Origin of the sequence: Pseudomonas sp. NFACC46-3, assembly GCF_900114515.1 — a bacterium.
Lineage (GTDB): Bacteria > Pseudomonadota > Gammaproteobacteria > Pseudomonadales > Pseudomonadaceae > Aquipseudomonas > Aquipseudomonas fluorescens_Q.
On the sequence record NZ_FOTH01000041.1, the window covers coordinates 1 to 44659 of the forward strand.

Below are 44659 nucleotides of genomic sequence, written 5' to 3' on the forward strand. Positions count from 1 at the left end.
ACAAAAAAACAGCTCTGCTCCTGATGAACTGACCCACTGCCGAACCGCTCTTGTGGCGAGGGAGCTTGCTCCCGCTGGGGCGCGAAGCGGCCCCGTTTATTTGCTGGGCTAAATATCGATCCGTTCCGCCGGGTAGGTCCCAGGCGTGGGAATCTTCAAAAAACGCCGCTCATGATCCGCGTTCGGCAAAAGGCACACGTCGTATTTGCCAAATAGTTGGTATCGATTCAGGGCAATGCGATCGTAGGCCCAGTCCCGCAGCCTGCGGGGGACGTAACGCAGCAGTTTCACCAGGCGCCAGGCCCAGGGTAATAGGGCTACGACTTCAAAAATCGCATCCGAACGCACCCAGTAATGCTGATCGCGAACCACGGCCATGGTGTCGAATTGATGCAGGGGCAGGCCCGCCCAGGCAAGCAAGGCTTGTCCTTCTGGCGACTGTACGGAGGCCAACCGCACGCGTCGGGCGTGGTCATGGCGGATCAGGAATTTCGCCCAGCCATTGCACAGTTTACAAACGCCGTCGAACAGGACCACTGTCTCGCCTGGCTCGAGCAAGGGCGCGGGTGTGGGGCGAGTTTGGGAGATGGACATGAATGGGTGTCTACATGGCGCCTGGTTACCCGGATAATACGCGTGTTCCAGCGTCAAGGGGCGACCCGGAGGGTTGCTCGACCATGATGACTTCAAGGGCATGATCCGATCCATGAGCGATGACACCTACACCCTGTACATGCGCTTCCAGACCCCCGACCCTGGCATCGGCCCAAGGGAGCGGGTGCCGATGCTGGAGCAGGAGCTGGCCTGGGCGCGGGAGCGTGCGACCATGCATCGCTTCAGCTGGATCATGGTGCTGGTGCCGCCTCTGTGCCTGGGCCCGGTGCTGCCGGGCATCGCGTTTCTGCTGGGGCTGCTGGTCTATCAAGGGTTATCCGCCCCAGGCGTCGACCTTGACCGAATCATCGGGGATTCCCTTGGCTGGCTTGTGCTCGCCACCTTGTTGTTCATGGCTGCCTGGGTCCTGCATAACTACTTGCGCGATAAGCGCGACCCGACCAAGCGATTTTGGCAATCGATGCCCGATCAAGGGCTGGTCGAACTCGAACACCATACCCTGGTCTCCGGCATCAGCCTGTGGTCCAACGACTATGACCCGGACTGCAACACCCTCATGCAATGGACCGACGGCCAGTTGAAGTGCCTGCAAGACAGCGGTACATCGCAATGGATTCTGGCCAAGACCGCGGCGGGGCATTGGCTGGTGCTCAAAGAGCAGTTTTCGGGCGACTTCAGCTACGGGCGAGTAGGGCAAATGCCCGCACCGAACAAGCTCCTGCAACCCCGCCAGCAACTGGCGATCGCTTTCGCCCCCGGCACGAACCTGCAGTTGGGCCGACGTTTCGACGGTGCACCGATGCCATTGGTGCAGACGCCGTACTGGCTGTCCGCCGATGAGCTCAAGCGCCTGGAAGAGGCCGCTCATCACTGGAATTTTCTACCGCCGAACCGCTATGGGGTGATCAATGATCAGGATGCCGCGTGGGTGCAACGGCTGGTGGACCGGGCGCAAGCCTGCGTTGGGCCGCGGCCGCAAGAGGACTGCTGCGCAGCCCAGCGGGAGCAAGCTCCCTCGCCACAATGAATCGAACCCATTCCTGGAAGTCCGGCCTGTCACTGGCCGGGCGCTAAAGCCATGTATTCACCACCCGCCGATCCAGCTCCTCCCAATCCGCCATGCCCAGTACCCGAGTGGTGTTCAACCCGCGCAAATAACCGCGCAGTTGATTGGCCGTGGCGCGCCTGAGCTCCGGGTCGGGTTCGGTGCTGCTCAGTAGCACGCTTTCGTACTGGATCAGGTAATCAGCCACCCGCTCACGGAAGTCGGGCAATACCGCGTCGCGAATCAGATCAAACGTTCTCATGGCTATATCTCATCAATCTTTCTCGGCTTGCAACTATTGCTAGGAGTAATAGTGACCATTACGAAATGCAAGTTCTGCTTTGCCGGCAATCATTGGAAAATCAGCGCCATCGAACACGCAGCCCATTATTTTTATTTTCAGGACCCCACCCATGCGCCCTTTATTTTTGCTTCCCCTGGCGTTTTCCCCGTTGTTGCTGGCCGGTTGTGCCTCGGCGCCGAACGATCCGACCCTGACCTTGCAGACCAGCAAGACGCCGGCCCAATACGCTGAATGCGTCGTACCGAAATTGCAGGGCAGTGCCTTGAACCCGATGGTCTCGCAGACCCAGCGCAGCTACCGCATCGTGGTGCCGAGCAAAGTCTCGGCGGACAACGTGCTGGAAGCCTACAAGGCCGGCAGCGGCGGCAAGGTCTTCATCTACGAGCGACATTTGCTGGCCTCCAACCTCCTGCCTTCGAGTTTCGAACGCGCCGCACAGGAATGCATCTGACCGGCCGTAAACGTTTTTCACTGTGCTCCTTTGGTTGGCCGCAACCAACCAATTCCCTTGCCCCGCACCGTCCTCGGTCGCGGGGCTTTTTTTGTTTGACGATGACTCCAGCCCGGTATTTCGGCCCGGACAGCGCATCCGCCGTGACCGGCATCGCGCACCCGCGCGGCGATCGGCAAGAGCATGAGGGGGCACGTTTTGTCTTATAGCGTCGGCAAGGGGGAGCTGCCGTTCAAGGCTGGAATCCTTGAAAACACGTCAGCCATAAAATCCATGAACACGATAGCCCGCGTGGGGAGCAGTCTATTGGCGACATAAACCATCTGCACGGGGACAGGGGGAGCCGCATGGTTGGTGAGAATGAACTGTAATTTCCCGCTGTCCAGCCCGCCCTCAAACAGCCACGCAGGTCCATGCGCCACGCCCAGGCCTGCGGCGACCGCCGCACTCACAGCGTCGGGCGAGTTGACCCTGAGCCTGCCGCTAATCGGAATGTCCGCGTCCCGGAATCGCCAGGTCGCCCCGGACGACAGCAAGGTGTAGATGATGCAATCGTGGTCGCGTAGATCATCCGGGGTCTGCGGTACTCCACGTTTGGCCAAGTAGTCCTTGCTGGCGACGAAGACCCGGTCGTACCACCCAAGAGGCCGGGCGCGCAGGGCGCTGTCCTCCAGGTGTCCTATGCGGATGGCGAGTTCGGTGCCTTCATTGACCAGGTCTACGTATCGATCGTTGAGTTGCAGATCCAGGTTCAATTGAGGGTAGCGCTCCAAAAAAGCCGGCACATGCGGCAGCACAAACGCGTGTGCGAGCGCTGTCGGACAGGCTACGCGCAAAAGTCCCGATGGCTCGACGTTGTTCCTGAAGGACGATTCGGATTCATCCACCGCATCCAGGATGCGCCGGATGTCCGCATAGTAGCGTTCGCCCTCCGGCGTCAAGGATAGCTTGCGCGTAGACCGGTGGAGCAAGCGCGTCTGCAAATGATCCTCCAGAGCCGCTACATAGCGGCTTACATTGGGTTGCCCCAACCCTAGATCGCGCCCTGCCGCCGAAAAGCTCCCAGTTTCTACAGCACGCGCGAAGCATGTCATCAAAAGAAATCGGTCCACTTCTCCACCTCGATTCATGCCTGATTTGCATGAATCATATGCGAATAGGTGGTCTTATCCTATACGAGGCATGAGCGCATATTTCTCCATGTCGACCGCAGTGGTCATTCACCGGAGAATTCAAATGTCGCGCTTGCAGGGTAAACGTACGCTCATCACTGGCGGCACCAGTGGCATCGGGCTGGAAACGGCAAAGCAGTTCCTCGCGGAGGGGGCTCGCGTGATCGTAACGGGTGTCAACCCCGATTCGATTGCAAAGGCCCAGGCCGAATTGGGCCCGGAAGTGCCGGTGCTGCGCGCCGACTCGGCCAGCGTCGCAGCACAAAAGGAGCTGGCCCAAGTCATCAAGGAACACTACGGCCAACTCGACGTTGCCTTCCTCAATGCCGGCGTATCCGTCTGGCAGCCCATTGAGCAATGGACGGAAGAGATGTTCGACCGTTCTTTCGACATCAACGTCAAAGGGCCGTACTTCCTGATGCAGGCGCTGTTGCCGGTCTTCGCAAATCCTGCTTCCGTCGTGTTGACCACTTCCGTAAGCGCGCATGCAGGCGCAGATCGCTCGTCCGTGTATGCCGCAACGAAGGCCGCATTGCTGAACATGTCGAAGACGCTCTCGACCGAATTGCTGGGCCGTGGCATCCGTGTCAACGCAGTGAGCCCTGGCCCCGTCGAGACGCCGCTTTACGACAAGCTCGGTATTCCGGAAGCCTATCGCGAGCAACTTAACAAAGAGATCGCGGCAACCATTCCGCTTGGGCGCTTCGGTACCTCCGACGAGGTGGCCAAGGCCGTGCTGTATCTGGCATCCGACGAGTCGCGCTGGACGGTCGGCTCTGAAATCGTCCTTGACGGCGGCCGCCTGCTGAATGGCTAAGGGCGCAGCTCAAGAATTGCGCGAGTGCAACATCGCCTGGGCTGAGTTAATCAGATACTGAACGCCCGCCTCAGCACTTAGCGACGAACGAGTCCAATCCAGACTGTGCAAACAGCGGTACGCGGGGAAACCTCTGCCGCTGTTTTCGCTTGATAAACCCTTCAGAGCCACTAAAAGCAATGAACGCTCTTACGTTAATAAGCCACCCACTATGCCCATTCGTACAGCGCGCCGCGATTGTGCTTCTTGAAAAGGGCATCCAATTCGATCGGATAAATGTCGATCTATCAGCCAAGCCAGACTGGTTCCTGGCAATTTCGCCAACCGGCAAGGTCCCGGTGCTCAAGGTGCGCCAGGACAATGCGCAAGACGCGATCCTATTCGAAAGCATGGTCATCTGCGAGTACCTCGACGAAACCCAAGGCGGCGCGCCGATGTACCCGATTGATGCGTTAGCTCGCGCACGGAATCGGGCGTGGATCGAGTTCGCGTCGCAGACGCAAGCTGAAGCCTGGCAGTTTCTCCACGCTCGTGACTCTGCGACCGCAGATGCCAAGCGCACCGCATTTCGCGAACGGCTCGGCAAACTGGAGTCAGAAATAGGCGTGGGGCCGTTCTTCGATGGCTCGGCCTTTGGAATGGTTGATGCGGTTTATGCTCCGCTTTTCCGTTACTTCGAGAGTATCGACGCAACTGTCGCACACCAGATTTTCGACGGCCTTCCGCGCATTTCGGCTTGGCGTGAAGCGCTTGAGGCGCGCTCCAGCGTAAGGGATGCCGTTGTCGAAGACTATGCTGATCGATTCCAAACGCATCTGCGCCAACAAGGCGCGCTGATCGCTGCCGCTTAGCCGCAGCGATCAATCAACCCAAGCCTTTCGATCGGGAGTCGGGAACATGACGAACCCATCAAAAAGCGCTCTGATCCTCGTTGAGTAGGTCAACGATGGGCTGGCCCCAACTGGCCATTTTTGCCTGCCGGTTTCAGGTTAGCCAATCGTCCGCCCGGATGAACTCGATGAGCGCTTTCAGGGCCGGTGGCACATGGCGTCGGCTGGGGTAATAGAGAAAAAACCGGCTTGGCGGCGCTTTCCATTGCGCGAGCAGTTCCGTGAGATGCCCATTGCGAAGGTCGTCGCGCGCCAGCTCCTCGTAGACGTAGGCAATTCCGGCGCCATCTTTGGCTGCCTGGATCATCAGCGCATCGTCTTCAAGAATGAGCGGGCCGGTGACGGACAACCGGATCGGTTGCCCCTCTGCCTGATACTCCCAAGCGTAGAGTTTGCCGCTGGGAAAACGCCGGGCGATGCAGGCATGGTCAAGCAAGTCCCGTGGAGCCTGGGCGATCCCCTTCGTGGCCAGGTAGTTTGGCGCGGCTACGGTCACGAACGATTGTGGGGGGCCGACAGGGACGGCGATCATGTCGCCGGCCAGGCTTTCGCCAAAGCGCACGCCGGCGTCAAAGCCACCGTTGACGATATCGGTCAAGCCGTCATCAGTGACCAGGTCCAGTTGAATGCGAGGATACCTGGCCACAAACGGCGCGAGCACTTTTGCAAATACCGCGCGTGCCGCCGGACGCGCCACGTTGAGGCGAAGCTTGCCCGCAGGCACGTCTTGCAGCGAGGTCAATTGGGTCAAGGCTTCGGCGACCTGCTGCAGGGTAGGGGCCAGCGTTGCCAATAGCTGGTGGCCGGCCTCGGTCGGGGTAACGCTGCGCGTGGTGCGGTTGAGCAGCCTGACACCCAGACGTGCTTCCAGGGCTCGCATGGCGTGGCTCAATGCCGAGGCCGAAACGCCACGCTCGTCGGCGGCCTTGCGAAAGCTGCGATGGCGCGCGACGGCGGCAAAGGCATCCAGCTCGGAAAGATCGGGGTGCTGATTCATGAATACGGTTCAGTAGTTCAAATACGATTACCCATCTTATCGTCATGAGATCCCTCACGGATACTGCCCACATCATCTGTGGAGAACTCGCTATGCAAAAGAATCGTCTTGGATCATCGGACTTCCTGATTTCACCCATTGGCCTGGGAACCTGGGCCATTGCTGGCACCGGCTGGGAATACAGCTGGGGTGCGCAGGACGACGAGGACAGCCTCGGTGCTCTTGAGTATGCCGTTGAATGCGGGGTGAACTGGGTCGATACGGCGGCGGTTTATGGTTTGGGCCATGCCGAGCAGTTGGTCGGGCAGCTGTTGCGGAGGCTGCCGGCTTCGCAGCGCCCATTGGTGTTCACCAAGGGCAGCTTGATCTGGGACCCGGTCACCAAGGCAATCTCACATTCGTTGGCACCTCGATCGTTGCTCGCCGAGGTCGAGGCAAGCTTGCGCCGACTGCAAGTCGAAACCATCGACCTTTATCAGATCCACTGGCCGGCCTTTCCTGCCGACGGCAGCAGCGAAGGGCTCGAGAGGGCGCTTTCGGCGTTGGCCACCGCCCGTGAACAGGGGAAAATTCGCGCTATTGGCGTCTCCAATTTCGATGTCGCGCAGCTCAAGCGGGCCCGGGCGGTGACCGAGATCGTTTCACTTCAGCCGCCATATTCCGCCTTGATGCGGGACATCGAGGAAGACGTCCTGCCATTTTGCGAGCAGGCGGAAATGGGTGTCTTGGCCTATTCCACTCTCCAATCGGGGCTGCTTTCCGGCAGCATGACGCGCGAACGTATCGCCCAATTGCCCGACGACGATTGGCGCAAGGCGCGAAGCGCGGACTTCCAGGAGCCTCGCTTGAGCGCGAACCTGGCGCTGGTCGAGGTCTTGGCCGGTATCGGCGAACGGCACGGGGTCAGTGCGGCGGCAGTCGCCATCGCCTGGGTGCTGCGCAAGCCGGTGGTGACCGGTGCCATCGTCGGAGCCCGTTGCCGCGGGCAGGTCGATGGGCTGATTGCCGGCGCGCAGCTGCGCCTCAGCGCCGAGGAAATCGAGGAAATTCGACCCTTCCTGCCATTGGGCATGGGCACGAATGTCCCACAGAGCGCTTGAGCAATTGATTGTGCAGGCGCCCGCTGGAATGAGCGGGTTTGACGCTTCGCTGCATAACCGGCACTATCTGCTCGTTGATGATCATTAGTGCTCGTTTATGCAGGTTGTATCCCATGACTTCTCCCCATGAAGCGTTCCCCGGCGAACGCCAGCAATTGATCAGCCAGCGTCTCGCCCGGTATGGCCGGGTGATCGCGGCTGACCTGGCCAGCGAATTCAATGTGTCCGAACACTCGATCCGGCGTGACCTGGGGGTATTGGCAGCGGCGGGGTTATGCAAGCGCGTTTATGGCGGCGCGATACTTGTGCCGGCTGCCGAAGGGTCGCTGGATGTTCGCGTGCGTAAAGACCCGGCACGCAAGGGCAGCCTCGGCCAAGCGGCCGCTGCTTTGCTGCGCGCGGGCCAGCACGTGTTCATCGATGCCGGGTCGACGAACCTGGCGATTGCAGGTGCCATCGATCCGAGCCTTCAGTTGACCCTCTCCACCAATTCTCCGTTGATTGCGGTGCAGTTGATGAAACTGCCCCGTGCCGAAGTCATCCTTCTGGGTGGGCGCTTGAACCCAATCGCCGGTGGTGTGATCGGGCTGACGGCGGTGGAGCAATTGCGCCAGTTCAGTTATGACGTGTGTTTTCTGGGGGCCTGCGCCATCGATCCAGACAATGGGGTCACGGCATTCGGCCTGGAGGACGCAGAGTTCAAGCGCGCAGTGGTGGCGGCAAGTGGGCAAGTGATTACAGCGGTGACCAACGAAAAGCTGTCCAGCGTTGCTCATTATCAGGTGGTTTCTTGTGAGGAGGTCGCCGCCCTGGTGGTGGAGCACGATGCGCCACGTGAGCGGCTGGAGCCCTTCTACGGCCGGGTGACCAACGTCGTGACGAGTGTCCGTGAGCAACTGCGTAGTTGATGCCTTAGCGGCGCAGTGCAGGGCAATCGGGTAGATACTGTACGGCCCCCATTGTCCGCCAGGCGATTTGCGTCTAGTTTGCTGCCCGATCACAAATACAAAAAAACAGGAGTCATCGATGCAACCGATTCGTCTCGGCCTGGTGGGCTACGGCAAGATTGCCCAGGATCAACACGTTCCAGCCATCCACGCCAACCCCGCGTTCCAACTGGTGGCGGTCGCCACGCAAGGGCAGCCCTGCGCCGGGGTGGAGAACTTCCGATCCCTGGGCGAGTTGCTCGAAAACGGTCCGCAGGTCGATGCGATTGCGTTTTGCACACCGCCACAAGGTCGATTCGCCCTGGTGCAACAGGCGCTGGCGGCCGGTAAACACGTCCTGGTGGAAAAGCCACCGTGCGCCACGCTGGGTGAAGCCATGGCCTTGGTGGAGCAGGTTCGCGAGCAAGGCGTCAGCGGCCTGTTCGCCTGGCATTCGCGTTACGCCCCGGGCATCGCTGCCGCCCGTGACTGGCTGGCCAGTCGCACCTTGCACAGCGTGCAGATCGACTGGAAGGAAGACGTGCGCAAGTGGCACCCCGGCCAGGCGTGGATCTGGCAGCCCGGCGGCCTGGGGGTCTTCGATCCCGGCATCAACGCGTTGTCGATTGCGACCCATCTGTTGGCGCTGCCATTGTTCGTGGAGGCCGCCGAGTTGCGTGTGCCGGACAACTGCCAGTCGCCGATTGCCGCCAGCATCAAGATGGCCGATGCGCGCCACCTCGATATCCGGGCGGAGTTCGATTTCGACCATGGCCATGACGAGCTCTGGAGCATCGAGATTCGCTGCGCCGAAGGTGTCCTGCGCCTGGACAACGGCGGTGCGCTGTTGAGCATCGACGGCGTGCGCCAGGCCGTCTCCGAGGAGGGCGAGTACGCTGCGGTGTATCGGCATTTTCAGCAACTGATCAACGACAAGACCAGCGACATGGACCTGCAGCCACTGCGGTTGGTCGCGGACAGCTTCTTTGTCGGCAGTCGGACGGCGGTCGAGCCGTTCTACGATTAACCCAGGGAACTGCAGTTGAACGAACAGACATTGTCCATGCGCCTGGAGCGCGTGGCGGCGCATATGCCGGCAGGTGCGCACTTGGCCGATATCGGCTCGGATCACGCTTACCTGCCGGTGGCCTTGCTGCGCCGTGGTGTGATTGCGATGGCGGTGGCCGGCGAGGTGGCGTTGACGCCGTTGCGCGCCGCCGAACGCACCGTGGTCGAGAATGGCCTGGAACGGCGGATCAGCGTGCGCCTGGCCAATGGCCTGGCGGCAATCGAGCCGGAAGACGGGATCACGGCGATCAGCCTCTGCGGCATGGGCGGTGAGACGATCCGCGACATCCTGGACAGCGGCAAAGCGCGGTTGAGCGGTCAGGAGCGGCTGATTCTACAACCCAACGGCGGCGAACAACCGCTGCGCCAGTGGCTGATGGAAAACGACTACCGCATCCTTTGCGAGGAAGTGCTGCGGGAAAACCGCTTCTACTACGAGATCATCGTCGCCGAGCGCGCCGGGCCAGTGACGTACACCGCCGAGGAGCTGTACTTCGGCCCGCTGCAGATGCAAGCGCGAACCCCGGTTTTCCTGGCCAAGTGGCAACGCCTGCTGCGCCAGAAACAAAAGACCCTCACCAGTTTCGCCAAGGCACGGCAAACCGTGCCGCAAGAGAAGCTGCAGGACATCGCCCGGCAGGCTCGCTGGATCACGGAGCTGTTGGCTTGAGCCGCATTGAGGCCATCAGCTAAATGCCAGTGTCTCCAGCCGCCTGATTATCGACCCACCACCGGGTAGTGTTTGATACGACACGCATACGAGTTGCCGTCACCTTTACAGATGCCATCCAGGTAGCGGTAGTCCACCCGTACCGACTGTCCTTTGCCGGGCCATTGCCGGCGGGGGAGCGTGGCTTGGTAGTCCGGGGTTTCCGGGGTGAAGGTGAGCGATGAGCCTTGCGCTGGGCACTCCACCGAGGCGGACTTCGGCCTGACTTTCACGATCTGCGCCTGAAGCTGCGGGTAGGGTTGTTTCAAGACCTCGACGATACGTAGCTCCAGGTGGCAGATCTGCCACGTCGAGGCCTGGACGGGCCCACTCAGGAAGGCGAGCGTCAAGGCAGACAGTCCGAGGCACGCTGCGTGAGAGGTCATGGTTGCCCTTGTTTGAGGTGCTGACGTTTGCGCCTTTGCCTGATTCAACCGTAAAGCCCCATCAGCGAGAAAGACTTGTCAGTGCTCAGCGCAACCATTTCGGCCAGCGAATGCAGGAGCACTGGCACCAGCAAGCCACCGCTGACCACTCTTGCAATGGCGAATACACCCCCACAGGAGAAGATCAGCACGACGGTTATCCAGTTCCCGTATTGGATGTGCATGCCGGCGAAGATGGCTGACGTGACGATGATCGCGATCCATGTCCAGGTACGGCTGTTCTCATAGGGGAACAGCCGGAGCATGTAATGGCGGAAAAATAGCTCTTCAGCGATGGGTGGCAACACGATCAGCGAGGCGATCTTGATCGTGGCCTGCCAATTGTTGAGCCCGTCCAGGAGTTGGGCCATGAACACTTCTCGCGGCAGCCCCAGCACGAATATGGCGACCCCGAAAAACAGGTAGGAGCCCACGATGCCAAGCGCGCCCCACTGCAGGAGTTTGCCTATGTAATGACCGCGCCATTGCGTGCGCGCATCGGAGCGGTACTGCAGGGCGAAGAGGGCGAGGAGAGCGAGCGCGGTGATACCTGAGGTGGTGGTGAACGTCAGGTAGGCCTGCATGTCTGCGGGTATGAAAAGGACTTCGGGCACTGCAGCCAGAAAGACTATCAGGGTCGCAAGTACAAACATCCCGATCCGGGGAAAGAAGCGGTAGGGCGGTAAAGTGGCGGCGGTTGCAAACTCAGGGGCGGCACTTAGATTCGTCACAGTCACTCCATGAGTGCACGGAAAAAGGCATGATGCCAGCATTTTGAGGGCGTCAGGTACGAGTTCCTGCTGGGTTCATGGCGTCGTGATTCAATCCAGGCGGCGACATGAATAAGCGTGGGTCTGATAAGGGAACTCAATGTGCTTGCGTCCGCGCAGAGCCGGATGGGTCTGAATCAAGGCCAGTAGTTGATCCGCTACCCGTTTCTTCTCTGCGTCAGGCAGTGCTGCAATAAAACTCACGGACAGAAAGCGATCCAGGATGACCGTCTCGGGGCTGCCTGCGTGGGTGTAACTGAAACAGGTCAGTTCGGGCTGCGAGAAGTAACGTCCGTTGAAGGGATGTCGCCAGTTTCCAGTATGAAAGCGTGGGGTATCGCCTTCGAAGGGGGTGATGATTTTAGTGATGTCGGCCACCCAGTCCACGGACTCATCACGCACGTTCCAGATCAAGCCGAGCCGGCCGCCCGGTTTGAGTACTCGGTGAATTTCCTGGAGCGCGGTTTCATTCGCGAACCAGTGGAAGGCCTGGGCGCATACGAGCGCCTGCGCCGTCCCTGCCTCGAGGGGAATGGATTCGGCCGTTCCCTCCAGAATCCTGGTGTCCGGCAGGTGCTTGGCAAACTCGATTCGCATCGCCTCGACCGGTTCGATGGCGATGGCATTGATCGCCATTGAATCCAGCAGGCGAGTAAATTTACCGGTACCGGCTCCTAACTCAACGACTGTCGATCCTGGGCTGATTTCCAGTGCGCTGCTGAGCCATGCCTGTATTTCGCTTGGGTAGTCTGGGCGCCCTTGGGTATAGGTGCTGGCTTCTGCTGAGTATCCTATCTGAGCGGCCTTATGGATGACTGTCATCTTCAGCGACCCTTCGGGTGGATGGGGGTAGATGGATTATGCGGTGTGTTCAGGTCGTCAGCTAGTTGATCCTTTCTGTGCTTGATCTCATGTGTTTGCGTTGGGGCCGATCGTTCATCGTTTTTTTTGGGGATTGGTTGGTGTGTATATCCGTTTCTGAGGTAATGGCTGCTTATGGTTCCGCTCTTACAGCCATCCCTTTCAAGGCCTTTTGACTTTAGCGGCTTCAGCACCCTATCCCATCGACAGATGAGCATTCGCCGCTTTGCCCTCCAGCCATTCTTCGCTGGATATTTCTAGCCAGCGCCCGCAAGCGCTGAGCCAGTCCTTCTCGGATGTGCTACTCAAAGCTGCTTCGACCCTCCGCCAATCTGCCAGACATACGGCGGTTCCGTACCGTTGATTTCCCAATCACCAATGATGCGCTCCTTGTAGATCAATGGATTATGCGAGGCAGCGGTGCGGGCGTTACGCCAGTGGCGGTCGAGGGTCTTGCTGGTGCTGGTGGCCGAAGCACCGAGGGCATTGAACAGGTCGCTGGTGGCACGCAACACCAGGTCGGAAATCACCACCTGGGCCTGGGCCGACTCCAGTTCGGCGGCGATGTTGGCGGTGTGCTCGGTTTCGGCGTCCTGGCTGAAGCGGCTCTCGTAGGCACGTTGGGAGGCGCTCGCGGCGCGCAGGGTGGTGGCTTCGGCGGCATAGACCTGGGCCGATGCCCTGCCGATCACTTGCTGCACTTGCACGTCCTGGCTCACTTCGCTGGCATTGCCGGTGCTGAAGACCCGCGTGCGTTTGCGCACTTGCTCGGTGATGTCATGAACCGCAGCGCGACCGGCGCCGGTCAGCACGGCCAGCAACACCAGTTGATAAAACGCGGTCTGGTATTTGAAGCGGGTAGAGAAGTCGATGAGGTTTTCTGCCTCGACCAACGCATTCTCGAACAGCGACGTGCCGCTGCCGGTGGTGCGTTGGCCAAAACCGTCCCAGTCATCGCTTTGCTTGACGCCCGGCTGGTGTACGCGGACGGCGGCAATCACGTCGGTGCCGTTGTCGTCGCGTTGGGCATACACGTCGATCCAGTCGGCGAAGATACTGCCGGTGCTGTAGTACTTGGTGCCATTGACGACCCACTGATCACCCTGGCGGGAAACCCGGGTGCCGACTTCGCCGATCTTCACCGCGCCGACTTCCGTCCAGGCATTGCCCACCAGTTCACCCTCGACGAAACGCTTGAACCAGATGTCTTGTGGGCCGCTGGCGTGGGCGTTGAGACGGTCTTCGACGAATGCGAAGTGTCCGCGCAAAGCCTGGGGCAGGTTGGAATCGGCTTCAGCCAGTTCGATCAGCAATTGCAGCAGTTGCGGCAACGAAGCCCCGGCGCCGCCATATTCGACCGGTACGCGGACGGCGCCAAAGCCGGCTTCCTTCAACCATTTCACCTGTTCAAAGGGCAGGCTGCGCGTCTGCTCACGCTCCAGGGCGCCGGCCTGGATGCGCGCAAAGATCGGCCGGAAGCGTTCGGCCAGGGGCTCATAGTCGGTGCCCGTGGAAAGGGTCGGCGGCAGGTGTTGTTGCTGTGCGGTCATGTTGATCTTCCTTCTTGATGGCGAGTAGGCGGGCAGGGGAAAAATCTGCCGGTGCCAAAGGCCATTGCACAGTCCATGCCCGAGGCCCAACGCCCGTAAATGCGGGGCCCATACGGCGCTTATCAGCGAAAGAGCTGTCCTGGCCACGGACAATCTGTTGCGCAACTGTGTGCCGGGCAACAGTTGCCGCGGCGGGCATCGACAGGCCAGGTGTTGGCCAGGCAACAGTGGACCAACAGCTTGACCGTCAGGCGACAGCGCAGTGATTGGATGTGTCATGTAACTTATTGATTATTAAATGAATATTCAGGTGGCATGGTTGCTGCTCTACACCTTGTGCGGACGCTGAGGTGGCGTCTCCAGGCATGGGGTAAGCGATGAGCAAGCAATTCAAAGTGGTGGCGGTGTCAGGCAGCGTGCAGCACCCGTCACGCACCTTGGCACTGGTCCAGGCGTTGGTGGACCGGCTGGGGCAGCAACTGCCGATCGAGGTGCGCTTGATCGAATTGGCCAAGGTCGGTCCACAGTTTGCCGGGGTGTTGCGTCGCGAGGCGTTGCCGGCTGCCGTGCAGGAGGACCTGCACGCCATTGAATCGGCCGATCTGCTGATTGCCGCCAGCCCGGTGTACCGAGCTTCATACACCGGCCTGTTCAAGCACCTGTTCGATTTCGTTCATCACGAAGCCCTCAAGAACGTACCGGTGCTGTTGGCCGCGACAGGCGGCTCGGATCGCCATGCCTTGATGATCGATCACCAGTTGCGGCCCCTGTTCGGCTTCTTCCAGGCCCTCAGCCTGCCAGTGGGGGTCTATGCCAGCGAAACCGATTTCAGCCAATACCGGATCTGCAGTGCACAGGTGCTGGAGCGTATCGAGCGCGCCGTCGAGTCGGCGTTGTTGAGCCTGGTTCCGAGCGTTCGACGCGACGCCAGTGCTGCCTGATCCATTTTTCCTTTCAAAACGAGCCGTGGAGTACATGCAATGAGCCAGGACACGATCAAATTTGCCTACTGGGTGCCCAACGTCAGTGGCGGGCTGGTGGTCAGCAAAATCGAGCAACGCACCGACTGGGGCATCGACTACAACCGCAAGCTGGCCCAGATCGCTGAAGCGGCCGGCTTCGACTACGCCCTGTCGCAAGTGCGCTTTACCGCCGGTTACGGCGCCGAATACCAACATGAGTCCGTGGCGTTCAGTCATGCCTTGCTGGCCGCCACCACGCGCCTGAAAGTCATCGCCGCGGTGCTGCCGGGGCCGTGGACGCCGTCGGTGTTGGCCAAGCAGATCGCAACCATCGACCACCTGACCGGCGGCCGGGTGGCGGTCAACATCGTGTCGGGCTGGTTCAAGGGCGAGTTCACCGCCATTGGCGAGCCGTGGCTGGAGCACGATGAGCGCTATCGCCGTTCCGAAGAATTCATCACTGCGCTCAAGGGCATCTGGACCACCGACAACTTCACCTTGCGCGGTGATTTCTACCGCTTCCACGACTACACCCTCAAGCCAAAACCACTGCAGCAGCACCCGGAGATCTTCCAGGGCGGCAGCTCACGTGCGGCGCGGGACATGGCCGCCCGGGTATCGGACTGGTACTTCACCAACGGCAATACCGTGGAAGGCGTCAAGGCGCAGATCGATGACCTCCAGGCGAAAGCCGCGGCCAACAACCACAAGGTCAAGGTCGGCGTTAACGCCTTTGTCATTGCCCGTGACACCGAAGAAGAGGCGCGTGCGGTCCTCGCCCAGATCATCGACCAGGCCGATCCCGAGGCCGTCAATGCCTTTGGCGATGCGGCGAAGCAGGCCGGCAAGTCCAGTCCGGAAGGCGAGGGCAACTGGGCCAAGTCCAGCTTCGAGGACCTGGTGCAATACAACGATGGCTTCAAGACCAACCTGATCGGCACGCCGCAGCAGATCGCCGAACGCATCGTCGCGCTCAAGGCGGTGGGTGTGGATCTGGTGCTCGCCGGTTTCCTGCACTTCCAGGAAGAAGTCGAGTATTTCGGCCGTAAGGTGCTGCCGCTGGTGCGTGAGCTGGAGCAACGCAAAGTGGCAGCCAAAACGGCGGCGGTCGCTTAGGCGCGGGAGGCAGCATGGGCACGTTCACCGATACCCCCAACACGGTCCCGGCCAGCTTGCCCCAGTGGTTGCGGCGCCAGGCGCTGGAGCATGGCACGGACGTCGCGCTGCGCCACAAGCACCTGGGTGTCTGGCAGGAGCAGAGCTGGGCGCACGCGGCCGATGAGGTGCGCCGTTTCGCCAGTGCCCTGCAAGCCCGCGGTTTTGCGGCGGGCGCAACCCTGACGATCATCAGTCGACCCAGGCCGCAGGCACTGCTTGCCGCCTTGGCCGCGCAATGGCTGGGCGGCGTGGCGAGTCTGTTCGACCCGTTGGAGACGGCGGCCGAACAGGTGCAATTGCTCAGCACGCTGCAGCCGGATTTCGTCCTGGTCGAAGGCGTGGAAGAAATGCTGCGTCTGCATGCGGCGCAGGTGGCCGTGGGGGTGTGGGTCTACCTCGACAAGCGTGGTCTGTCGGATTCGCTGCCATTTGCGCAAGCGCTGGATTACGCGGCGTTGGCTGCCGAGCGGCCAATCGTTGACCTGGCCCCGCAAGGGCAAGTGGTGCAGACGGCCTTTGTTTTTTATCGCGGAAGTGGACGGGCGATGGAGGAGCAACGCGTCAGCCACGCCGAGCTGCTGCAGGAGGGCCAGCGGTTGGTGACGCGCGAAGGCCTGGGACGGCAGGAAGAGGCATTGGCCGCACGGGCGTTCGCCTCGGGCGGGCAGGCTCGCTATCTGCTGGCGCCTTGGTTGATGGCCGGTTTTCGCCTGAACTTCCCTGAGAACCTGGCGACCCGTGATCGCGACCGTCGCGAGCTGGGCCCGACGCTGGTGGCCGGGACGCGGGAAACCTACGAACGTTTGCACCGCTATGCGCTGGAACGTTTGCCGGCGCCGGGCAGTGGGGCGCGCGGGCTGGTGGACTGGGCGTTGGCTGCGCAGCCGGGGCTGTTGCAACGGCATCTGGGGCACTGGCTGGTTCGCCGGCCATTGCGCGACGTGCTGGGTTTTTCCCGCACCCGCTCGCCGCTGCTGGTGGGCGACGCCTTGCGGCCCGAAACCCAGGCATTTTTCCAGGCATTGGGTATCAAGATTCGCCAGTGGGACGACGGGGCCCACTGGCAAGCGGCGCCGAACCTGGTGCAACACGCCACCGATGACTGGACGGGTCTCCAGTCGCAACTGGCCTGAAAGGAGACGCCCCATGACCCAGACGGCCATCACGCATTTGCTGGAGCTGGACCATATTTCGCTGTCATTCAAAGGCGTCAAAGCGGTCACGGACATCAGCTTTCGCGTCGCCGCCGGTGAGATCTGCGCCTTGATCGGCCCCAACGGCGCCGGCAAGAGTTCGCTGCTGAACGTCATCAGCGGCGTGTACCAGGCCCAGGACGGGCACATCCGTTTTGATCGACAGGAGCGGCGCCGGATGCGCCCCCACGACGTGGCGGTTCGCGGCATCGCCCGGACATTTCAGAACATCGCGCTGTTCAAGGGCATGAGCGTGCTCGACAACGTGCTCACCGGACGCAACCTCAAGCGCCGCAGTACCTGGATCGAACAGGCACTGCGCATCGGTCGCGCCCGGGCCGAGGATGATCGTCAGCGCGAAGCGGCCGAGCGTGTCATCGCGTTCCTGCATTTGCAGCCTTGGCGCGACGTCCTGGTGGGCACGCTGCCCTACGGCTTGCAGAAACGGGTGGAGCTGGCCCGCGCGCTGGCGGCGGAGCCCCGGCTGTTGCTGCTGGACGAGCCCATGGCCGGGATGAACGCCGACGAGAAGCAGCAGATGAGCCGCTTTATCGTCGACATCAATCGTGAACTGGGCACCACCGTGGTGTTGATCGAGCACGATATCGGCGTGGTCATGGACATCAGCGACCACGTGGTGGTGCTCGATTACGGTCGCAAGATCGGCGACGGCTCGCCCGAAGACGTACGGCAGAACCCTGAGGTCATTTCGGCCTACCTGGGAACTCGCCACTGACACTGGATATTCGACGCCTTCCCACCAGGGAGGGCAGGCAAGTTGCGCCCGCAGAACAGGAACAGCTATGGAATTTTTCTTTGAAGTATTGATTGGCGGGTTGTTGGCGGGGGTGATGTACGCCTTGGTGGCCATCGGTTTTGTGCTGATCTACAAGGCCTCCGGGGTATTCAATTTCGCCCAGGGCGCGATGGTGCTGTTCTCGGCGCTGACCTTCGTCAGCCTGGTGGAGCGCGGTGTGCCGTTCTGGCTGGCCTTCGTCATCAGCCTGGCGGCGATGCTGCTGATCGCGGTGGCGGTGGAGCGGGCGGTGCTGCGGCCCTTGGTCAACCGTTCGCCGATCACGCTGTTCATGGCCACCCTCGGGCTGTCCTACGTCATCGAAGGTTTCGCCCAGGCCCTGTGGGGGGCCCAGGTGCATGGCCTGGAACTGGGCATCAGTGACGAACCGCTGGAGCTGGGTGGGATGTTGTTGTCGCAGTTCGACATTTTTGCCGCAGTGACTGCGGCGTTCCTGGTGCTGCTGCTGTCCTGGCTGTTCAACAAGACCCGGCTCGGATTGTCGTTGCGGGCGGTGGCCGATGACCCACTGGCGGCGTTGGCCGTGGGCATTCGTTTGCAGCGGGTCTGGGTGGTGGTGTGGGCGGTGGCGGGGTTTGTCGGGCTGGTCGCCGGCCTGCTCTGGGGCGCGCGCCTGGGTGTGCAGTTCTCGCTCTCGCTGGTGGTGCTCAAGGCGTTGCCGGTGCTGATCATCGGCGGCTTTACCTCCATCAGTGGGGCGATTGTCGGCGGCTTGATCATCGGTGCCTCGGAGAAGCTGGCCGAGGTTTACCTCGGGCCTTTCATCGGCAGCGGCATAGAGAACTGGTTTCCCTACGTGCTGGCGCTGGTGTTTTTGCTGGTGCGTCCGGCGGGGTTGTTTGGCGAACGGGCCATCGAACGGGTTTAGGGGAGCGCATCATGTTTTATCGAGAAGCAGGCCAGTTCAACACCCGCTATGCCCAGGACCGCCGGGTCTTCGCGCTGCGCCAGGACCGTCACGGGCTGGTCGCGTTGCTGCTGTTTGCCTTTGTCGTGGTGCCTTGGCTGGGCAATGACTACTGGTTCAGCGCGATCCTGATTCCGTTCCTGGTGCTGTCCCTGGCCGGGTTGGGGCTCAATCTGCTCACTGGCTATGCCGGGCAACTGTCCCTCGGTTCGGCGGCGTTCATGGCGGTGGGCGCCTTTGCCACCTACAACCTTGAAATAAGGGTCGCCGGCTTGCCGTTGTTGGTCAGTATCGCCCTGGGCGGATTGACGGCGGCGTTGGTGGCGGTGCTGTTCGGCTTGCCGAGTTTGCGCATCAAAGGCTTCTACCTGCTGGTCTCGACCCTGGCAGCGCAGTTCTTCGTGACCTGGGCGCTGACCCGGTTCAGTTGGTTTTCCAACAACAGCGCTTCGGGCGTGATCAGCGCGCCGCGCCTGGACGTATTCGGGATAAACCTCGACGCGCCGGCCGGCCGCTATCTGTTGACCCTGAGCGTGGTGGTAGCGCTGTTCTGGCTGGGCAAGAACCTGGTGCGCAGCGAGTTGGGGCGCAACTGGATGGCGGTGCGCGACATGGACACCGCCGCCGCGGTCATCGGCATTGCATTGGCAAAAACCAAGCTGCTGGCGTTCGCCATCAGCGGTTTTTTCCTCGGGGTGGCCGGTGCGCTCTGGGCCTTCGCTTACCTGGGCACGGTGGAGCCCCACGGGTTCGACCTCAATCGGTCGTTCCAGATTCTGTTCATCATCATTATCGGCGGCCTCGGCAGCCTGCTGGGCAACTTCCTCGGCGCGGCCTTCATCGTGCTGTTTCCGGTGTTGCTCTCGAACCTGGTGTCGCTGCTGCCCGGCGGGCTGGTGGACGCCGGCCAGGTGGAGAACCTGCAGAAGATGATATTCGGCGCCCTGATCATTTTGTTCCTGATCAAGGAACCAGAGGGCCTTGCGCGCCTCTGGCAGAGATTTCGCCAGCGCGCTCGGCTGTGGCCGTTGCGCTACTGAGCGAACCGCACAACGCGGGTTTGCAGTTCCATTTTGTTGGCTTATCCATGGCTCCATAACAAGGAAAATCCGATGTTCAAACGATCATTCGCCAGCAGCCTGGCACTGGCCCTGAGCCTCACCGCCGCGGCCTTCACTGTCCAGGCGGACAACGAACAATACTTTCCGCTGCAAAGCTATCGCGTCGGCCCTTATGCGGCCGGCGGCACCGGTTTTTTCGGCGGTTTCATCGACTACCTCAAGTACGTCAACGCCAATGGCGGCGTGAATGGCGTCAAGCTGACCTGGAGCGAGTGCGAAACCGAATACGTGGTCGAGAAAGGCGTGGAGTGCTACGAGCGCCTGAAGAAAGGCTTGAACGGCGCGCCAGCGGCGGCCACCAACCCATTATCGGTGGGCATCGCCTACGCCACGCTGGAGCGTTCGACGGCCGACAAACTGCCGCTGATCACCATCAACCATGGGCGTACGGATTCCACCGATGGCAGCGTGTTTCCCTACGTTTTCCCGTTGCAGCTGAACCCCTATTCCGAGGTCTCGGCGATCATCAATTACATCGGCCAGCGCGCCGGCGGGTTGGACAAGCTCAAGGGCTTGAAGATCGTCACCCTGTATCACGGTTCGCCCTATGGCAAGGAAACCAATGAGGTGCTGCAAACCTTGGCCGACAAGTACGGCTTTGCGCTGACCTTGCTGGAGGTGCCGCACCCGGGCAACGAGCAACAATCGCAATGGTTGAATATCCGTCGGGAAAAACCTGATTGGGTGATCCTGCGCGGTTGGGGCGTGATGAACCCGGTGGCGCTGAAAACCGCGCAGAAAGTCGGTTTCCCGGCCGACCACATCATCGGCAATATCTGGAGCAACTCCGAGGATGACGCTGCGCCGGCCGGTGCCGCGGCCAAGGGCTTCATCGCCATCACCACGCACCCTTCGGGCATCGATTTTCCAGTGTTGCAGGGCATCAAGAAACAAGTGGTCGACGCCGGCCATGGCGACTTGGCCGATCCCAAACGGTTCGGCACCGTGTACTACAACCTCGGCGTGGTCAACGGCATTCTCAACGTAGAAGCACTGCGCATTGCCCAGCAGAAATTCGGTCAGCAATCCCTGATGGGTGAGCAGGTGCGTTGGGGCTTCGAGAACCTCAAGCTCGACGACGCCCGGCTCAAGGAACTGGGGGCGTTGGGCCTGGTTCAGCCGTTGCAGTTGTCGTGCTCGGACCATGAAGGCGGTGGCGCGGTGCGCTTCCAGCAATGGGACGGTACGCAGTGGAAGCTGATCAGTGACTGGGTACAGGCTGACCGTGCCTTGCTGCGACCGATCATCGAAGCGTCTTCGCATCAGTACGCCCGGGAAAAAGGCCTTACCCCGCGTGATTGCAGCAAGGAATCCTGAGGCATCGCGGCAACCGGGCGCACGCGTCCGGTCGCTGTCTGAAAAGGTGAAACAGCATGGCGACGAACGTGCCGATCCTGCAGATCGACGATATTGAAGTGCTCTACGAACAGACCATCCTGGCGGTGCGCAGCGTGTCGCTGGAGGTGGGAAAAGGGCAGGTCGTGGTGCTGCTGGGCGCCAACGGCGCGGGTAAAAGCACCACACTGAAGGCGGCCTCCAACCTGGTGCGCGCCGAACGCGGCGAGGTGGTGCGGGGGCGGATTGTCTACCAAGGGCGAGACGTGACCCGCAGCGCGCCTCATACCTTGGCGGCGAGCGGCCTGGTGCAAGTGCTGGAAGGTCGGCATTGCTTTGCCCAGTTGAGCGTGGAGGAAAACCTGCTGGCCGGTGCCCTGGCGCGCCAGGTGCCACGGCGCCAGTTGCTGGCTGACCTGGAATCGGTTTACGGCCATTTTCCCCGACTGAAACTGCGGCGCAAAAGCCTGGCCGGCTACACCTCGGGCGGCGAGCAACAGATGATCGCGATCGGTCGTGCGCTGATGGCCAGGCCGCAACTGGTCTTGCTGGACGAACCGTCGATGGGGTTGGCGCCGCAGATCGTCGAGGAAATCTTCGAGATCGTGCGGCAACTCAATCAGCGTGATGGTGTGAGCTTCTTGATCGCCGAGCAGAACATCAACATCGCCCTGCGCTACGCCCACTACGGTTACGTGTTGGAAAGCGGTCGCGTGGTCAGTGAAGGCAGCGCTGAACAACTGGCGGCCCGCAGCGATCTCCAGGATTTCTACCTGGGCGCGCGAACAGCAGTGCTGTGAGCACCGCTGACATGACCCTGTGGCGAGGGGATTTATCCCCGTTGGGCGCGCAACGACCCCAAGCAGGTTGAACGCAGTCGGCCTGATACATCGGGGACAGGTCTTGGGGCCGCTGCGCAGCCCAGCGGGGATAAATCCCCTCGCCACAAAAAAGGGACGCACCTGGCTTTTGTGGCGAACTCAGGTTGAAAGGTTGATGACCTGGCCGTCCCGCGTACTGAGCGCGGGGCGGCGTTTGTTGACCACCAGTTCGCCAATCCTGATCAGCAACGTGCGGGTGACATTGCGGCTCAGGCCCAACAGGCTGGCGGTGTGGACCTGATTGCAATTGGCGTATCGGTAGGCGGTGCGTAGCAACTCGGCCTCGACCTTTTCATACACGTCGCCATGCTCTTGCTCGAGCAGTTTCTCGAAGGCTTTTTGCAAAAGCGCCTCTGCGCTTTGAGGGGCCGAGTCCGGCGGGTTGTCCCGGCGTTCGATACGGAGGTTCGACAGGTGCAGGTCCTGCACGCCGATCACATTGTTACGGCAAATCAACAGGGTGTGGTGGATGACATTTTCCAGCTCGCGGATATTCCCCGGCCAGGAATAGTCGAGCAATTTGCGCTGTGCCTGGGCATCCAGCGTTACCTCGCCGTGACCGAGCCTGCGGCTGTACTCGGCAATGAAGTGGCGGATCAGCGGCAGGATGTCACCGGGGCGTTCGCGCAGCGGCTTGAGCACCAGGCTGACCACGTTCAGGCGGTAATAGAGGTCTTCGCGAAAGTGTCCGGCATTGATGGCTTTTTCCAGCTGTACGTTGGTGGCCGCCAACACGCGCACATTGATCTTGATGCTCTTGCGCGACCCCAGTCGAACCACTTCGCGTTCCTGCAATACCCGCAGCAACTTGACCTGGATCGGCAGCGGTAAATCACCGATTTCATCGAGGAACAAGGTGCCGCCATCCGCTTCCTCGAACCAGCCGGCCTTGGCCGTCAACGCGCCGGTAAAGGCGCCTTTTTCATGGCCGAACAGCTCGGCCTCCACCAGGGTTTCGGAAAACGCCCCGCAGTTGACCGCCACGAACGGCTTGTGGCGACGGGCGCTGAGGTTGTGTACGTGGCGCGCCACCAGTTCCTTGCCGGTCCCGGTCTGGCCGATGATCAGCACGCTGGCGTCACTGGGCGCCACTTGTTGCAGGTGAGCCAGCAACGCGCGGGAGGTGGGGTCTTCGAAGACCTGGGCCGTGGCACGAATCGAGGTGGCCAGGCCGGGAGAGGGGGGAAGTGTTAGAAGCTGCATGACGGTGGCCCGTTAATGAGATTGCCGTGACTGAGGATGGGTAGATGCCAACATTCTTGAGGCAGTACCGCGAAGCCATTGGGCTTAAGGCTTAATCTAAATGATCTAAAAAATATAAAACAAATAACCTTTAGTTATTTGCTTAAGGCTTTCGTCCCAGAATTCAGTACAGCGCTAGGGGTCATGTCGCCGTTAACGAGATAAATTGAAATGATCATAAAAAGTTTTATTGACTAAAAAATTACATCGGGTAATTATTTCCCTGCATCTGCTTTCACGCAGAGTCATTTTGCAGGGGCAACCCGATGAATCAGAACACCGTGCCTTCACTGGCCAGTCTTTACGTCGAGACTCACGAATCGCCATTTGACGCACGCCTGGCGCCTTCACTCATGCAAGGCTTTCCCGCCGAACCCCACCGCCGCGTCACCTGGCACAACTGGATGAGCCCACCGTTCAACCAGTGGGGCTTCCGCAACCTGGCGCGCTTGCGTCCTTCCATCGATGTGCGGGCCGGTAGCGGACCGGTCAGCGCGTTCAAGCAGGCGCTCCAGCCGCTGGATGAGCTGCACTTCGACAGCGAGTGTGGCTTGAGCATCAGCGTGATCGACCACCTGATCGCCAGCCAGACCGATGGGTTCCTGGTCCTCAAGGGCGACACCGTGCTGTTCGAGCGCTACTTCAATGGCCAGTGCCCCCAGGACCGGCACATCATGTTTTCGGTGACCAAGTCGCTGATCGGTGCCCTGGGCGAGCAACTGGTCTGCGAAGGCCTGTTGGACCCGACGCTGACGGCCGCCCATTACGTACCGGAACTGACGGGCAGCGCGTTCGGCGATGCGACCGTGCGCCAGCTGTTCGACATGGCCGTGGCCGTCGATTACAGCGAGGTCTATGAGGACCCGGATTCCGAGAGTTCCCAATACGGCTACGCCTGCGGTTTCCAGCCGGCGCCAGCGCAGTACACGACGTTCGAATCCCTGTATCAGTACATGCCGTCATTGAGAAAGCGCGGCAGTCACGGCGGCTTTTTCCACTACGTGACGGCCACCACCGAGGCGTTGGCCTGGGTCATGGAGCGGGCATCAGGCAAGGCCTGCCATCAGTTGCTGCAAGACATCTGGAGCCAGTTGGGCTGTGAACGTGACGGCTACTTCCTGGCGGATCCCTGGGGCCGCAGCGTCGCCGGTGCCGGTTTCAGTGCGACCTTGCGTGACATGGCGCGCTTCGGTCGCCTGCTGGCCAACGATGGCCGCCAGGGTAGGACACAACTGCTCTCGGCCGAGGCGCTCGCCGGTATCGCCACCGGAGCCGACCCCGCGATCTACGCTGCATCCCCCGACTTTTCGAGCTGGACCCCAGGCGCGTCCTACCGCAGTCAATGGTATGTCTTCAACGACCACAGCCAGGCGCTCATGGCCGGTGGTATCCATGGCCAATACCTGTTCATCGACAAACCGTCCGGCGTGGTGATCGTCAAGCAGTCGTCCCTGGGCGAGGCCGTCAGCCCCTTCGACGGCGACAGCGTGCGCATGTTGCGCGCCATCGCGGCGCACCTGACGCCCTGACTGCATCCGATAAACACAACAATTTTGCGTTCCGCTCACCTGGCCCACCAGGTGTTGGCGCGGGTTTGCGCCGCCATTCACTGCCCTGTAACAACAATAATCAACAGGAGCTCCATATGGTTTCCATGATGCGTTTGTCCCGAACGTTCCTCGTGCTCGGGTTACCCTTGACCGCCCAGGTTGCCTGGGCGGGCTACACCTTCGAGGAGGGCAACCTCAAGGGCGAGGTCAACTTCAGTGCCGGTGGCGCAGTCCTTTCTACCCGCAACGTCAACTTTGGCGGCGGCGTGGTGGACATGCGCAGCGGCAAGAATCGCGGCACGAAAATCGACTGGCAGGAGTTCTACGTCAAGCCGGGCATCAAGTTGGAATATGCCGTGCAGCCGGATTTCGCCCTGTTGGCTGGCGGCTCCCTGGTGGGGGCGACCACCTTCGGTGATGGCGATGCCGGTGGCTTTACCCGCAGTTCCGACGGCAAGGTGTCGACCGAAGAGTTCTACGGTGGTTTCCACGCCGGGGAGTGGACGGTCACGGGCGGTCGCCAGAACTACATGATCGGCAACGGTTTCATCGTGATGGATGGCAACCTCGACCAGTTGAACGACGGCGCCTACTGGCTCGCCCCACGCACCGCCTTCAAGGATTCGGCAGTGGTCGCCTGGGACCATGGCGCGTTGAAGGTCCAGGGCTTCAGCCTGGGGACCGACAGCGACCTGGGTGATTTCCGCATGAGCGGCGTGAACCTGGACTACAACCTCGACGACCAGGTGACGCTGGGCGCCACCGCGTTGAAGGTCAAGGCCATGGGGCCCAAGGGCAGCACGTTGCCGCGCCGTCGCGATGGCATGCTGGTGTACAACGTCAGGGCCTTGAACGCCCGGCTCCCGGCTATCCCGGACCTGACCCTCAATGCCGAATATGCCCTGGAACGAGGCAGCGGCGAAGGCGTGGATTACGATGCCAAGGCCTGGTACGGTCAGGCGGATTACACCTTCAGCACGCTGCCGTTGACCCCGGTGATCGGCTACCGCTACGCGAGCTTTTCCGGCGACGACAACCTCACGGACAACCGACAGAAAGCCTGGGACCCGTTGAGCAAGGGCTTCGTCGATTGGAGCACCTGGCTGATCGGTGATGTCGTCGGCAACTACCTGCTATTCAACAGCAACGAAAACGTCCAGCAGTTCTCACTCAAGACCCACCTCAACGAAACCCTTACGCTCGGTGCGATCCACTACCAGTTCTGGCTGGACGAAAAAAACTACATGGGCACCGCCGTCAGCGACAAACGGTTTGCCGACGAAAGTGTAGTCTTCCTGGATTGGGCGCCTTCGAAGTCGTTGTCTACCTCGCTGTCCTATAACTGGGTCAAGCCCATGGCAGCGGCCAGACAAGTCTTCGGCGACGACCGGAAATTCAGCGCGCTGGAACTCTACTTCACCTACCGCTATTAAGTGCCGCGAGCCTTCGCGGCCGCGCTGGAGTGTTTGATAATGAATATGCTTTTGCGCAACACCTTGCTGGGCGCTGTCGTTTCGATGTTGGTCAGTGGCGCAAGCCTGGCCGAAGAGCGGACGGTGCGGATCTACAATTGGATCGAGTACCTGCCGCCTGAAATCCTCAAGAGTTTCGAGGAGGAAACCGGCATCCGTCCCATCTACGACGTTTTCGACAGCGTCGAGACCTTGGAGTCCAAACTCCTGACCGGCAACTCCGGATATGACGTGGTCTACCCGAGCAGTTCCAACGTCAGCCACCTGATTGCCGCGGGCGCGGTCCAACCCCTGGACCGCAGCCAATTGCCGAACTGGCAGCATCTGGACCCCGAGTTCATGAAAACCCTGGAAGCCATCGGTGACGAAGGCAACCGTTACGCGGCGCCGTATCTCTGGGGCACGACCCTGATCGGCTATAACGTCGACAAGGTCCGGCAGGTGCTCGGGGCTGACGTGCAGATGAATACCTGGGACATCATCTTCAAGGAAGAGAATATGGCCAAGTTGGCCAGTTGCGGTGTCGGCTTCCTTGATGCGGCGAACGAGATCGTACCCATCGCCTTGCATTACAAAGGCCTGGATCCCAACAGCCAGAAGCGCGAAGACTACCCGCAGGCCCAGGCGGCGATGCACACGGTTCGCCCGTACATCACCTATTTCAACTCGTCACGCTATGGCATGGACCTGGCCAACGGTGAGATCTGCGTCGGGGTGGGCTGGTCTGGCGGCGTGGCCCTGGCCACGCGACTGGCCGATGCCGCCGGCAAGGGTGTCAAGGTGGCGATGGCCTTACCCAAGGAAGGTGCGCCGATGTGGGCGGACGTAATGATGGTGCCCACCAACGCCCCTCATACCGCAGAGGCCTACGCCTTCATCAACTACATCCTGCGCCCGGATGTGATTGCCCGGATCAGCAACAAGATTGGTTACCCCAACCCGAACAAGGACGCCACGGCATTGGTGGACGCCGAGATCCGTAGCAACCCGGCCATGTATATACCGGATGAAGCTCGCAAGACCCTGTTCATGCTAGAGCCCGTGCCGGCTGCCGTGGAGCGGATCCGCACGCGCACCTGGACCGCCATCAAGACCAATCGCTGATCAGGCTGGCCCGGCGTCGCGGCGCCGGGCGCTTATCGGTGGATGTGCTCAGGCGCGCATGCCCTGGAACAGCAGCTCAGTGATACGCCGGACCTGCGTGGAATGGGCTTCGATATCCGGTTGTTCCTGGTTGACCAACCTGAACAGCTGCAAGTGCGAATAGTCGTTCAACAGGAACGCGGCGAGGTCCACGTCCAGGTCGGCGCGTAATTTGCCGGCCTGTTGCAATTCCCTGATCAGCCCACTGATTTCGGCCCTGAGCGCATCGTTCATGGCGCGATAACCCTCGGGCAGCCCGTTGTCGCCGCCAAACAGAATCAGCGGCAGCAATTCACGCCACAAGCTCGGGTGCATGACTTCCAGCGCATAACCGGTCAACAGTCGCTCCAGATAACACAACGCTTCGACCGGGTCTTCGATGTCAGGCATCTGGCTACGGGTGTCGCTGAGCGCGCGCTGGTCGGCGTCGTGCAGGATCTCCAGGATGATTTCCTGCTTGTTGCCGAAGTACTTGAACACGGTGGGCGCCGATACGCCGGCCTGGCTGGCGATCTGTTCGATGGTGGTGTTCTGGAAACCCTGGCGCTCGAACAGTTCGACCGCTGCCTTGCTGATGGCTTGGCGGCGTTCGGCTTTTTGACGTTCACGCAGTCCGCTCACGGGAGGTCCTTGTTGGAGAGAAGAGAATAGAAGGCCGGTGCTTCCACAGGGGTTTGTGACTGACTTGCCTTCCGAACTCATGCAAAAATACTTAACTGAATAAAATGTTTAAAGCATTTATTTCAGGGTTTTCGGTGGAGTGCTGATCGGGAGTTTTTGTGGCGAGGGGATTTATCCCCGCTGGGCTGCGCAGCAGCCCTAAAAACGTTCGGCTCGGTGTCAAGTCAACGGCATTTTCGGGGGCTGCTACGCAGCCCAGCGGGGATAAATCCCCTCGCCACAATGGGCAAAACGCCATGTCCCACTTGGCGAAATCAGGCACAGAGATGGCGCGTTCAGGTAACTAACTCGGGAGGGAAGGCAGGTAACGTGGCGCGACTTTTCACCGCAAGTGCGCACGTTCGCCCAGGGTGGATCAACACAACCAAACGCTGCCGCTTCCAGGAGGGGCGGGAAACCAGCAACACCGACTGTCCCTGTGCGCGTCTCAATGTTCGATCACAAGAGAATAAAAAAATGACCAGCCCCAGCTTCAAGGACTCGAACGGCCATCTGGCACAGGGCTTCAAGCCTCGTCACGTCACCATGCTGTCCATTGCCGGAATCATCGGTGCGGGTCTGTTCGTGGGATCGGGGCATGCCATTGCCGCCGCTGGCCCGGCCGTCATGCTGGCCTATCTGTTCTCCGGGCTGTTGGTGGTCTTGGTCATGCGCATGCTGGGCGAGATGGCGGTTGCCAATCCGGATACCGGCTCCTTCTCCACCTATGCTGACCAGGCCATCGGACGCTGGGCAGGCTTTACCATCGGTTGGCTCTACTGGTGGTTCTGGGTGCTGGTGATTCCCATCGAAGCGTTGGCCGCCGGTCATGTGCTGAACCAGTGGTTTCCCGCCATCGACGCGTGGTTGTTTGCCTCGGTCTCCATCGTTCTGCTGGCCGTGACGAATCTGTTCAGCGTGTCCAAATACGGCGAGTTCGAGTTCTGGTTCGCCATGGCCAAGGTCGTGGCGATCATCGGCTTCATCTCCCTGGGTTTCGCGGTGCTGATGGGGTGGATTCCCGAGCGTGAAGCCAGCGGCCTGAGTCGGTTGATGGAGGAACATGGCGGGTTCGCCCCCAACGGCCTGTCGGCGGTGGTGGGCGCGTTCATTACCATCATGTTCAGCTTCATCGGTACGGAGGCGGTGACCATCGCCGCTGCCGAATCCGATAACCCTGCGCAGAACATTGCCAAGGCCACCCGTTCGGTGATCTGGCGCATCGGTGTGTTCTACCTGCTGTCGATCTTCGTGGTCATTTCCGTGGTCCCCTGGAACGATCCGCTCCTGGCTTCAGTGGGTTCCTACCAGCGGGCCCTGGAACTGATGAACATTCCCCACGCCAAATTCCTGGTGGATGTGGTGGTGCTGATCGCCGTGGCCAGTTGCATGAACTCCTCGATCTACATCGCCTCGCGGATGTTGTACTCCCTGGGGCGTCGCGGCGATGCGCCAAAGGCCTTGAAGGTGACGTCTTCGGCTGGTGTGCCACGGTCCGCGGTGATTGCCAGTACCGTACTGGGTGCGGGCATCACCTTGTTCAGTTACTTCATGCCCGCCGGCCTGTTCCAGTTCCTGCTCGCCAGCTCCGGCGCCATCGCCTTGCTGGTGTATCTGGTGATCGCCATCTCGCAACTGCGCATGCGCCGGATGTTGCAACGGCAGAATATCGAGCTGCCTTTTCGCATGTGGCTGTTCCCCTGGCTGACATGGTTGGTCATCGTGTTCATCTCGGCGGCGCTGGCGGTCATGATGGTCACGCCCGAGCATCGCAGCGAGGTCAGTACCACCTTGGGCCTGGCATTGGTCATTTCCTTTATCGGGTTGGTGACGTCGCGGCATTCGCCCCAGCCTGAACGGGTCGTTTCCCTCGGCTAGCCAAGCTGTTTTTACCCGGTTGACGCCACGTTACTGGCGTCAACAAAACCTCATTTCGGGCCCATTCGGGAGGCAATAAGCTCCGCCTTGAAACGCGGCCCGTCCGCTTGTCACCCACTTGCAAGCACACCCCTGCAAACCGGCACTAACCCACGGCTGCGTTGTCAGTAATTGGCGCCTGTAGGGATGAGGATCGCCCCTGATAACAGCACGCCAGCTGGATTAGTTTTTTCTCGATCACGCTCGGGAAAAAAGGCCTTGCGATGGATTGCGTCCTGGACCGACCATTTCTCTTGCAGGCGATTTCCCATGGGGTTTCTACTCGATCCGCGTCATGACATTGATGCTGCCTTATTGAGCTACCGCCGGGTGTTCTGGGCGCTGGCATTGTTCAGTGGCGTGATCAATCTGCTGGTGCTGGTGCCGTCGCTCTACATGATGCAGGTCTACGACCGGGTCCTGACCAGCCGCAACGAAACCACCTTGTTCATGCTGACCTTGATGGCCCTGGGACTGTTCATGTTCAGCGCCCTCATCGAGTGGGTCCGTGGCGAGGTGATGATTCGCATGAGCGCGGGGCTGGATGAAGCCTTGGGCGAGCGGATTTTCGACGCCGCCTTCGCTCGCAGCCTGCGCGAGCACAACGCCAACCCGGCGCAGGTGCTCACCGACCTGGCAACGCTGCGCCAGTTGATTACCGGGCAGGGCCTGATCGCCTTGCTCGATGCACCCTGGCTGCCGATCTTCCTGCTGGTGGCGTTCATCTTTCACCCCTGGTTCGGTGTGCTGACATTGGTGTTGGCCTTGGTGCTGATCGGCTTGGCGCTGTGGGGAGAACTGGCGACGCGAACACGCCTGGGGGAGGCCAATCGACTGGGGGTGCAGTCGTCGATCTATGTGAACAGCACGCTGCACAATGCCGAAGTTATCCAGGCCCTGGGCATGCTCGGGCCGCTGCGTCAGCGCTGGAGCCTGTTGCAGCAACGGATCATTGCCGCCCAGGCCCATGCCAGCGACCGCAGTGCACGTATTACCTCGACGACTCGTTTCGTGCGGATCTCCGGGCAGTCCCTGGCGTTGGGGTTGGGCGCTTTGCTGGTGCTTGAAGGCCAACTGTCGGCGGGCATGATGATTGCGATGTCGCTGTTGCTGGGACGGGCCTTGGCACCCGTGGAAATCGCCATTGGCTCGTGGAAGCAATTCAATTCCGGACGCCAGAGCTACCAGCGCCTGAGCCAATTGCTGGCCCAGCACCCTCGCGAGCGCCTGCGCATGCCGTTGCCACCGCCCAGCGGCGCGGTGCGCCTGGAACAGTTGTATGTCGGTCCGCCAGGTGCTTCGCAGCCGATCCTGCGCGGGATCAATTTCAGCCTCGCCAAAGGCGATGTGCTGGCGGTGGTCGGGCCCAGCGCCAGTGGTAAATCGACACTGGCGCGGGCCTTGGTCGGGGTCTGGCCGGCCATGGGCGGGTCGGTGCGCCTGGACGATGCCGAGATCAGCCAGTGGTCCCACGATGCCTTGGGCCCGTACCTTGGATACCTGCCACAGGACATCGAGCTGTTCGATGGCACGGTCGCCGACAACATTGCCCGCTTCGGTGAGCAGGACGCCGACAAGATCATCGCCGCCGGGCGTCATGCCGGCATCCACGAAATGATCCTAAGGTTCCCCAAGGGCTACGACACGCCGTTGGGCCCGGGTGGGCTTGGCTTGTCCGGTGGGCAAAAGCAACGCCTGGGCCTGGCTCGCGCGCTCTATGGGCGGCCATCGCTGATCGTGCTCGATGAGCCCAACTCCAACCTCGATGAAGCCGGAGAATTGGCGCTGGTGCAGGCCATCAGTGCGCTCAAGGCGGCCGGCAGTACCGTGGTGTTGATTACCCACCGTCCCAATGTACTGGCGGTGGTCGATCACATCCTGGTGCTCAAGGACGGTACTCAACAAGCGTTCGGCCCTCGGGACCGGGTGCTCAAGGCATTGATGCCGGGGCCGAGACCGGCCGCGGTCAGGGAGGCGGGCGGCGATGCGTGATCTGACTCCAGGGGCACAAGCGTACAGCGAGCAGGGGCTGAGTGTGCGCAGCACCACGACGCTGCCCAGTGCCAGCACCGACGCCGGGAGCGCGGCGCGTTATGGCGTGGGATTCCTGGTCCTGACGCTGGGTGGTTTCCTGCTCTGGGCCTGCCTGGCGCCGCTCGACCAAGGGGTGGTAGGCAGTGGCACCGTGGTGGTGGCGGGGGAGCGCAAGGCCGTGCAGTCGCTGGTCGGCGGAGTCGTGGAAAAACTGCTGGTCAGCGACGGCGACCGCGTCACCCAGGGGCAATTGCTCGTGCAACTCAACACGGTGCAAGCGCAGTCGCAATTGGACGTAACCCTGGGCAAGCTGCTCAATGATCGCAGCATCGAGGCGCGCTTGATTGCCGAGCGCCTGGGCAGCGCCGAGATCCAATGGCCCGCGGAACTGCTGGCCCACGCCGACGAACCGCGAGTCAAGGCGGCCATGGCCTTGCAGAGCCAGTTGTTCATCACCCGCCGTGCGGAGCTGGGCAGCCGCTTGCAGATCATCGAGCACGAAGCCGCGGCCTTGCAGCAGCAATTGCTTGGCTACGAAGGCGTCAAGCGCAACTACGACGCGCAGATGCGTTTCCAGCAGCAGGAGCTTGAAGGCCTGCGCGATTTGGCCCGCGAAGGCTACGTTCCGCGCAACAAACTCTTCGAGGCCGAGCGCAACGCGGCCCAGTTGGCGGGACAGATCGCCTCCGGTGTGGGTGATGTCGGCAGGACCCGGCAGGCGATCAATGAAAGCCGACTCAAGGCCCTGCAGGCGCAGCAGGAGTTTCGCCGTGATGCCGAAACCCAGCTCAGCGAAGTCTCGGCCGAGGCCGCTGGTTATGCCGATCAGATTCGTGCCTTGCAGTTTGAAGTCGACAACGGTGCGATCCGTGCGCCGGTGGCCGGGCAAGTCATGGATGTGAGCATTCATACCGTCGGCGGCGTTGCGCAGGCCGGCCAGACGCTGATGCAGGTGGTGCCGCTGGATGCACCGATGGCGATCACCGCGCGTTTCGAGCCGCTGATGGCCAACAAACTGCGCCCGGGCCTGCCGGTGCATGTGCATTTCACCGCGCTGCAACGGGTGGATACGCCGACGGTCACCGGCACGGTGACGACGGTGTCGGCGGACCAGTTGATCGATGAGCAGACACACCAACCGTACTTTTCCGCCAAGGTCGAGATTCCCGCCGACACCGTGGTTGAGTTGCAGCGCGCCGGTCTGCTGGTGCGCCCGGGCATGCTCGCCGACGTCACGGTGGTGACGGGCGAGCGCACCTTGATGAATTACCTGATGAAGCCTTTGCGTGAACGCTTGCTTGCAGCCTTCAAGGAGGAATGAGCATGGTCGACCGTCGCCGCTACCGTTGCCGTGTGTTGCTGGGCCTGTATACCGGTTGGGCGTTGATCGATCCGCTGTGGGCTGCCGAGGGAGGCCTGAGCCTCACCGCCGCCTACGATGCCTCGCGCCTCAATGATCCGACCGTGCAATCGGCGGCTCACGCTTTTGAAGCTTCGCGGCATGAAGAGGACATCGGGCGTGGCGGCCTTTACCCGCAAGTGTCGCTGACCTCGCGCTACGGCTACGGCGGGCGGACCGACGGCGGTGACGACAGCACTTACGTCAACAGCAACGATTACCAGGCCAACAACGTCACCCTGGCGGCGCAACAGCCGCTCTACGATAAGGCCCGCTGGGCTGCGTACCAGGAAGGCAAGGCGCGGGGGCAACTGGGTATCCAGGTGTTCGACGTGGCCGATCAGACCTTGTATGACCGGGTGGCAAAGGGGTATTTCGACGTTGCCCGGGCCGAGAACGAGATCAAGCTGATCCAGCAGCAAAAGGCGGCCATCCAAGGCTTGGTCATCCAGAGCAAAAAACTGTACGAGGGCGGCCAAGGCGCGATCACCGATATCGACGAAGCCCAGGCGCGGCTCGACCTGGTGCATGCCCAGGAGGCTGAAGCCCAGGCGCGTCGCGTGGCGGCGTTGCGGGCCTTGTCCGGGCGGGCCAGCGTGCCCATCGATGACATCCTGCCGATGCGCGAAGAACTGGCCGCCGGCAGTCCGATCCCGCCTGAGCAGGACTTACCGTACTGGACGGCGATTGCCCGTGAAGCCAGCCCCGAACTGGCCGCTCGGCTGGCCGCGGTGAAAGTGGCCGAGGCCCAGGCCGACAGCCAGCGTGCCGGGCATTATCCAACCTTGTCGCTGACCACTCAGTTGACCCGGCGGGAAACCCGTCAATACCAGGAACTCGACCCGCGCCAGGACACCTACTACGTGGGGGTGCAGTTGGATATTCCGTTGTATCGCGGCGGGGCGGTACGGGCGTCGGTGGCCAAGGCCGAAGCGCAACTGGCCGGCGCCCAGTCCGACTACGACGTGCAACGCCAACAACTGGCCGAGGATATCGAGGCCGATTACCTGGGCGTCGTAGCCGGGTTTGCCAAGAGTAAGGCGATGCAACGGGCGGTGGAGTCCAATCAGCGAGCACTGACCTCGACGGAAAAAGGCTTCCAGGGCGGCGTGCGCTCCACGGTGGATATTCTTGACGCGCAGCAGCGACTGTTCCAGGCACGTCGGGACCTGCTCAATACCAAGCTCGACATGCTGCAAAGCTATGTAAGCCTGCACACCCACACCGGCCAGATGAACCGCGCGGTGCTGGAGCAGGTGCAAAGCTTGTTCTAGACAAGCCAGGGTTCAAGTTCGCAACTTATCCCTGTGGCGAGGGAGCTTGCTCCCGCTGGGCTGCGAAGCGGCCCCAAACCCAGACAATGAGTGGTATCAGGCAGACCGAGTCCACCGGTTCACGACTGCTGCGCAGCCGAGCGGGAGCAAGCTCCCTCGCCACAAAAGCCGCCCATGAACTTCAACTTTTCTGGCACAACACGCCGTCCTGGGGGGAGCTTGCTCGCGATAGCGGTGGGTCAGTCAGCATCCATGCTGAATGTGCCGCAGCTATTGCGGACAAGCCTGCTCAGGGGCAATCAGGCGGTGAAGTCGCTGGCGTGCAGCTCCTTGACGCCCACCAGTTCGAATTCGAACTCGGGGGTGGCGTCGGCGTTGGTGCTGCCGAAGAGGATGCCATCGACGAAGCGCAGCTGGCCGGTGGCGTTGGTGGCGTCGAAGGCGTTGCTGCCGATGAACGTGAAGGCATCGACCGTGGCGGTCAGCGGGTTGGCGTCCAGGCCGGTGAGGTCCAACTTGTCGAACTCCGTACTCTTGAAACCGCTGATCACGTCGCGCAAGGCCCCGACGCCCATGTCCGACAGCGCACCAAATGCGTAGGTGTCCGCACCAGTGCCACCGGTGAGGTTGTCGGTGCCTGCGCCGCCGATCAACCGGTCATCGCCCGAACCACCCACCAGCGTATCGTTGCCGGCCCCTCCATCGAGGACGTTTGCCGCGCTGTTCCCCGACAGTGTGTCGGCGTAGGCGCTTCCTTTCAGGTTCTCGATGAACTTCAAGGTGTCGAGCCCGGACCCCACGGTGTTCTGTTGCGCCGACGTCGAGAGGTTGACGGTCACGCCAGACAGGGCGCGCTCGAAGCTGGCCGTGTCAATGCCATCGCGTCCATCCAGCACATTGTTGCCGGTGCCGGCGAACAGCGTATTGTCCAGCGCGTTGCCGGTGCCATTGGCGGCGCCGGTGCTATCGACATACAGGTTCTCGACGTTGTTGCCCAAGGTATAGGCCGCGAGGCTGCTGTGCACGCTGTCGATCCCGCCAGTCACGGTATTGCTGTTGGTCTCGATCACGCTGTCGTCGGCATTGTCGACAACGTAACTGTCGTTGCCGTCACCACCGCTCATGCTGTCGTTCCCTGCGGCGCCGTCGAGCACGTTGTTGGCGGCATTGCCGGTGATGAAGTTGCGCCGTTCATTGCCGGTGCCGTCGATGTCCGATACACCGGTGAGCACCAGGTTCTCGAGATTGGCCCCCAGCGTCCAACTGACCGAGGCCTGCACCGTATCGATCTGCGCCGTCGAGGTGTTGGTTTCCACCACACTGTCTAACGCGTTGTCGACCACGTAGATGTCGTTGCCATCGCCGCCGGTCATGGTGTCGGCGCCCAGGTCGCCATCGATCGTATCGTTGCCCGAACTGCCCACCAGGGTGTCGTCCTGGTCGGTGCCGGAGATCATCCCGCCCTGGTTCTGGGCGTTGTCGAAAATGTCCTGCACGCTGTTGTTGTCGTTGGGGTTGCCCTGGAAGCCCAGGTCATCGGCAATGTAGTCCGCCAGGCGTTGACCGACGATTTCCGCTGACTCCTCGTGCAGGTGCCAGACGTCATCGGGATACACCAGCGGGTCGACTTCGTAGCGCAAGGGCAGGTCGGTGTAGTCCACCGCCAGCTTGACGTCGGCGCGCTCGGCGGCCATGGCCTCCTGGGCGGCGCGGACATAACCGACGCCCTCGACGATGGACGCGATTTTTTCTTCCGAATAACCCCGGGCCCGGGCCGCATCCTCTTCGTAGTGACCGGTTTCCATCAGATAGACGCTGAAGTTGCCAAATTGGGCATGCAAATAGTCGAACACCTTCAGGGTCGCGGCCTTATAGGCCGCTGCTGCCGCGGCCTTGTCCGTGGCGCGGGCGATTTCCTGGGCGGCTTCCTCGCCCTGGCCCCAGATGATGCCCATGGTGACGTTGTCGATCGACTGCAGTTCGGTGCGCTGGTCGCGCAGCAACGTCACCGCCCGCAACAGTGCCGGCCCGGGTTGGTTGGTGTCTGTCAGCCACCAGCACAGTTGGAGTTCCTCGGGGCTGAGCGTGGACAGGCCGTTGACCGTGCTGCCGCCGACCGCGATGTCGATACCGTTGCCATCGGCATCGGTGAACTGGCTGCGCACGTCATAGGTGGTGTAGCGGTTCAAGTCATTGACCAGCATCGAGGTGCCGGATTGGTCATCGTCCTCGGTCATGCGCAGCAGGCGCGCATTGGATTGGCCGAGGGTGGGCAGGTAGAGAATGTCCTGCTGGGCGCGCTCGCCGAAGACGAAGTCGTTGGCGGTGAGGGTGTTGAGGTAGTTGCCGTTAAGGGCGATCTCGAAGCGATTGCCATCGGCGTCGGCTTCGGCGGACTTGATGTAGGTTTTGTCGCCCGCCGTGTTCAGGGTCATGTACAGCGTGCCGTTGCTGCCATCGCCGAGGCCGAGAAAGCCCAGCCCTGAAACGTCGATTTTGTCGACGCCAACGGTAAAGTCATAAATCGTGTCGGTGGCTGTGACACCCCCGGTGTCGTAGTCGCGGTAGCTATCGGACAGGTTGCTGTAGCGGAACGTGTCGGCGCCATCGCCACCGTACAACGAGTCGCGTCCGGCACCGCCGTCGACGATATCCGCGCCGGTGCCGGCCTTGATCGTATCGTTGCCGCCGAGGCCGAGGATCAGGTCCGCACCCGTCGTGCCGTTGAGGGTTTCGGCGTTGTTGGTGCCGGTAATGGTGTTGGCGGGCGCATCGGCCACCACCAGGCTGAAGTTGTCGCTGACCGAGGCGCCCGAGGGGTCGGTGGCCTTGACCAGTATGTCGTAGTTGCCTGCAGCGGTGCTGGTTGGCGTGCCGCTGAAGGTCAGGCTGGTGGCGTTGAAGCTCAGCCAGGTGGGTAGGGCAGTGCCATTGGCGAGGGTCGCGGTATAGGTCAGCACATCCTGGTTGGCGTCGGTGAAGCTGTTGCTCGCCACCGTGTATTTGAAAGGCGTGCTTTCACTGGCGTTCTGGTCCAGGAGTGGGGTGGCCACGACCGGGGCCACGTTGGTGGGGTTGGTCTGGTCGGCGAAGACGAAGTGACTGGCCGTCAGGCTGCTGACGAAGTTGCCCGCCATCGAGATCTCGAACCGGTTGCCGTTGGCGTCGACCGTGAGGTCCTTGAGGTAGGTGCGGTTGGTCGACGAGCTGTAAGTGACCTGCAGGGTGCCGTTGAGCCCGTTGCCCAGGCCGATATAGCCAAGCGCCGAGACATCGATCTTGTCCGCCGTCAGCTCGAAGTCGAGGATCTGGTCACTGGCGCTGGTGGAACTGGTGCGGTAGCTATCGAGTTTCGAGGTGTAGCGGAACACATCGGCGCCGGTGCCACCGGTGAGTTTGTCGACCCCGGTGCCGCCGACCAGGATGTCGTTGCCGGCGCCGCCATTGAGGGTGTCGTTGCCCGCGCCACCGAACAGCTGTTCATTGGCCGTGGTGCCGGTCAGCGTGTCGTTGTTCGGCGTGCCATTGATCACAATGGTGGTGGGAACGTCCTGCACGGCGAGGGTAAAGCTGTCGCTGACGGTGGCGTTGCTGCCGTCGCTTGCTGTGACCTGGATGGCGTAGGTGCCCGACGCGGTGTCGGGCGGCGTGCCACTGAAGGTGCGGGTGGCGGCATCGAAGACCAGCCAGCTGGGCAGGGCGTTGCCATTGGCGAGTTTGGCGGTGTAGCTCAGGCTGTCGTTGTCCGGATCGGTGAAACTGGTGGCCGGCACCACGTAACTGAACGGGGTATTTTCGGTCGCGTTCTGGTCCAACAGCGGCGTCGCCAGTACCGGCGCCTGGTTGGTCGGCGAGGTGGTGGCGAAGACGAAGTTGGCGCTGGTCAAGGTGTTGAGGTAATTGCCATCCAACGCCACTTCGAAGCGGTTGCCATTGGCGTCGGCCTCCAGGGACTTGATGTAGGTCTTGGTGCCGGCACTGTTGAGCACCAGGTACACGGTGTTGTTCTTGCCGTCCCCCAGGCCAGTGAAACCCATGGCCGAGAGGTCGATCTTGTCGGCGCTGACGTTGAAGTCGGTAATCAGGTCGCCGAGGTTGGCGCCACCGGTGTTGTAGTTGCGGTAGCTGTCCAGGCGGTTAGAGAACACGAAGGTGTCCGCCCCGGCGCCACCGGTGAGGGTGTCCATGCCAGCACCGCCGTCGAGCTTGTCGTCGCCCGCACCACCGCTGAGGCTGTCATTGCCTGCCAGGCCGAGCAGGGTATCGGCCGCATCGCTACCCAACAGCGAGTCGCTGCCGCTGGTGCCGGTGATCACCCGGTTGAAGATGAAGTTGCTGGCCGTCAGGGTGCTGCTCAGGTTGCCCGAGAGAATCAACTCGAAGCGATTACCGCTGGCATCGGCGTCGTAGTCCTTGATGTAGGTACGGTCGCTGCTGGCGCTGTAGCTGACCTGCAGGGTGCCGCCACGGCCATTGCCCAGGCCGGTGAAACCGAGGCCGGCAAGGTCAATCTTGTCCTGGGTGACGTCGAAGTCGGTGATGGTGTCATCGAAACTGGTGGTCGCGTTGCGGTAGCTGTCCGACTGGGCGACGAACCGGAACGTATCGGCGCCGGTGCCGCCGGTGAGTTTGTCGATGCCGGCGCCACCGACCAGGATGTCGCCACCGGCCGCGCCATTGATCGTATCGTTGCCCGCGCCGCCATAGAAAATCTCGCTGGCGGCGCTGCCGAGCAGTGTGTCGTTGCCCGCGGTACCTTGCACGGTGGTCATCGGCACCGTGGCGCTGACGTAGCTGCCGTCGCCATAGACCAGCGTGGCGCCCTTGCTGGTGTGGCTGATGGTGTTGGCGATGATGGCGTTGCGGTCGGTGCCGTCTTCATTGCGCTCTGCAACACCGTAGGTCGACAGGTCGCTGCCGCTGATGATGTTGCCCTGGATGAGGTTATCACTGCCGTTGAAGTACTTGCCGGACACGCCCAGGGTGTCGTCGTAGGACTGGATGATGATTTCCGGTACGGCGCCGCCCAGGGAATTGTTGTTGAGGGTGTTGTCGATGATTTCGACGTGGTTGCTGCCGTAGATGCGAATCCCGGCGCTGCTGTTATCGTGGATGTCGACGCCGGTGACGGTCACTTCGCTGGAGAGCTTGATCAGCACCCCTTCGGCGCCATTGCCATACACCTCGCCGCCGGTGATGGTGATGTTGTTGGGCGAGGGGATGTCCTCGCTGCCGCGCTGGATCACGATGCCATTGCCGCCGTTGTCGTAGGCGACGTTATTGGTCATGGTGAAATCGTGGGTGCTGGTGACGACGTTGAAACCGTGGCGGTCGTTGTCGTAGGCGACGTTGTTTTCGAAGGTGCTGTCGCTGAGGAAGTCGGCGACGAAGCCGTCCAGGCCGTTGCCGTGGGACACGCTGTTCTTGATGACCATGTTGACGGTTTGCTCGTGGGGGTCGAAACCGTACCCGGAGCAATCCTTGATCTCGACGCTGTCGAGGGTGACGTTGGAGTCGTAGCCTTCTTCGCCTGGAATGTAGCCGTTGAACCAGCCGTCGACCTTGCCGGTGGTGCTGTCGCGGTTGCCGTCGATGGTGAGGTTGCTGACGCCGAAGTCGTGGGTTTCCTCGCCGTAGGCCGAGCGGATGATACCGGTGATCTTGGTGTCGGAGCCGTCGACCAGCTTGACCGTGGTCTCGCCCATGCCGTCGCCGTACAGGTAGACATTGCTCTTGAGCATCAGGCAGCCATCGGAAGGTTCCTCACCCCCCGAAACGATGTAGGTACCGGTCGGCATGTACACCTGCCCACCGCCGGCCGCTGCCGCCGCATCAATCGCACTTTGGATGGCTGCCGTGTCGTCGGTGATGCCATCTCCTTTGGCGCCAAAATTTTGTACGTTGAAAATCATGAGCTTATCTCCGTATCAGGCTTAAACCTAGGTAGACGTCAACATTCCATCGACGACCTTCGTGTTATGACCCAGCGGAGCGCAAAAGTTGTGACCGCATATCGGGGAAAGTGTCAAAAAGCCGGACTAACTGATCAGCGGTTGTGTCGGAATGGGCAGGAGTAACGTTTCGTTGACGCTTTCTGAAGCCCGACGCCGCCTACTGTGGGGCCGTTGGTGTGGCGGACATGCGGCTTCCTTGATTGGCATCAAGCTCGTTTCCAGGGCTGCGGGATAACCTCGAATAAACCATCGCCCCGCTGAAGAGGGCGACCGAGGAACCCCATGATTTATCCGCTGTTTCTGACCTTGCACCTGTTTGCCGCGCTGGTTTTCATCGGCACGGTTTTCTTCGAAGTCCTGTTCCTGGAGAGCATCCGCAAACAACTGCCCATCAAGGTCATGGTGCTGCTGGAGCAAGGCATCAGCCAACGCGCCCGGCAGTTGATGCCGTGGGTGCTGCTGGTGCTGTTCGGCGCGGGCATTGGCATGGTCTGGCTGCGCTATTGGCCGGTGCTCTCGTCGCCGTTGCAGTCATCCTTCGGTTTGCTGCTGGGGCTCAAGATCCTGTTGGCGGGCAGTGTGCTGGGCCATTTCCTCTGGGCCATGTGGTTGTTCAGGAGTGGGCGCATGAACGCCCGCTACGTGCACATCATCCATACCAGCGTCTTCTTGCACATGGTCGCGATCGTGCTGCTGGCCAAGGCCATGTTCTACGTCACCTGGTAAGCGCTGGCGCGTGGTTCCAAGGCGCTTGATACAGGTCAAGGTGCCCCGGCGGGTTACCCCGCAAACTGCTCCCGCACTGCCACTCGGAGATTGTCATGTTCGACCCGTTCCATACCCTCGGTGAGCGACCTTCGGGCCTCGCGTCTGTGGTGGCTGATTTCGATTGTCCGGTCGGTACACGTAGATTCCACACAGGCATCGGTTCGCTCGACCTGCTTCGAGGGTTGCGCAGCAGCCGTCAGAAACGACGGCCCTTGTCCCTGGCGGTGCACCTGCCTTCGCGCTTGCGGCTGGCGTCGTGTTCGCCCCTGGCCAGTGACTGCCGGTGCGGCGAGATCGAGGGTTATCTGCAACGTCTGATGTATGAGCTGGGGTTGGTCGGTTGCCACTTGGGCGCAGGGCGGCGCGTCGAGCAGTTTTGCCTGACCGGTGGCACACCGGTGATCGCTCATCTGCAGACGTTGATGAGTGACCTGCGCAAGCGCTTCGACTTCAGTGAATACGACGGTGGCGACCACAGTATCGAGGTGGACCTGCACCACACGGATTGGTCGACCATGGGCCTGATCCGTGACCAGGGTTTCACCCATGTCAGCATCGGCGTCCCCGACATTGGCGTCGACAGCGACCTGTCGGTCGATTGCTACCAGAATCCGGCTCCGATCCATTCGTTGATCGATGCGGCGCGCACGTTTGGTTTTCGCTCCATCAACATTGACCTGGGCTACGGTCACGCTTGGCAGACGCCCAGCAGTTTCGCCCTGAAACTGGCGACGTTGATCGAACTGGAACCGGACCGGTTGCACATTTTCGACTACGCCCGCGCGCCTTATCGTTACCGCTCGAAGAACGCCGGGGTGGCCGGTGCCTTTTGCAGCCCGGCCGACAAGGACGCCATGCGGCGGATCTGCTGCGAGCAACTGATTGGCGCCGGTTATCACTACATCGGCCTGGGCCAGTTCGTCAGGGCCGACGATGACCTGGCGGTGGCCCAGGAACACGGACGCCTGCATCGCAATTGCCAGGGTTTTACCCGTCACGGTTGCTGTGATCATGTGGGCTTCGGTCTGTCCGCCATTACTCAGATCGAGCACCTGTACGTACAGAACACCGACGACCTGCATCAATATTGCCAACAGCTGGACGCCGGGCAGTTGCCGGTGTGTCGCGGCTGGCGCTGTGAAGCGCAGGATCAGGTCAAGGCGAGCGTGACCGAGCAGCTGTCCTGTGATCTGGAGCTGGATATCCTGGCCATCGAGGCACGCTTCGGCCTGGTGTTTCGCGAGCATTTCGCGTCTGTCTGGCCGTCGCTGGAAGTGTTGCATGACCAGGGATTGATCGAACTGTCGAGCCGGTTTATCGGCATCCTGCCCGCCGGGCGCTTGAACGTCGATGCGATCTGCAATCTGTTCGACCCAGGAATGGATGACGCAGGCCCACACCCTTTTGAAAAGTTGAACCCATCATGAATGCTGTATCCGGTTTCAATCGTGCCTTGGTGGAGAAATACGACCGCCCGGGGCCGCGCTACACCTCTTATCCGACGGCGCCGCAGTTCCACCAGGCCTTTGCCATGGACGAATACCAGCAGGCTGCCCAGCGCAGCAACCAGGCGCCGCAGCCCAAGTCGTTATCGGTGTACATCCATATCCCGTTCTGCCAGAGCCTCTGCTATTACTGCGCGTGCAACAAGATCATCACGCGCAAAAGCCATCGTGCCGTCGAATACCTGACCTACCTCAAGCGCGAAATTGCCCTGCAGGCGGGCTTGTTCGACCGCTCGCGCAAACTGACCCAACTGCATCTGGGCGGGGGCACGCCGACTTACCTGACCCATGAGCAACTGGCCGACCTGATGGACTGCCTGCACCAGTCGTTCGACATGGACGACAGCGACGCCCATGAGTTTTCCATCGAGGTCGATCCGCGGACCATCGATGCGCAACAGATCCAAGGCTTGCGCCAGCTGGGGTTCAACCGCCTGAGCTTTGGCGTCCAGGATTTCGATGCCCAGGTGCAGATCGCCGTCAATCGAGTGCAAAGCGAAGCCCAGGTCGTCGAGCTGGTGGAGGCCGCGCGCCTGGCGCGCTTCAAGTCGGTCAGCGTCGATCTGATCTATGGCCTGCCTTTGCAGACCATCGCCAGTTTCGATGTCACCTTGAGCAAGATCATCGCCCTGCGTCCGGACCGGATCGCGGCCTACAGCTACGCCCACCTGCCGCAACGGGTGCGGGCGCAACGGATGATCCGGCCAGAAGACATGCCGCCGCCAGAGCGCAAGCTGGAGTTGCTCGAGCTGACCATCAATCGCCTGACTGAAGCCGGCTACGTCTATATCGGCATGGACCACTTTGCCTTGCCGGATGACGAACTGGTACGCGCCCGCGCCCAGGGCAGCCTGCAGCGCAATTTCCAGGGTTACTCCACCCACGCCGACTGCGACCTGATTGGCCTGGGGGTGTCCTCGATCGGCAAGGTGGGCGACAGCTACAACCAGAACGTCAAGGAGCTTTCCCAGTATTACGCCCGGTTGGATCAAGGCTTGCTGGCGGTGCAGCGTGGTTATCGGCTGAGCGACGACGATCGCCTGCGGCGCGAGGTCATCAGCGAACTGATGTGTCACGCACGCATCGATTTCGGCCAGATCGAGCGCGCCCACGGCATTCGATTTACCGAGTACTTCGCCGATGCGCTGGACCGACTCCAGGAGCTGGTGCGCGACGGACTGCTGGACCTTCGCGACGACAAGCTGGTGTTGTTGCCCCAGGGGCAATTGATGATGCGCAACGTGGCCATGGCTTTCGACGCGTACCTGGGGGCGGACCAGACGGTTCAGTATTCGCGTACGGTCTGAAAACCGCTCTTGTGGCGAGGGAGCTTGCTCCCGCTGGGCTGCGATATAGGTAGTCCGTTCCTTGCTCCCCCATACTGATACTCGCTGGAGTCCGGTTGTTGCGAGGAAGGAACATGCACCTGCGAGCTACGAATAGGGCTGCAACGCATCTCGATGATTACTGCTTCACCTTCGAGCCCAGCAGGTGCGCTTGCGCCCTCTAACGAACACTCAGGGAAAGCCGGGCACGGCTCTCTATATCGCCTTCGCTGGACGCAAGCATGCATGTTCCTGCATGTACTTTAGCGTCTGTGGAGGTGTGCAATGCAAACGCTCTTGTCTCAGAAATTCACTGCTTATATCGGAATTGATTGGGCCGAT

37 protein-coding genes are annotated in these 44659 nt (G+C 61.2%); 26 read left to right on the forward strand and 11 right to left on the reverse strand.

Annotated features, from left to right (window positions below; genetic code table 11):
- Positions 1-108: 108 nt before the first annotated feature.
- Entirely contained in the window at positions 109-594 is a 486-nt protein-coding gene (locus BM300_RS26575; RefSeq protein WP_092222024.1) for a thiol-disulfide oxidoreductase DCC family protein, read from the reverse strand.
- Between the two features lie 112 nt (positions 595-706).
- On the opposite strand from BM300_RS26575, the gene BM300_RS26580 reads away from it, so the two are divergent.
- Complete coding sequence (locus tag BM300_RS26580; protein WP_092464442.1) at positions 707-1642, forward strand: hypothetical protein; 936 nt, start codon at positions 707-709, stop codon at positions 1640-1642.
- Between the two features lie 43 nt (positions 1643-1685).
- On the opposite strand, the gene BM300_RS26585 is transcribed toward BM300_RS26580, so the two are convergent.
- A complete protein-coding gene (locus tag BM300_RS26585) occupies positions 1686-1922 on the reverse strand; it encodes a hypothetical protein (RefSeq protein ID WP_003201330.1) in 237 nt (78 codons plus the stop codon).
- 151 nt (positions 1923-2073) lie between these two features.
- Between BM300_RS26585 and BM300_RS26590 the strand changes: the two genes are divergently transcribed.
- Positions 2074-2415, forward strand: a complete 342-nt coding sequence (locus BM300_RS26590; RefSeq protein ID WP_072344635.1) for a YajG family lipoprotein — start codon at positions 2074-2076, stop codon at positions 2413-2415.
- 203 nt (positions 2416-2618) lie between these two features.
- On the opposite strand, the gene BM300_RS26595 is transcribed toward BM300_RS26590, so the two are convergent.
- Complete coding sequence (locus tag BM300_RS26595) at positions 2619-3527, reverse strand: LysR family transcriptional regulator (protein WP_092464444.1); 909 nt, start codon at positions 3525-3527, stop codon at positions 2619-2621.
- A gap of 124 nt (positions 3528-3651) precedes the next feature.
- Here BM300_RS26595 and BM300_RS26600 point away from each other — a divergent pair, with 124 nt between their 5' ends.
- Positions 3652-4404, forward strand: a complete 753-nt coding sequence (locus BM300_RS26600) for an SDR family oxidoreductase (RefSeq protein WP_092464446.1) — start codon at positions 3652-3654, stop codon at positions 4402-4404.
- Between the two features lie 179 nt (positions 4405-4583).
- The gene (locus BM300_RS26605; RefSeq protein WP_092464448.1) at positions 4584-5255 is read left to right on the forward strand and encodes a glutathione S-transferase family protein; all 672 of its coding nucleotides are present in this window, start codon (positions 4584-4586) and stop codon (positions 5253-5255) included.
- A 133-nt stretch (positions 5256-5388) separates the two neighbouring features.
- Here the strand turns inward: BM300_RS26605 and BM300_RS26610 are convergent, their stop codons facing one another.
- Entirely contained in the window at positions 5389-6291 is a 903-nt protein-coding gene (locus BM300_RS26610) for a LysR family transcriptional regulator (RefSeq protein ID WP_092464450.1), read from the reverse strand.
- Between the two features lie 92 nt (positions 6292-6383).
- On the opposite strand from BM300_RS26610, the gene BM300_RS26615 reads away from it, so the two are divergent.
- From BM300_RS26615 to BM300_RS26630, 4 genes are all read left to right on the forward strand, one after another.
- Positions 6384-7391 carry an aldo/keto reductase gene (locus BM300_RS26615; RefSeq protein ID WP_092344933.1) on the forward strand — a complete coding sequence of 336 codons (1008 nt, stop codon included), beginning with the start codon at positions 6384-6386 and terminating at the stop codon, positions 7389-7391.
- A gap of 113 nt (positions 7392-7504) precedes the next feature.
- Positions 7505-8299 carry a DeoR/GlpR family DNA-binding transcription regulator gene (locus BM300_RS26620; RefSeq protein WP_092344935.1) on the forward strand — a complete coding sequence of 265 codons (795 nt, stop codon included), beginning with the start codon at positions 7505-7507 and terminating at the stop codon, positions 8297-8299.
- A 118-nt stretch (positions 8300-8417) separates the two neighbouring features.
- Complete coding sequence (locus BM300_RS26625) at positions 8418-9344, forward strand: Gfo/Idh/MocA family protein (RefSeq protein WP_092464452.1); 927 nt, start codon at positions 8418-8420, stop codon at positions 9342-9344.
- A 15-nt stretch (positions 9345-9359) separates the two neighbouring features.
- A complete protein-coding gene (locus BM300_RS26630; RefSeq protein ID WP_092464454.1) occupies positions 9360-10055 on the forward strand; it encodes a tRNA (adenine(22)-N(1))-methyltransferase in 696 nt (231 codons plus the stop codon).
- Positions 10056-10102: 47 nt separating this feature from the next.
- Here the strand turns inward: BM300_RS26630 and BM300_RS26635 are convergent, their stop codons facing one another.
- The 4 genes from BM300_RS26635 to BM300_RS26650 all read right to left on the reverse strand — a co-directional run bounded on the left by BM300_RS26635 (position 10103) and on the right by BM300_RS26650 (position 13700).
- Positions 10103-10480 (reverse strand): hypothetical protein, encoded by a 378-nt coding sequence (locus tag BM300_RS26635; protein ID WP_092141526.1) that lies wholly within the window; start codon positions 10478-10480, stop codon positions 10103-10105.
- 44 nt (positions 10481-10524) lie between these two features.
- Positions 10525-11250 carry a CPBP family intramembrane glutamic endopeptidase gene (locus BM300_RS26640; RefSeq protein ID WP_256575863.1) on the reverse strand — a complete coding sequence of 242 codons (726 nt, stop codon included), beginning with the start codon at positions 11248-11250 and terminating at the stop codon, positions 10525-10527.
- A 90-nt stretch (positions 11251-11340) separates the two neighbouring features.
- Complete coding sequence (locus BM300_RS26645) at positions 11341-12111, reverse strand: class I SAM-dependent methyltransferase (protein ID WP_092464456.1); 771 nt, start codon at positions 12109-12111, stop codon at positions 11341-11343.
- A 344-nt stretch (positions 12112-12455) separates the two neighbouring features.
- Complete coding sequence (locus BM300_RS26650) at positions 12456-13700, reverse strand: acyl-CoA dehydrogenase family protein (protein WP_092141520.1); 1245 nt, start codon at positions 13698-13700, stop codon at positions 12456-12458.
- Between the two features lie 377 nt (positions 13701-14077).
- Between BM300_RS26650 and msuE the strand changes: the two genes are divergently transcribed.
- From msuE to BM300_RS26690, 8 genes are all read left to right on the forward strand, one after another.
- Positions 14078-14641 carry an FMN reductase gene (gene msuE, locus BM300_RS26655; RefSeq protein WP_092464458.1) on the forward strand — a complete coding sequence of 188 codons (564 nt, stop codon included), beginning with the start codon at positions 14078-14080 and terminating at the stop codon, positions 14639-14641.
- Between the two features lie 39 nt (positions 14642-14680).
- Positions 14681-15778, forward strand: coding sequence for a dimethylsulfone monooxygenase SfnG (gene sfnG, locus BM300_RS26660; RefSeq protein ID WP_027911753.1), 1098 nt, complete (start codon positions 14681-14683; stop codon positions 15776-15778).
- Between the two features lie 14 nt (positions 15779-15792).
- Positions 15793-16953 (forward strand): AMP-binding protein, encoded by a 1161-nt coding sequence (locus BM300_RS26665; RefSeq protein WP_092464460.1) that lies wholly within the window; start codon positions 15793-15795, stop codon positions 16951-16953.
- A 13-nt stretch (positions 16954-16966) separates the two neighbouring features.
- Positions 16967-17749 carry an ABC transporter ATP-binding protein gene (locus tag BM300_RS26670; protein ID WP_072410120.1) on the forward strand — a complete coding sequence of 261 codons (783 nt, stop codon included), beginning with the start codon at positions 16967-16969 and terminating at the stop codon, positions 17747-17749.
- A gap of 67 nt (positions 17750-17816) precedes the next feature.
- The gene (locus BM300_RS26675; protein ID WP_092464462.1) at positions 17817-18698 is read left to right on the forward strand and encodes a branched-chain amino acid ABC transporter permease; all 882 of its coding nucleotides are present in this window, start codon (positions 17817-17819) and stop codon (positions 18696-18698) included.
- An 11-nt stretch (positions 18699-18709) separates the two neighbouring features.
- Positions 18710-19777, forward strand: coding sequence for a branched-chain amino acid ABC transporter permease (locus tag BM300_RS26680; protein WP_092141502.1), 1068 nt, complete (start codon positions 18710-18712; stop codon positions 19775-19777).
- Positions 19778-19849: 72 nt separating this feature from the next.
- Positions 19850-21175, forward strand: a complete 1326-nt coding sequence (locus tag BM300_RS26685) for an ABC transporter substrate-binding protein (RefSeq protein WP_092464464.1) — start codon at positions 19850-19852, stop codon at positions 21173-21175.
- Positions 21176-21231: 56 nt separating this feature from the next.
- Positions 21232-21993, forward strand: a complete 762-nt coding sequence (locus BM300_RS26690) for an ABC transporter ATP-binding protein (protein ID WP_092222053.1) — start codon at positions 21232-21234, stop codon at positions 21991-21993.
- 180 nt (positions 21994-22173) lie between these two features.
- On the opposite strand, the gene BM300_RS26695 is transcribed toward BM300_RS26690, so the two are convergent.
- Positions 22174-23277: a sigma-54 interaction domain-containing protein gene (locus BM300_RS26695; RefSeq protein ID WP_092222055.1), complete on the reverse strand. Its 1104-nt coding sequence runs from the start codon at positions 23275-23277 to the stop codon at positions 22174-22176.
- A gap of 305 nt (positions 23278-23582) precedes the next feature.
- On the opposite strand from BM300_RS26695, the gene BM300_RS26700 reads away from it, so the two are divergent.
- The 3 genes from BM300_RS26700 to BM300_RS26710 all read left to right on the forward strand — a co-directional run bounded on the left by BM300_RS26700 (position 23583) and on the right by BM300_RS26710 (position 27442).
- Complete coding sequence (locus BM300_RS26700; RefSeq protein WP_092222057.1) at positions 23583-24845, forward strand: serine hydrolase domain-containing protein; 1263 nt, start codon at positions 23583-23585, stop codon at positions 24843-24845.
- A gap of 116 nt (positions 24846-24961) precedes the next feature.
- Entirely contained in the window at positions 24962-26299 is a 1338-nt protein-coding gene (locus BM300_RS26705) for an alginate export family protein (RefSeq protein ID WP_092464466.1), read from the forward strand.
- 39 nt (positions 26300-26338) lie between these two features.
- The gene (locus BM300_RS26710) at positions 26339-27442 is read left to right on the forward strand and encodes a polyamine ABC transporter substrate-binding protein (protein ID WP_072344702.1); all 1104 of its coding nucleotides are present in this window, start codon (positions 26339-26341) and stop codon (positions 27440-27442) included.
- Positions 27443-27490: 48 nt separating this feature from the next.
- On the opposite strand, the gene BM300_RS26715 is transcribed toward BM300_RS26710, so the two are convergent.
- Positions 27491-28102 (reverse strand): TetR/AcrR family transcriptional regulator, encoded by a 612-nt coding sequence (locus BM300_RS26715; RefSeq protein ID WP_063321473.1) that lies wholly within the window; start codon positions 28100-28102, stop codon positions 27491-27493.
- A 516-nt stretch (positions 28103-28618) separates the two neighbouring features.
- Between BM300_RS26715 and gabP the strand changes: the two genes are divergently transcribed.
- From gabP to BM300_RS26735, 4 genes are all read left to right on the forward strand, one after another.
- Positions 28619-30019: a GABA permease gene (gene gabP, locus BM300_RS26720; protein WP_092344956.1), complete on the forward strand. Its 1401-nt coding sequence runs from the start codon at positions 28619-28621 to the stop codon at positions 30017-30019.
- A 309-nt stretch (positions 30020-30328) separates the two neighbouring features.
- Complete coding sequence (locus tag BM300_RS26725) at positions 30329-32050, forward strand: type I secretion system permease/ATPase (protein ID WP_092141475.1); 1722 nt, start codon at positions 30329-30331, stop codon at positions 32048-32050.
- The gene (locus tag BM300_RS26730) at positions 32043-33413 is read left to right on the forward strand and encodes an HlyD family type I secretion periplasmic adaptor subunit (protein ID WP_092141472.1); all 1371 of its coding nucleotides are present in this window, start codon (positions 32043-32045) and stop codon (positions 33411-33413) included. The genes BM300_RS26725 and BM300_RS26730 overlap by 8 nt, the downstream gene beginning before the upstream one ends.
- A gap of 2 nt (positions 33414-33415) precedes the next feature.
- Positions 33416-34765 (forward strand): TolC family outer membrane protein, encoded by a 1350-nt coding sequence (locus tag BM300_RS26735; RefSeq protein WP_092344960.1) that lies wholly within the window; start codon positions 33416-33418, stop codon positions 34763-34765.
- 299 nt (positions 34766-35064) lie between these two features.
- Here BM300_RS26735 and BM300_RS26740 read toward each other — a convergent pair whose 3' ends face one another.
- Positions 35065-40677, reverse strand: a complete 5613-nt coding sequence (locus tag BM300_RS26740) for a putative Ig domain-containing protein (protein ID WP_092464468.1) — start codon at positions 40675-40677, stop codon at positions 35065-35067.
- A 324-nt stretch (positions 40678-41001) separates the two neighbouring features.
- Here BM300_RS26740 and BM300_RS26745 point away from each other — a divergent pair, with 324 nt between their 5' ends.
- From BM300_RS26745 to hemN, 3 genes are all read left to right on the forward strand, one after another.
- Entirely contained in the window at positions 41002-41445 is a 444-nt protein-coding gene (locus BM300_RS26745; RefSeq protein WP_092464470.1) for a CopD family copper resistance protein, read from the forward strand.
- Between the two features lie 95 nt (positions 41446-41540).
- Entirely contained in the window at positions 41541-42914 is a 1374-nt protein-coding gene (locus tag BM300_RS26750) for an oxygen-independent coproporphyrinogen III oxidase (protein ID WP_092464472.1), read from the forward strand.
- Positions 42911-44299 carry an oxygen-independent coproporphyrinogen III oxidase gene (gene hemN, locus BM300_RS26755; RefSeq protein ID WP_092141457.1) on the forward strand — a complete coding sequence of 463 codons (1389 nt, stop codon included), beginning with the start codon at positions 42911-42913 and terminating at the stop codon, positions 44297-44299. The genes BM300_RS26750 and hemN overlap by 4 nt, the downstream gene beginning before the upstream one ends.
- Positions 44300-44659: the final 360 nt, after the last annotated feature.

Coding starts and splice junctions, on each gene's coding strand:
- BM300_RS26580 (WP_092464442.1), top strand. CDS start 707: ATGAGCGATGACACCTACACCCTGTACATGCGCTTCCAGACCCCCGAC.
- BM300_RS26750 (WP_092464472.1), top strand. CDS start 41,541: ATGTTCGACCCGTTCCATACCCTCGGTGAGCGACCTTCGGGCCTCGCG.
- BM300_RS26675 (WP_092464462.1), top strand. CDS start 17,817: ATGGAATTTTTCTTTGAAGTATTGATTGGCGGGTTGTTGGCGGGGGTG.
- BM300_RS26735 (WP_092344960.1), top strand. CDS start 33,416: ATGGTCGACCGTCGCCGCTACCGTTGCCGTGTGTTGCTGGGCCTGTAT.
- BM300_RS26730 (WP_092141472.1), top strand. CDS start 32,043: ATGCGTGATCTGACTCCAGGGGCACAAGCGTACAGCGAGCAGGGGCTG.
- BM300_RS26645 (WP_092464456.1), bottom strand. CDS start 12,111: ATGACAGTCATCCATAAGGCCGCTCAGATAGGATACTCAGCAGAAGCC.
- msuE (WP_092464458.1), top strand. CDS start 14,078: ATGAGCAAGCAATTCAAAGTGGTGGCGGTGTCAGGCAGCGTGCAGCAC.
- BM300_RS26635 (WP_092141526.1), bottom strand. CDS start 10,480: ATGACCTCTCACGCAGCGTGCCTCGGACTGTCTGCCTTGACGCTCGCC.
- BM300_RS26740 (WP_092464468.1), bottom strand. CDS start 40,677: ATGATTTTCAACGTACAAAATTTTGGCGCCAAAGGAGATGGCATCACC.
- BM300_RS26685 (WP_092464464.1), top strand. CDS start 19,850: ATGTTCAAACGATCATTCGCCAGCAGCCTGGCACTGGCCCTGAGCCTC.
- BM300_RS26575 (WP_092222024.1), bottom strand. CDS start 594: ATGTCCATCTCCCAAACTCGCCCCACACCCGCGCCCTTGCTCGAGCCA.
- BM300_RS26600 (WP_092464446.1), top strand. CDS start 3,652: ATGTCGCGCTTGCAGGGTAAACGTACGCTCATCACTGGCGGCACCAGT.
- BM300_RS26605 (WP_092464448.1), top strand. CDS start 4,584: ATGAACGCTCTTACGTTAATAAGCCACCCACTATGCCCATTCGTACAG.
- BM300_RS26670 (WP_072410120.1), top strand. CDS start 16,967: ATGACCCAGACGGCCATCACGCATTTGCTGGAGCTGGACCATATTTCG.
- BM300_RS26725 (WP_092141475.1), top strand. CDS start 30,329: ATGGGGTTTCTACTCGATCCGCGTCATGACATTGATGCTGCCTTATTG.
- BM300_RS26710 (WP_072344702.1), top strand. CDS start 26,339: ATGAATATGCTTTTGCGCAACACCTTGCTGGGCGCTGTCGTTTCGATG.
- BM300_RS26690 (WP_092222053.1), top strand. CDS start 21,232: ATGGCGACGAACGTGCCGATCCTGCAGATCGACGATATTGAAGTGCTC.
- BM300_RS26680 (WP_092141502.1), top strand. CDS start 18,710: ATGTTTTATCGAGAAGCAGGCCAGTTCAACACCCGCTATGCCCAGGAC.
- BM300_RS26585 (WP_003201330.1), bottom strand. CDS start 1,922: ATGAGAACGTTTGATCTGATTCGCGACGCGGTATTGCCCGACTTCCGT.
- hemN (WP_092141457.1), top strand. CDS start 42,911: ATGAATGCTGTATCCGGTTTCAATCGTGCCTTGGTGGAGAAATACGAC.
- BM300_RS26700 (WP_092222057.1), top strand. CDS start 23,583: ATGAATCAGAACACCGTGCCTTCACTGGCCAGTCTTTACGTCGAGACT.
- BM300_RS26620 (WP_092344935.1), top strand. CDS start 7,505: ATGACTTCTCCCCATGAAGCGTTCCCCGGCGAACGCCAGCAATTGATC.
- BM300_RS26590 (WP_072344635.1), top strand. CDS start 2,074: ATGCGCCCTTTATTTTTGCTTCCCCTGGCGTTTTCCCCGTTGTTGCTG.
- sfnG (WP_027911753.1), top strand. CDS start 14,681: ATGAGCCAGGACACGATCAAATTTGCCTACTGGGTGCCCAACGTCAGT.
- BM300_RS26625 (WP_092464452.1), top strand. CDS start 8,418: ATGCAACCGATTCGTCTCGGCCTGGTGGGCTACGGCAAGATTGCCCAG.
- BM300_RS26745 (WP_092464470.1), top strand. CDS start 41,002: ATGATTTATCCGCTGTTTCTGACCTTGCACCTGTTTGCCGCGCTGGTT.
- BM300_RS26615 (WP_092344933.1), top strand. CDS start 6,384: ATGCAAAAGAATCGTCTTGGATCATCGGACTTCCTGATTTCACCCATT.
- BM300_RS26650 (WP_092141520.1), bottom strand. CDS start 13,700: ATGACCGCACAGCAACAACACCTGCCGCCGACCCTTTCCACGGGCACC.
- gabP (WP_092344956.1), top strand. CDS start 28,619: ATGACCAGCCCCAGCTTCAAGGACTCGAACGGCCATCTGGCACAGGGC.
- BM300_RS26695 (WP_092222055.1), bottom strand. CDS start 23,277: ATGCAGCTTCTAACACTTCCCCCCTCTCCCGGCCTGGCCACCTCGATT.
- BM300_RS26705 (WP_092464466.1), top strand. CDS start 24,962: ATGGTTTCCATGATGCGTTTGTCCCGAACGTTCCTCGTGCTCGGGTTA.
- BM300_RS26610 (WP_092464450.1), bottom strand. CDS start 6,291: ATGAATCAGCACCCCGATCTTTCCGAGCTGGATGCCTTTGCCGCCGTC.
- BM300_RS26665 (WP_092464460.1), top strand. CDS start 15,793: ATGGGCACGTTCACCGATACCCCCAACACGGTCCCGGCCAGCTTGCCC.